46 protein-coding genes, 1 other RNA gene and 1 pseudogene (1 of these 48 running past the window's edge) are annotated in these 57,671 nt (G+C 62.7%); 20 read left to right on the top strand and 28 right to left on the bottom strand.

What is annotated here, in order from left to right:
* Both BISU_RS09650 and codA read right to left on the bottom strand, forming a co-directional pair.
* Nucleotides 1-212: the 5' portion of a type II toxin-antitoxin system RelB/DinJ family antitoxin gene (locus BISU_RS09650; protein ID WP_033502973.1), read on the bottom strand. 28 nt of this gene lie to the left of the window's left edge; only the first 212 of its 240 coding nucleotides appear in the window; it begins with the start codon at nt 210-212; its stop codon lies beyond the left edge, outside the window.
* A gap of 122 nt (nt 213-334) precedes the next feature.
* A complete protein-coding gene (gene codA, locus BISU_RS09645) occupies nt 335-1,654 on the bottom strand; it encodes a cytosine deaminase (protein WP_024463494.1) in 1,320 nt (439 codons plus the stop codon).
* Between the two features lie 356 nt (nt 1,655-2,010).
* On the opposite strand from codA, the gene purF reads away from it, so the two are divergent.
* The 5 genes from purF (at nt 2,011) to BISU_RS09620 (ending at nt 10,731) form a co-directional block, all read left to right on the top strand.
* Entirely contained in the window at nt 2,011-3,528 is a 1,518-nt protein-coding gene (gene purF, locus BISU_RS09640) for an amidophosphoribosyltransferase (RefSeq protein WP_024463495.1), read from the top strand.
* 201 nt (nt 3,529-3,729) lie between these two features.
* On the top strand, nt 3,730-4,764 hold the full coding sequence (gene purM, locus BISU_RS09635) for a phosphoribosylformylglycinamidine cyclo-ligase (protein ID WP_024463496.1): 1,035 nt from the start codon (nt 3,730-3,732) through the stop codon (nt 4,762-4,764).
* Between the two features lie 193 nt (nt 4,765-4,957).
* Nucleotides 4,958-6,256, top strand: a complete 1,299-nt coding sequence (purD, locus tag BISU_RS09630; protein ID WP_024463497.1) for a phosphoribosylamine--glycine ligase — start codon at nt 4,958-4,960, stop codon at nt 6,254-6,256.
* A gap of 294 nt (nt 6,257-6,550) precedes the next feature.
* A complete protein-coding gene (locus BISU_RS09625; RefSeq protein WP_024463498.1) occupies nt 6,551-8,071 on the top strand; it encodes an alpha/beta hydrolase in 1,521 nt (506 codons plus the stop codon).
* Complete coding sequence (locus tag BISU_RS09620; RefSeq protein WP_024463499.1) at nt 8,068-10,731, top strand: bifunctional lysylphosphatidylglycerol flippase/synthetase MprF; 2,664 nt, start codon at nt 8,068-8,070, stop codon at nt 10,729-10,731. Before BISU_RS09625 ends, BISU_RS09620 begins: the two co-directional genes overlap by 4 nt.
* On the opposite strand, the gene BISU_RS09615 is transcribed toward BISU_RS09620, so the two are convergent.
* The 6 genes from BISU_RS09615 to BISU_RS09590 all read right to left on the bottom strand — a co-directional run bounded on the left by BISU_RS09615 (nt 10,728) and on the right by BISU_RS09590 (nt 14,742).
* Nucleotides 10,728-11,150, bottom strand: coding sequence for a Fur family transcriptional regulator (locus BISU_RS09615; protein ID WP_152599192.1), 423 nt, complete (start codon nt 11,148-11,150; stop codon nt 10,728-10,730). The two genes, BISU_RS09620 and BISU_RS09615, sit on opposite strands and share 4 nt — an antisense overlap.
* An 88-nt stretch (nt 11,151-11,238) precedes the next feature.
* Nucleotides 11,239-12,411 (bottom strand): 5-(carboxyamino)imidazole ribonucleotide synthase, encoded by a 1,173-nt coding sequence (purK, locus tag BISU_RS09610; protein ID WP_024463501.1) that lies wholly within the window; start codon nt 12,409-12,411, stop codon nt 11,239-11,241.
* On the bottom strand, nt 12,395-12,892 hold the full coding sequence (gene purE, locus BISU_RS09605) for a 5-(carboxyamino)imidazole ribonucleotide mutase (RefSeq protein ID WP_024463502.1): 498 nt from the start codon (nt 12,890-12,892) through the stop codon (nt 12,395-12,397). The genes purK and purE overlap by 17 nt, the downstream gene beginning before the upstream one ends.
* Before the next feature lie 271 nt (nt 12,893-13,163).
* Nucleotides 13,164-13,466 carry a YhbY family RNA-binding protein gene (locus BISU_RS09600; protein WP_024463503.1) on the bottom strand — a complete coding sequence of 101 codons (303 nt, stop codon included), beginning with the start codon at nt 13,464-13,466 and terminating at the stop codon, nt 13,164-13,166.
* Nucleotides 13,467-13,648: 182 nt separating this feature from the next.
* Nucleotides 13,649-13,987 (bottom strand): hypothetical protein, encoded by a 339-nt coding sequence (locus tag BISU_RS11720; RefSeq protein WP_024463504.1) that lies wholly within the window; start codon nt 13,985-13,987, stop codon nt 13,649-13,651.
* Nucleotides 13,984-14,742: a sigma-70 family RNA polymerase sigma factor gene (locus tag BISU_RS09590; RefSeq protein WP_161787744.1), complete on the bottom strand. Its 759-nt coding sequence runs from the start codon at nt 14,740-14,742 to the stop codon at nt 13,984-13,986. The genes BISU_RS11720 and BISU_RS09590 overlap by 4 nt, the downstream gene beginning before the upstream one ends.
* Nucleotides 14,743-14,890: 148 nt before the next feature.
* On the opposite strand from BISU_RS09590, the gene BISU_RS09585 reads away from it, so the two are divergent.
* The 6 genes from BISU_RS09585 to BISU_RS13245 all read left to right on the top strand — a co-directional run bounded on the left by BISU_RS09585 (nt 14,891) and on the right by BISU_RS13245 (nt 21,072).
* Complete coding sequence (locus BISU_RS09585; protein ID WP_051246068.1) at nt 14,891-15,643, top strand: exonuclease domain-containing protein; 753 nt, start codon at nt 14,891-14,893, stop codon at nt 15,641-15,643.
* 14 nt (nt 15,644-15,657) lie between these two features.
* Complete coding sequence (locus BISU_RS09580) at nt 15,658-17,367, top strand: Mur ligase family protein (RefSeq protein WP_081672697.1); 1,710 nt, start codon at nt 15,658-15,660, stop codon at nt 17,365-17,367.
* 126 nt (nt 17,368-17,493) lie between these two features.
* Nucleotides 17,494-18,738 (top strand): carboxylate--amine ligase, encoded by a 1,245-nt coding sequence (locus tag BISU_RS09575; RefSeq protein ID WP_024463508.1) that lies wholly within the window; start codon nt 17,494-17,496, stop codon nt 18,736-18,738.
* Nucleotides 18,735-19,457: an aspartate/glutamate racemase family protein gene (locus BISU_RS09570; RefSeq protein WP_024463509.1), complete on the top strand. Its 723-nt coding sequence runs from the start codon at nt 18,735-18,737 to the stop codon at nt 19,455-19,457. Before BISU_RS09575 ends, BISU_RS09570 begins: the two co-directional genes overlap by 4 nt.
* Nucleotides 19,458-19,524: 67 nt before the next feature.
* Nucleotides 19,525-20,811: an ATP-binding protein gene (locus tag BISU_RS09565; RefSeq protein ID WP_226839150.1), complete on the top strand. Its 1,287-nt coding sequence runs from the start codon at nt 19,525-19,527 to the stop codon at nt 20,809-20,811.
* Nucleotides 20,812-21,072, top strand: coding sequence for a hypothetical protein (locus BISU_RS13245; protein ID WP_152599185.1), 261 nt, complete (start codon nt 20,812-20,814; stop codon nt 21,070-21,072). It begins immediately after the preceding gene.
* A 21-nt stretch (nt 21,073-21,093) separates the two neighbouring features.
* Here the strand turns inward: BISU_RS13245 and BISU_RS09560 are convergent, their stop codons facing one another.
* The 4 genes from BISU_RS09560 to BISU_RS09545 all read right to left on the bottom strand — a co-directional run bounded on the left by BISU_RS09560 (nt 21,094) and on the right by BISU_RS09545 (nt 29,829).
* A complete protein-coding gene (locus BISU_RS09560; protein WP_024463510.1) occupies nt 21,094-22,230 on the bottom strand; it encodes a glycerate kinase in 1,137 nt (378 codons plus the stop codon).
* Between the two features lie 432 nt (nt 22,231-22,662).
* Nucleotides 22,663-23,241 carry a hypothetical protein gene (locus tag BISU_RS09555; RefSeq protein ID WP_024463511.1) on the bottom strand — a complete coding sequence of 193 codons (579 nt, stop codon included), beginning with the start codon at nt 23,239-23,241 and terminating at the stop codon, nt 22,663-22,665.
* 1,050 nt (nt 23,242-24,291) lie between these two features.
* Nucleotides 24,292-28,164: an AAA family ATPase gene (locus BISU_RS09550; RefSeq protein WP_024463512.1), complete on the bottom strand. Its 3,873-nt coding sequence runs from the start codon at nt 28,162-28,164 to the stop codon at nt 24,292-24,294.
* Between the two features lie 15 nt (nt 28,165-28,179).
* A complete protein-coding gene (locus tag BISU_RS09545; protein WP_024463513.1) occupies nt 28,180-29,829 on the bottom strand; it encodes a bifunctional folylpolyglutamate synthase/dihydrofolate synthase in 1,650 nt (549 codons plus the stop codon).
* 328 nt (nt 29,830-30,157) lie between these two features.
* Here BISU_RS09545 and BISU_RS09540 point away from each other — a divergent pair, with 328 nt between their 5' ends.
* Both BISU_RS09540 and BISU_RS09535 read left to right on the top strand, forming a co-directional pair.
* Nucleotides 30,158-31,756 carry an aminopeptidase P family protein gene (locus BISU_RS09540; RefSeq protein WP_024463514.1) on the top strand — a complete coding sequence of 533 codons (1,599 nt, stop codon included), beginning with the start codon at nt 30,158-30,160 and terminating at the stop codon, nt 31,754-31,756.
* 18 nt (nt 31,757-31,774) lie between these two features.
* Nucleotides 31,775-32,296 (top strand): NUDIX hydrolase, encoded by a 522-nt coding sequence (locus BISU_RS09535; RefSeq protein ID WP_024463515.1) that lies wholly within the window; start codon nt 31,775-31,777, stop codon nt 32,294-32,296.
* A 261-nt stretch (nt 32,297-32,557) separates the two neighbouring features.
* Here the strand turns inward: BISU_RS09535 and BISU_RS09530 are convergent, their stop codons facing one another.
* The 4 genes from BISU_RS09530 to BISU_RS09515 form a co-directional block, all read right to left on the bottom strand.
* Entirely contained in the window at nt 32,558-34,294 is a 1,737-nt protein-coding gene (locus tag BISU_RS09530; RefSeq protein WP_024463516.1) for a dipeptide ABC transporter ATP-binding protein, read from the bottom strand.
* The gene (locus BISU_RS09525) at nt 34,287-35,501 is read right to left on the bottom strand and encodes an ABC transporter permease (protein WP_024463517.1); all 1,215 of its coding nucleotides are present in this window, start codon (nt 35,499-35,501) and stop codon (nt 34,287-34,289) included. Before BISU_RS09525 ends, BISU_RS09530 begins: the two co-directional genes overlap by 8 nt.
* A 2-nt stretch (nt 35,502-35,503) precedes the next feature.
* Entirely contained in the window at nt 35,504-36,568 is a 1,065-nt protein-coding gene (locus BISU_RS09520) for an ABC transporter permease (protein ID WP_033503023.1), read from the bottom strand.
* Nucleotides 36,569-36,904: 336 nt separating this feature from the next.
* Entirely contained in the window at nt 36,905-38,539 is a 1,635-nt protein-coding gene (locus tag BISU_RS09515) for an ABC transporter substrate-binding protein (protein WP_024463519.1), read from the bottom strand.
* A gap of 285 nt (nt 38,540-38,824) precedes the next feature.
* Between BISU_RS09515 and BISU_RS09510 the strand changes: the two genes are divergently transcribed.
* The 3 genes from BISU_RS09510 to BISU_RS09500 all read left to right on the top strand — a co-directional run bounded on the left by BISU_RS09510 (nt 38,825) and on the right by BISU_RS09500 (nt 42,394).
* Nucleotides 38,825-40,075 (top strand): ROK family transcriptional regulator, encoded by a 1,251-nt coding sequence (locus BISU_RS09510; RefSeq protein WP_024463520.1) that lies wholly within the window; start codon nt 38,825-38,827, stop codon nt 40,073-40,075.
* 13 nt (nt 40,076-40,088) lie between these two features.
* Nucleotides 40,089-40,985 carry a carbohydrate kinase family protein gene (locus BISU_RS09505; protein ID WP_024463521.1) on the top strand — a complete coding sequence of 299 codons (897 nt, stop codon included), beginning with the start codon at nt 40,089-40,091 and terminating at the stop codon, nt 40,983-40,985.
* 176 nt (nt 40,986-41,161) lie between these two features.
* Nucleotides 41,162-42,394, top strand: coding sequence for an MFS transporter (locus BISU_RS09500; RefSeq protein ID WP_024463522.1), 1,233 nt, complete (start codon nt 41,162-41,164; stop codon nt 42,392-42,394).
* 362 nt (nt 42,395-42,756) lie between these two features.
* Here BISU_RS09500 and BISU_RS09495 read toward each other — a convergent pair whose 3' ends face one another.
* Both BISU_RS09495 and hutH read right to left on the bottom strand, forming a co-directional pair.
* A complete protein-coding gene (locus BISU_RS09495) occupies nt 42,757-43,374 on the bottom strand; it encodes a GNAT family N-acetyltransferase (RefSeq protein WP_202805588.1) in 618 nt (205 codons plus the stop codon).
* 297 nt (nt 43,375-43,671) lie between these two features.
* Nucleotides 43,672-45,216, bottom strand: a complete 1,545-nt coding sequence (hutH, locus tag BISU_RS09490; RefSeq protein WP_033503019.1) for a histidine ammonia-lyase — start codon at nt 45,214-45,216, stop codon at nt 43,672-43,674.
* A 360-nt stretch (nt 45,217-45,576) separates the two neighbouring features.
* On the opposite strand from hutH, the gene BISU_RS09485 reads away from it, so the two are divergent.
* Nucleotides 45,577-46,410: an IclR family transcriptional regulator gene (locus BISU_RS09485; protein ID WP_226839149.1), complete on the top strand. Its 834-nt coding sequence runs from the start codon at nt 45,577-45,579 to the stop codon at nt 46,408-46,410.
* A 117-nt stretch (nt 46,411-46,527) separates the two neighbouring features.
* Here BISU_RS09485 and dtd read toward each other — a convergent pair whose 3' ends face one another.
* Nucleotides 46,528-47,040, bottom strand: coding sequence for a D-aminoacyl-tRNA deacylase (gene dtd / locus BISU_RS09480; protein ID WP_024463525.1), 513 nt, complete (start codon nt 47,038-47,040; stop codon nt 46,528-46,530).
* 98 nt (nt 47,041-47,138) lie between these two features.
* Between dtd and ssrA the strand changes: the two genes are divergently transcribed.
* Nucleotides 47,139-47,532: a transfer-messenger RNA gene (gene ssrA / locus BISU_RS12180) on the top strand.
* A 595-nt stretch (nt 47,533-48,127) separates the two neighbouring features.
* Here the strand turns inward: ssrA and BISU_RS13600 are convergent.
* From BISU_RS13600 to BISU_RS09455, 6 genes and pseudogenes are all read right to left on the bottom strand, one after another.
* Nucleotides 48,128-49,168 (bottom strand): annotated as a pseudogene (locus BISU_RS13600) (recombinase family protein); the annotation flags it as partial.
* A 188-nt stretch (nt 49,169-49,356) separates the two neighbouring features.
* Nucleotides 49,357-49,566, bottom strand: coding sequence for a hypothetical protein (locus tag BISU_RS12610; RefSeq protein ID WP_033502970.1), 210 nt, complete (start codon nt 49,564-49,566; stop codon nt 49,357-49,359).
* Nucleotides 49,563-50,159 carry a hypothetical protein gene (locus BISU_RS09470; protein ID WP_024463527.1) on the bottom strand — a complete coding sequence of 199 codons (597 nt, stop codon included), beginning with the start codon at nt 50,157-50,159 and terminating at the stop codon, nt 49,563-49,565. Before BISU_RS09470 ends, BISU_RS12610 begins: the two co-directional genes overlap by 4 nt.
* Before the next feature lie 11 nt (nt 50,160-50,170).
* A complete protein-coding gene (locus BISU_RS09465; protein WP_033502969.1) occupies nt 50,171-50,617 on the bottom strand; it encodes a single-stranded DNA-binding protein in 447 nt (148 codons plus the stop codon).
* Between the two features lie 80 nt (nt 50,618-50,697).
* Entirely contained in the window at nt 50,698-52,440 is a 1,743-nt protein-coding gene (locus BISU_RS09460) for a type IV secretory system conjugative DNA transfer family protein (RefSeq protein WP_177170069.1), read from the bottom strand.
* A gap of 23 nt (nt 52,441-52,463) precedes the next feature.
* Nucleotides 52,464-52,967, bottom strand: a complete 504-nt coding sequence (locus tag BISU_RS09455) for a hypothetical protein (protein WP_033502968.1) — start codon at nt 52,965-52,967, stop codon at nt 52,464-52,466.
* 197 nt (nt 52,968-53,164) lie between these two features.
* On the opposite strand from BISU_RS09455, the gene BISU_RS09450 reads away from it, so the two are divergent.
* On the top strand, nt 53,165-53,707 hold the full coding sequence (locus tag BISU_RS09450; protein WP_202805587.1) for a class I SAM-dependent methyltransferase: 543 nt from the start codon (nt 53,165-53,167) through the stop codon (nt 53,705-53,707).
* A 2-nt stretch (nt 53,708-53,709) separates the two neighbouring features.
* On the opposite strand, the gene BISU_RS09445 is transcribed toward BISU_RS09450, so the two are convergent.
* The 3 genes from BISU_RS09445 to BISU_RS09435 are packed head-to-tail and all read right to left on the bottom strand — an operon-like array spanning nt 53,710 to nt 57,431.
* The gene (locus tag BISU_RS09445; protein WP_024463531.1) at nt 53,710-55,179 is read right to left on the bottom strand and encodes an ATP-binding protein; all 1,470 of its coding nucleotides are present in this window, start codon (nt 55,177-55,179) and stop codon (nt 53,710-53,712) included.
* Nucleotides 55,176-55,958: a hypothetical protein gene (locus BISU_RS09440; RefSeq protein WP_024463532.1), complete on the bottom strand. Its 783-nt coding sequence runs from the start codon at nt 55,956-55,958 to the stop codon at nt 55,176-55,178. The genes BISU_RS09445 and BISU_RS09440 overlap by 4 nt, the downstream gene beginning before the upstream one ends.
* 9 nt (nt 55,959-55,967) lie before the next feature.
* Entirely contained in the window at nt 55,968-57,431 is a 1,464-nt protein-coding gene (locus BISU_RS09435; RefSeq protein WP_024463533.1) for an SCO6880 family protein, read from the bottom strand.
* A 41-nt stretch (nt 57,432-57,472) separates the two neighbouring features.
* Between BISU_RS09435 and BISU_RS13235 the strand changes: the two genes are divergently transcribed.
* The coding region (locus tag BISU_RS13235) for a hypothetical protein (protein WP_034533059.1) at nt 57,473-57,671 on the top strand (199 nt) is incomplete at its 3' end.

Here is a 57,671-nt window from a genome sequence, read left to right as displayed (position 1 = left end):
GCAAGCCGGCTGGCATAATCCGTAGCCTCGCTTTCGGAAGGAAAAGGCTCCAGTTCCTCACGCGCGAGCCTCACCTCATAAGGAAAGCCCCGATATTCGTTGAAAGCGTTGATGAACATGCGCAGCGCGTCGGCCGGCGTAGTGCCCAGACGCTTGGTAGTCTCCCTGAACAAAGCCGCCTGATTATCGTCAACACGGGTAGCAATTTGCATGCTTATAATATCTCCTTTAATCATTTTGATAATATTTTATATCAATTTCAACCGGATTCGGAGATATTTATTCATACGCAGCTCATATTTCACCCGCACCGATATAGCGCTCAGTATGATGCTCAGTACACCGTCGTCACGTGGGGCTGGGTGGAGACGATGACCTTGCCGGCGCGGATGCTGCAGAGCACTTCAGCGTTCTCGTTGAGCGCCTCGTAGAAGTTCGGGGCGTTCAGGATGATACAGTTCGCCGGCTTACTGACTTCAATGCCGTAACGATCGGTGATATGCAGCGCCTTGGCTCCGTTGTACGTGACATATTTGTAGGAGTCCATGATCTGGCTGTATCCCATGAGCTGTGCCGCATAGACGCCCATGCGCACCACGTCGAGCATGTTCCCCGCGCCAAGCGGGCTCCACGGATCACGGATGTCGTCTTCGCCGAAAGCCGCATTGATGCCGTCCGCGTCCAGCTCCTTGACTCGCGTCAGGCCGCGGCGCTTGGGATACGTGTCGAAGCGCCCGCCCAGATGCATGTTCACGAGTGGATTCGAGACGAAGCTGATGCCTGACATTTTCAGCAGGCGGAACAGCTTGTACGTGTACGCGTCGTTGTAGGAGCCCATAGCCGTGGTGTGGCTTGCGGTGACGCGCTCTCCGATGCCGTTCTCCAGCGCCAGCGTGGCCAGCACTTCCAGATTCCGCGAGGCCGGGTCGTCGATCTCATCGCAGTGGACGTCGACCAGGCGGTCGTTCTTCACCGCCAGATCGATCAGGAATTTCAGGGATTCCACGCCATAATCACGTGTGAATTCGAAATGCGGAATGCCACCGACCACGTCCGCGCCTTCGTTGATGGCCTGCCGCATGAGCTCCTTGCCGTTGGGATATGAGAGAATCCCCTCCTGCGGGAACGCGACGATCTGCAGATCCGCATACGGTTCGACCTCCGCTTTCAGCTCCAGCAGCGCGTGCAGCGCGACCAAGTCGGGGTCGGTGACATCCACATGGCTACGGATGTGCTGGATGCCGTGCCGCACCATCATGTCGATGGTGCGCCGCGCGCGATCCTTGGCATCGGCAATGGTCAGGCTTTTCTTGCGCTCGGACCAGATGCGGATGCCGTCGAACAGCGTTCCGGTCTCGTTCCACTCCGGGTCCCCGGCCGTCAGCGCGGCGTCAAGATGCACATGCGGGTCCACAAAAGGCGGCAGCAGCACGCCGCCCTGCCCGTCGACCACGGTTTCGCCCGGCTGGGGCTGAGGCTTCGCGGCTCTGCCGTTGCAGTCGAATGCGCCATCTCCCTCGCTGTCGCTGTCAGGTGCGCTGCCGTCAGCACCCAAGCCAGCCGTATCACCGCTTATCTGCACAAACACCCCATGCTCGATGCGCACAGTGCTCGTCGCTTCGTCGTTCTCCACATGCACATTGCGAATAATCATGATCGAGTCCTTTTATCTTATTTCAACATCTTGCAACACTCCGCGCAGACATGCCGCCCACCGCCACCTGTCGGCACCAAACTTCGTACAGGCCCCGATTTCGTCAGTGTTTAGCACACCTGTGACCATACATCCGCCATTGTGGTCTATGAGTTCTATTGACGAGCATAACAAGCAGAAGAACACGTTCGGTTTACTATTTTGCCACATAGCAACACCGCCCTTCATGTGCAACTCGCTGTCTGCCCTCCACACGCCTAACCCCGCCCGCGTCACGCCGATGTAGCCTGCGATTGGTAGGGTGAATCCGTAAACACGTCTTCTCTATCTCCCTGCCTCGCGAAAGGGGATCTGGTTTGTCGGCTGAACTTGAGGACATCCATGAGGAATGCGGTCTTTTCGGCGTCTGGGGCCATCCCGACGCCGCTCGTTTGACCTACTTCGGTCTGCACGCGCTGCAGCACCGTGGCCAAGAGGGGGCCGGCATCGTCACGAACGATCACGGCCGACTCATCGGACATCGCGGTCTGGGCCTGCTCACCCAGGTCTTCTCCGACGAACAGGAATTCTCCCGGCTTTCGGGTGAGCACGCGGTGGGCCATGTGCGTTACGCCACGGCCGGCTCGAAAAGCGTGGACAACATCCAGCCCTTCCTCTTCCGCTTCCATGACGGCGATGTGGCGCTGTGCCATAACGGCAATCTGACGAACTGCGTTTCGCTGCGCACCGAGTTGGAAGACGAGGGCGCGATTTTCCGCTCGGATTCCGACACCGAAGTGCTCATGCATCTGATCCGCAGATCGTCGCAATCCGACTTCATGGGCCAGCTCAAGGAATCGCTGAACATCGTCCATGGCGGCTTCGCCTACCTGCTCATGACCGAGCATGCGCTTATCGGAGCACTGGACCCCAATGGTTTCAGGCCGCTGTCGCTGGGCCGCATGACGAACGGCGCCTATGTGCTCGCCTCGGAGACCTGCGCGCTGGACACCGTGGGCGCGCAGCTCGTACGCAATATCGGCCCCGGCGAGATCATCATCGTGGATGACAGCGGCTACCGAATCGAGCAATACACCGACAAGACGCAGCTGGCCATCTGCTCCATGGAGTTCATTTACTTCGCCAGGCCGGATTCCAACATCTACGGCATCAACGTCCATTCGGCCCGCAAGCGCATGGGCAAGCGGCTTGCGCAGGAGCATCCGGTGGACGCCGACATGGTGATCGGCGTGCCGAACTCCTCGCTCTCCGCCGCCTCCGGCTATGCCGAGGAGAGCGGGCTGCCCAATGAAATGGGGCTCATCAAGAACCAGTATGTGGCCCGCACCTTCATCCAGCCGACTCAGGAGCTGCGCGAGCAGGGCGTGCGTATGAAGCTTTCGGCCGTGCGCGGCGTGGTCGAGGGCAAGAAGGTCGCCATCATCGACGACTCGATCGTGCGCGGCACCACTTCGAAGCGCATCGTGCGTCTGCTGCGCGAGGCTGGAGCAGCCGAAGTGCATATGCTCATCAGCTCGCCGCCGCTCAAATACCCCTGCTTCTACGGCATCGACATCTCCACGACCAAGGAACTCATCGCGGCCAAGAAGTCAGTTGATGAAATGCGCGACTACATCGGCGCTGATTCCTTGGGGTTCCTCAGCCTCGACGGGCTGGTGGACTCAATCGGCATGCACGAGGACGCTCCTTATGGCGGGCTGTGCGTGGCCTATTTCAACGGCGACTACCCCACTGCGCTGGACGATTACGAACGTGATTTCCTGCGCTCGCTCACCCCCGACGATCGCACGCGGCTGACCGAATACGCTCGCGAGACCAGCCGTTACGCCGACAACGAATACCGGGTTCAGCCGGCCTACGGGCCGACGGCCTAAACGGCATAGCGTCCTGCCGTGCCTGCGATTGCACTGCGTGGCTGCAGCACTCAGCAACCCGCAATGCTCAGCAGACACAGCACGGCTGCACTCAAAAGCATCGTCCGCCATCATCGCTCAGCACAAACTCCTCAATATCAACCCGCTGAACCAAGCAGCACATCAAAACACACCAACAGCACACCGAAGGAAAGGTCTCTCATGCCACAAGCCTATGAACACGCCGGGGTCAGCGTCGAAGCCGGCTACGAAGTCGTCCGCCGCATCGCCTCGCACGTCGAGCGCACGAAGCGCTCTGGAGTCGTGGGCGGCATCGGCGGCTTCGGCGGCCTCTTCGACCTCGCTTCGCTAGGCTACCGCGAACCGATGCTCGTTTCGGGCACCGACGGCGTCGGCACCAAGCTCATGGTGGCGAAGATGGCCGGCAAGCACGACACGATCGGCATCGACTGCGTCGCCATGTGCATCAACGACATCGCCGCGCAGGGCGCCGAACCGCTGTTCTTCCTCGACTACATCGCCTGCGGCGTCAACGATCCGGCGCTGCTTGAGCAGGTCGTCGCCGGCGTGGCCGACGGCTGCGTGCAGGCTGGCTGCGCACTCATCGGCGGCGAGACCGCCGAGATGCCCGGCATGTATGATGCGGACGAATACGATCTGGCCGGCTTCACGGTCGGCGTGGCGGAGAGGTCGGCCATCGTCGACGGCTCCAGCATCGCGCAGGGCGATACGCTTATCGGGCTGCCCTCGACCGGCGTACACTCCAACGGCTTCTCGCTGATACGCAAGGCGCTGTTCGAGCAGGCGGGCTACAGCGTCGACACCACGCTCGACGAGCTGGACGGCGAAACACTGGGCGCCGTACTGCTCACCCCGACGAAGATCTACGTCAAGGCGTTGCAGCCGCTGTTCAAGGCCGGCCTCGTCAAAGGCGTGGCGCATATCACCGGCGGCGGCTTCATCGAGAACATCCCGCGCATGATCCCGGACGGCCTGGCCGCCCGCATCGCGCTCGGCAGCTGGGATATCCCGCCGATTTTCGACGTCATCGAGCACGCCGGCGGCATCGACCACGAGGAGATGTTCAACGTGTTCAACATGGGCATCGGCATGGTGCTCGCCGTCGATTCGAGTCGCGCCGACGAGACGCTGGATCTGCTGCGTTCCGTGGGCGAGGACGGCAAGGTCATCGGCGAAATCGTCAAGCGCGGCGACGCCGACGTCGAGCTGCGGTAGTTTCTGCCGCGGGGCCTACAGTAGAGACGGCACCTGCGGCCAGCGATAGCAGCAACAGCAACAGCAACAGCAACACGGTAGCGGTAGAACGGAAATCAGCAATCCGTTATCAGGCGGCGTCGCATACGATCTGCGACAAAGTCGGACGGCAAACGATAAGACATCACCATCATAGGAATCAAGGAGCGTTGATATGGGCATGAAGGTTCTGGTCATTGGTTCGGGCGCACGCGAGCACGCGATCGCGCACACCCTGCTTCGCGGCGACAGCGTGCAGGAGGTGACCGTCGCACCAGGCAATCCCGGCATGGAGGCCGACGGCATCCGGACCACGCGGCTGAGCCCTGCGAACCACGCGGCGCTTATCGACTTCGTCAAGGACAACCAATACGACTGGGTGTTCGTCGGCCCTGAAGTGCCGCTGATCGAAGGCATCGTCGACGATTTCGCCGCCGCCGGCATCAAGGCCTTCGGCCCTGACAAGGCCGCCGCGCAGATCGAAGGCTCGAAGGATTTCGCCAAGCAGCTCATGGAGCGCCACGGCATTCCGACGGCCGCCTATCAGGTCTTCACCGATTTGGAAAGCTCGCAGCGCTATGTGCGCGAGCATGGCGCCCCCATCGTCGTCAAGGCCGACGGCCTGGCTGCGGGCAAGGGCGTGACCGTGGCTATGGACGAGGACACTGCGTTGCGGGCGCTGGACGACATCTTCGTCGATCATCGCTTCGGCCAGGCGGGCGCCAAGGTCGTGATCGAGGACTTCCTGGAAGGACAGGAGTTCTCGCTGATGTGCTTCGCGAGCGGCACTGATTTCTGGCCGATGCCCATCTCGCAGGACCACAAGCGCGCCTATGACGGCGACAAGGGCCCGAATACGGGCGGCATGGGCGCGTACAGCCCCGTTCCGCAGATCGGCCAAGACGTCATCGATGAAGCCATCAACGCCATCATCCGCCCGACCTTGGCGGCTATGAGCGAAGAGGGCACGCCGTTCACAGGCATCCTGTACGCCGGCCTGATCGCCACGGCTGACGGTCCGAAGGTCATCGAGTTCAACGCGCGCTTCGGCGACCCCGAAACCGAGGTCATCCTCCCCCGGCTCACCTCGGACCTGGGAGCCGGCATCAGCGCGATGCTCAACGGCGAAACGCCGCGGTTCGACTGGGCCCATGACAACGCCACCGTAGGCGTCATCCTGGCTTCGAACGGCTACCCGGATGCGACCGTCACCGGAGCTGCGATTCCAGTAATTCCCGACAGCGACAATATCCATGTCTTCTACGCAGGAGTCAGGAACGCGGACGGGCAGTCCGATTCCGCGGATTCGCCCATATCCAACCTGGTCTCTGATTCCGGCCGCGTCCTGCTGGTGGAATCCACCGCCGGCGACATCGCCTCCGCGCAGCAACAGGTCTACGAACTGCTGGACTCGCTGGATACCACTGGCATGTTCTACCGCCACGACATCGGCGCGAAGGCGTTGAACCGCTAGGTCGCTGCGCCTGCGACCGTTGCAGCGACCGCAGCCGCTCACGCACCCCTGACACGCTGCGATCCCAGCGCATTGCACTCCAGAATTCCGATACGCTGTCTCTGACGCCCCATTGACCGGCCCCTCCCATCGCGTTCCACCATCTTGCATCTCCGCAGTCTTCCTTCGCACGAATTGTATGTGCTCATCCTGATGGATGAGCACATATCCGCTCGCGAAGGACTAGTATCAGCACTCGGTCGTATGTAATAATGCCATACCGGAGCTAACATGCCGGCGGCGGGAAGGGGCGTGATGAACGCTTTCATGCGCATACATCTGCTGACCGGCTGGCTGCCGATCTGCCTGTTCGCCATCACAGCCATCGGCTTTGTCGCCGTACTCCTGATGAAGCCTGCCAACGGAAGGCGCAAAGGCCTGCGGCGGGAATTCGCAGCGGCGCTGGCCGGAGCGGTTGGCGGATTCGTATTGATATGGCTGCTTTCCGACATTTGGCTGGTGTTCGGCGTCAGCCTCGGATGGCTGGTCATAACGGAAATCACCATAGCCATTGCGCTGATTTGCCTGCTCATCACAGCCATTGCCGATTCGCATCGCGCCAGGCGCATACTCGCCGCCGTGATGATACCTCTCATCATCGCAAGCTGCGCGCTGCAGGTCGATATGGTCTACGGCGAATACACCACCGTCGGTTCGCTGCTGAACGCGCCGACCTACCGGCATCTGGACGACAAAACCGTCGACGACCGCAACGGCACCATAAGCGTCGATGAATGGCGACAGTTGGTGAAAGACGGACATGCGCCCGCCATGCCCAAGCAAGGCGAGATCAATCAGGTCACGATTCCTCCCACGATTTCCGGATTCGCAGCCCGCACGACCGACGTCTACCTGCCTCCGGCTGCCTTGAGCAAGCGCCCGCCGAGACTGCCTGTGATGATCATGCTCGCCGGGCAGCCGGGCAGCCCCGACCGTTTCTTCGACGCCAGCCAGATCTCCGGCATGCTCGATGCCTATGCCTCCTCCCATCACGGATTGGCGCCTATCGTGGTCTCCCCCGACCAGAACGGGGCCGCGACCCATAATTCCCTATGCGCCGACACGCCGGTGTACGGCAATGCGGAGACCTATCTGACGGTGGACGTGACCAATTGGGTCAAGAAGAACCTGCCGGTCGCCGCAACCCCGAACCAGTGGCTTATCGGAGGCTTCTCCCAGGGCGGCACCTGCAGCACACAGCTGGGACCGGCTCATCCAGAGATATATGGCCATATCTTTGCCGCTGACGGAGAGCTCGAACCTACGGACCATACCAAAGCCGATACCATCGAACGCTACTTCGCCGGAAACGAGCATGCCTATGAGCGCCATGTGCCGACGCATATCATCGCGCGGCATGCGCCGAGCAAACAGACGCTGTTCTCCGTCGCGGGCTCATGGGATGTGGCCTCGCAGCGCAATCAGCTGGCAATAGGCAAGGCGGCCGTCAAGGCCGGCATGCAGGTCACGGCGGTGACAGCACTCAATTCGGGGCATGACTGGCATGCCGTCCAAGCCGGCTTGCGACCGACCCTGGAACGCTTCTGCAAGCAGACCGGCTTGGGAACGCAAGTCACCCCCCTGAGCGCATACGGCGATATCAAGGTGGTCGACCTCCAACCGATTCCGAAGGTCCTTGGCCGCACTGAAACCGAACGCGCTGCCGCGCACGGCACCGGCGCAGTCCGCCCCATCACGGATCGCATCGAGGCAGATCACGCCGAAACGCATGGCGATCCCACACATACCGCTGACAACCAAAGAGGACTGAGATGAACGACACTATCGCATCCAAACGTGCACCTAGGCATTACAGCTGGGCACCGCTGGTCGCCGATCTGCGCGCCTGGCTCTCCGATCATCTGTTCGCCGTCATCGTCACCGGCCTGTTCGTCATCGCCAATATCGTGCGCTGGATATGGCTTGCCGTGCGTCATATCAGCGCTGCGGCTACGACGCCATCGCTTAGCATCATGCGTCTCCTGAGCGGGCCAAGACCAGGCGCTTCTCAGCCAGGCGGCGGATCGCCTGAGCCGCAGAGCCTGCTGTTCGTCCAGTTCACGCATCTGCTCGAATCCGCATTCTTCGTGCATGCCCCGGTCGCGCTGCTGCTTTTTGCGGCGCTGCTGCTCGGCGGCATAGGATTCGCCCAATCCCGCTTCGGCGTGGCGAGAACGGCGATGCTGCTGGTGGTCAATACCATAGCGGGGATTGCGCTTGGCCTAGCCCTGTGCGTAGTCATCAACCGGCCGTTTGTGGACTGGATCTGGCTGCGACGCGTCGCGGTCACGCTTTCGCCCTTCATTCTGGTGGCCGGGGTGATCATGGCGGCAAGCGCCTTCACCTCGGCACTGTGGAGGCGCCGAATCACGCTGTTGTGCTATGCCTTCGTCAGCGCAGGACTGCTTTTCAGCGGCAATCCCGGCGATTACTGCACGCTGGCGGTGGTGATGCTAGGGCACGTCACCGGGCGGATTCTGCGTCGATACGACCGGCGCACCGCCCAGTCCATGTCCCCGGCCGAGCATGCCGACGACGACACTCGCACCCAGTGGTGGCGCGGCACGGACTACGAGATGCGCAGGCTGCTGGCGGCAATACAGCTCATTCTGGCCGTTGGACCGGTTCTGGCCATCACCTCGCACGTCCACGCCGGCATTCTGACCGATCTGGGACTGTTCATGAGCGACGGCTTCGACAACACCACGCTGATGAACGTCTGCGACGGACGGCACTCGGCGAGCAACTGCATCGCCTTGGCCGGCGTGCATCATGCGGCGTTGCTGGTCTTATGGATCAGAGTGCTGCTGCCCGTCGCCGCACTGGCGACCGTGGCTTGGGGATTGTATCGCGGAAGAAAGCTCGCCGCCTGGACCAGCATCCTGTTCAACACCGCGACGGCCCTATTCGCGCTCATCGACTATCTGGTGTTCCCACTGGTGCTCAATCTCGCCGACGATACGGCGAGGCACCACTATGCGCTGATGCCGGACTTCATCGTCACCACGCTGCCGCCGCTGATTCTGGCCATCGCAATCGCACGCAATCTGGCTCACTTCCCCGTGGCGACGCCAAGACGCCGAATCATACGTGGCTGCGCTGCTGTCGCCGCAGGCACCATCGCTGCAGGACTCGTATACATCTTCGCTGGCGCATCGCATCCTCATGACTTCACTCCCAAGGCCAGGCTTTCGACGCTGCTGTTGGATATCCTGCACCGGTTCCTGCCGGTGGGATTCGCCGGGCGCGTCTCTCCGACCCTTCATCCCCGCACTCCGGCGATGAGCCTGCTTGCGCAGCTCTTGGCGGTCGCGTTCTGGCTGATCATGCTCGTGGTGTTCCTCCTGTGGTTTCGTGATTCCACTGACTCCTCAGGCCACGGCAGGAAGGCCGCCGGCACTCTGGTCGAGCAGGATGGCGAGTCGATGAGCTTCATGACCACCTGGGAAGGCAACGAATACTGGTTCTCCGCCAGCGGACGCAACGCCATCGCCTACCGCGTGCTCCATGGCGTGGCATTGACAGTAACCGGGCCTTTTGGCGACCCGAGCGAATATGCCTCCTCGCTGCGCGAGTTCATTCGCTTCTGCTACAGCCGCTCATGGTCTCCGGCCTTCTACGCCGTGCACGAGGAGATGCGCGCGCAGTTGGAGACTCTCGGGTGCTCCTGCATGAACGTGGGCACCGAGATGATCGTGATCCCCCGGCAGTGGCAGACCAAGGGCAAGAAATGGCAGGACATCCGCACCGCCATCAATAAGGCGAAACGCGGCGGCATCACCGACGTGCTCACGACCTTCGATGGCGCGGGATGGTCGATCCAGCAGCAGATCATCGACATCTCCGAACAGTGGGCGCAGCTCAAGGCGCTGCCCGAGATGAAGTTCACGCTGGGCGGCGTCGAAGAGCTGCGCGACGAACGGGTTGCACTGCTCTATGCGATTGATGCCGATGGCGTGGTGCAGGGCGTCACCAGTTGGATGCCGACCTACCGAGGTGGTCGCGTCGTCGGCTGGACGCTGGATTTCATGCGCCATCGCACCGATTCCCCTAACGGCATCATGGAGTTCCTCATCGCGCGCATGGCCGAGCGGCTGCGCGACGAGGGCGAGGCCGACCCGGAGCACGCCGTGGAGTTCATGAGCCTGTCCGCGGCCCCTTTGGCCGGATTGGGCGGCGATGGCACGCAGGGCACGGCTGACGCGGAAGTCATCGAGCATGCGATGCAGATCGTCGCCGACATGCTGGAACCGGCTTATGGATTCAAGTCGCTGTTCTTCTTCAAGCGCAAGTTCCAGCCTGAAGAGGCGCCAATCTATTTGTGCTATCCGGACCCCGCCAAACTCGCGCAGATCGGACTCGCCGTAGTCAGCGCCTATGTGCCCGAACTCAAGGCCTCGCAGATCGCCGAGATGCTCAGAACGATGCGGGCCTAGAGATCATTCGACTCCCGCTCCGGGTTCTCCTGGCACTCGGGGCATAGTCCAAATACTTCAAGCGTATGCGAGCTGACCGTGTAGCCGTGCTCCTGCGCCACTCTGCGCAGCCATTGCTCGTCCGGCGGATCGATTTCCACGGTTCTGCCGCACTGCTCGCATACCAGATGATGATGATGCCCGCGCTCGTCGCAGATGCGGAACATCTGCTGTTCGTTGAGGCGAATCGTGTCCGCCCTCCCGTTGGCAGCAAGACCGTTGAGCTGGCGGTAGACGGTGGCGAGCCCGATGCGCTCCCCCTGCTCGGCGAGCTGGCGGTGCAAATCCTGCGCGGAGACGAAGTCCTCGCACCCGCGCAATGCCTGCAGCACGGCATCCTTCTGCTTGGTGTGCCGTTCCACCGGTTTTCTCACAGCCATCGCCACGCCGCCATCTCCTCGTATATCGTCATCGCATCACACTTCATCAACACGTCGCCTCATTCGAAGCCGCCGGTTATAGCGGATTCTAGTCGTTCAGATCGTTCCAGCAACCGGTTTCTTCCAGAGCGTCAACCGTCGCCGCCGTATTGTCGGTCAGAACCGTAATATGCCCCATCTTGCGATCGTGTTTGATTTCGGCCTTGCCGTAATCATGGACGTTCCACTCGGGATGCTCTGCAATCAGCGCACGCGTGGGGGCGACGTGCTGGCCGAGCACGTTGACCATGACCGCAGGGCTGAGCAGTCGCGGCTGTTCGAGCGGCCAGCCGACGATGCCACGGACATGCGCATCGAACTGGTCGAGCGAGCAGGCCTCGATCGTGTAATGGCCGGAATTATGCGGCCTCGGCGCCAGTTCGTTGACCACCACGCGGCCGTCCTTGGTGATGAACAGCTCGATGGCCAGCGTTCCCGCCAGCTCGAAGCCCTTCGCCAGTCGCACGGCGAGCTCATGCGCCTCGCGCTCGATGCGCGGCTCGACTTGCGCCGGGGCGATCGTCAGATGCAGGATGTTGTTCCGATGCTCATTGTGCACGATCGGGAAAGTCACCAAGTCCGTGCCGTTGCCCGACACCAGAATCGAAGCTTCGAAAGCGAAATCGACGAAGCCTTCGAGGATCGAGGCGGGGAAGCTTCCCTCCTCCTGCGCCCGGGCAAGCACGCGGTCCAAGTCGTCGTCGCCCCGCAGCACATCCTGGCCGTGGCCGTCATAGCCACCGCAGCGGGTTTTGAGCACTGCCGGGTAACCGATCTCCCGGATTGCCTCGCGCAAGCCACCGGCGTCGTCCACGGACTTCCATGGGGCCGTCGGCGTGCCATGATCGTTGATGAACTGCTTCTCATGCACGCGATCCTGCGTCACGCGCAGCAGATCGGTGCCCTGCGGCACTGCGGCCAAGTCGCGCACCTCATCGATGGCATCGGCGTCCACATTCTCGAACTCGTAGGTGAGCACGTCGCTGCGCTCAGCCAACTCATGAATTGCCGTTTTGTCGTCGTATTCGGCGACGATCTGGAAATCAGCCACCTGCGCGACCGGGCAGTCGGGCGTCGGGTCGAGCGTGCCCACGCGGAACCCGTGGTATTTGGCGGATATGGCCATCATCTGGCCGAGCTGGCCGCCGCCGATGATGCCGATGGTCGCGCCCGGCATCAGCTGGGAGATTTTCCCGTTCGTTTCCTCAGACAAGCTTGGCATTCGAGGCCTCCACCGAATCTTTGAGCTCTTCGCGGTAGTCGTGCAGCGCACCGGCCAGCCGCTCGTCATTCGTGCTCAGCATGCTCGCCGCGAGCAGGCCCGCGTTGCTGGCACCCGATTTGCCGATCGCCGTGGTCGCCACCGGGATGCCAGCCGGCATCTGGACGATGGAGAGCAGCGAGTCCCAGCCGGACAGCGCGTGCGATTGCACCGGCACGCCGATGACCGGCAGCGTGGTCTGCGCGGCGACCATGCCGGGCAAATGGGCGGCCCCGCCAGCTCCGGCGATGATGACCTTGAAGCCCTTGGCGCGGGCGCCGTTCGCGAACTCGGCCATCAATTCGGGCGTGCGGTGCGCGGATATCACCTGCTTGAAGTACGGCACATCGAAACGATCGAGGATGTCGCAGGCATGCTTCATCGTCTCCCAATCGCTCGCCGATCCCATGATCACCGCCACTTGCGGGGTGCGCTCTGGCATAAGGAACCTCCAAATCTACTGGTCACAACATGACCCACTGTACGCAACCGAACGGAAATAAGGCGTTACGGCTCACACTGTATCGATGCTACCGAAAAAAGTGTGAGTCAAACGACCAATACGAGTATTACCTTTGAACCGTATAAATGGTAGAGACTCAATACTCCGGCTCACAGAAATCGAACATGAGATGTTCATTTTTCCTCACACTTTTTCGGCCCAGTATAAAAAGTGCGAGTAAGGTACGGGAGGCAATCGCCTCCACGGAGCGTTACCGCACTAATTCGACGTGTTTGACGCCTTCCTTGTCGCTGCGCCGAAACAGCACGAAACGATGGCCGATGACCTGGACGAGCTCGGCTCCAAGACGCCCAGCCAAATCCTCCCCCGCCTCATGCGCGTCGACGGGGCAGCCATCCTGCACCACGCATTTGATGAGTTCATGGGAGTCGAGCGTCTCGGCGGCCTGCGCCGCCGAGGCCTCATTCACGCCGCCTTTACCGATCCACAGCAGCGGCTGCAGCGTGTTCGCCAGCGAGCGCAGCTGCTTGATTTGCTTCTTGTCTAATGTCATACGTCTCTCATCTCTCCAAGTCATTACCCCGGTGTTATAGAACCGGCATGATTCCAAATTCACGCATCTGCAAGCGGCAATCAGGCCGCCTATTCACGGAATATTGATTGTACTGCATCCCATGTCCGCGATGGATCGCACTTTATGTCATCGCCGAAAAGCGCGAGTCGGCACTCCGTTCACTATTGCGCGTCGCTGCGCCTGTCGGGTAGGTTCACCTCGCAGTAGTGGTCCAACGCCTGATTGAGTCGTGTGATGAGGCAATCGGGAGCGATCTGCGGGCGAAGATAGGCACGCAGCGAACGAATCAGCGCCTTCTCGCGCGCGTCGCAGCAGGAGGTGTCGAAGCACTCCCCGCTGTCATGAACATGCTGGCTGCTGTGATCATGCGAGTACAGATTCGGCGATATAATGCGCTCTTCGGCAAGTTCGTCGGTGGTGATCTCCACCTCGGTGCGCGTCACGCCCAAGCCGGAGCTCCGTGTGATACGGATATGGCGATGGCCCATCGACTCGCTCATGCCTGCTCCTTTTCCACAGCGCCTTCTACGGCTTGGTCGTCTACAGCTTGGTCGTCCGCAACGCGGCTCCCCACAGCGTGGCGGCTCATGACATCCACGATTGGCGAAGCATCGTTTCCCCCATTATGGCTGCTCTGGCCCACCTCTGGGTTCGCGGATGGTGAACTCGCCAGCCGCCCGCGCGTGCCGCCACTGCCGCCATACCCACGTTCGCTCGCATATGTCGCCAGTTCGCGTTTGAGCTGGTTGCGGGCGCGGTTGAGCCGGCTCATCACCGTGCCGATCTTGATGCCTTGCTCGTCGGCCACCTGCTGGTAGGACTTGCCGTCGATCGCCGTGTCGATGAACACCTGCCGACGTTCGGGGCTGAGCTTGTCGAAGGCTCTGAGGATCTCATCGGGGGCGAAGTTGTCGAGGTACTCCTGTTCGGCGGAGCGCAGGCCTTCCGAGGAATGCTCGGCGGCCGAATAGATGTCCCAGTCGTCGTATTCGCCGGTCGAATCGTTGGCGCGCTTCGGCCGGCGCTTCGCCTTCGCATACTGGTTGAAGTAGGCGTTGCGTTCGATCGTGATCATCCACGCCTCGAAATTGCTGCCTGGCTGGAAGCTGTCGAAGGCCTTGAACCCGCGCTCATAAGTGTCCTGCACCAGATCCTGCGCATCCTCGGGATTGTTGGTCAGCTTCATCGCCTGACGATACAGCGCATTGACGGCGGGCATGGCAAGTTCCTCGAAGCGCGCTCGCTTGTGCGCCATGGTCTCGGTCTGCTCGTTCGTCACGCACACCATTCTAGGCACCCGCTACGCGGCGTTTGACGGGGGCATGTCGGAGCTTGTGACACGCTGACGGATACGCCGCCTGCCGATTCGCCAGCGCGCTGCTTTGTCGGTTTGCTGGCGCACAATGGCTCTCATGACCGCTTCTTCTGACGCACTTGACGCCGCATTGTCGGCGGCCCCCGAGCAGAGCAAGGACACTGCGCTCCCCGATTCGCTGCTGCTCGGCTTCGACACCGAAACCACAGGAACCTACGCCGGCCGCGATGCCATCGTCTCCGCCACGCTGGTGCTGCGCGACCCGAGCGCCGGGTACGCGGGCGACACCGTGGGCGAATGGGTCATCAATCCGCATCGGCCGATGAATCCTCGTGCGAGCGCGGTGAACGGCTTCACCGACGAATTCCTGGCCGAGCACGGCGAAGAGCCTCAAGAGGCCATCGCGCGCATCGCGCAGCTCATCGAAACCGCGCAATCCAAGCGCATCCCGCTGCTGGCCTATAACGCGCCCTTCGATGTGCGCATGCTCGAAGGCGACCTGCGCCGCTGGAAGCTCACAACCTTGCCCAGCGGACTGCTCGTCGTGGACCCGCTGGTCATCGACCGGGCGATTTCGAAGCGCTCGGGCAAACGCACTTTGGAATACACGACCGAATACTATGGCGTCGACCCGCACGGCGACTTCCATGATGCCACCGCCGACACCACCGCCGCCGTCGACCTCATCGCGCCGATCAGCACACTCTACCCGCAGGTCGGCCATCTCACGCTCGCGGAACTGATGGATTGGCAGCGCAACGCGCACGCCGCATGGCGCGACAATTTCAATGCCTGGCTGGAACGCAAGGGCCGCCAGCCCGTGCGCGATACCTGGCTGTAAGGGAGACTAGCCGAATGTCCGCAGACCGTTCCTCGTTATCCTCATCTTCATTACCTTCCTCCGCGTCGTCTTCCGCTGCATTGTCTTCGTCACGGCCTTCCTCGCCGGCGTCTGAACTGACTCCGGCCGCAGCCGTCGCCATACTGCAGCGGCACCACCTGCTGCACGAGATTATCCACGGCGAACGCTGGACCTTGGACGCCCAAGGGATTCCGGACGCCGACACGCCCTTCGACGCGGTTACCTATGACACGCGCGAGGTCAGGCCCGGCACGCTGCTGTTTATCAAAGGGCAGTTCCGCCCCGAATTCTTTGAAGCCATCCCCGCCCAGACGCTGCGCTGCTACGTGGCCGAAACCGACTACTCAGCCCACACCGATGCGCCTGGCATCATCGTGAGCAACGTGCAGCAGGCCATGAGCCTGCTTGCTGCGGAGTTCTACGACCGGCCGCAGGAGCGCATGACGCTGATCGGCATCACCGGCACCAAAGGCAAGACGACCACGGCGTATTTCGCGCATGCGATTCTGAGCGCCGCGTCGCATGGCAAGGCCGCCCTGTCCTCCTCGCTCGCCCGCTGCCTAGACGGGCAGCACTTCGAGCCTTCGCATCTGACAACGCCGGAATCGCTGAATCTGTTCCGCATGATGCATGAGGCTGCGGATCATGGCATGCGCTATTTCGTCACGGAGGTCTCGTCGCAGGCCTACAAGCGCAATCGCGTGTTCGGTCTGACCTTCGATGTCGGCGCATTCCTGAACATCAGCCCGGACCATATCAGCCCCATCGAGCACCCGACCTTCGAGGACTATTTCCATTGCAAGCGGCAACTGGTGGCCAACAGCCGCACGCTTGTGCTCGGCGCCGACTGCGACCATGCCGAGCTGCTGCGCGAGGATGCGGCCGCGCAAGGCATCGCCGTCACCTCGTTCGCGCTGCACGATCGGTCCGCTGGACTCTCGACGCCGGCCGATGTCGTGGCCGTGGATGACGACGCGAATCCCGGGGCATTCAGCGTGCTCGTCCACGGCGAACAGGTGCAAGATTTCCAGCTGTCTATGCGCGGCGAGTTCAACATCGCCAATGCCCTGGCGGCCATCACCATCGCGCTCGAAGCTGGAGTGAGTCCTAGCAGCACGGCGCTGCAGGCCGTCAATGGCGTGCAGGTGCCGGGGCGCATGGAGCGCTTTGTCAGCAGCGACGGCATCGTCGCGTATGTCGATTTCGCGCATAACTATCTGAGCACCAAAACGCTGATCGACGAGGTTGAACGGCAATACGCCGGCCGCGACCCGCGCATCGTCGTGGTCGCCGGCTCCACTGGCGGCAAGGCGCTGGACCGGCGCGAGGGCATCGTCAAAGGCGCGCTGGGCCGGGCCGAATCCTTCGTGTTCACCACCGACGACCCGGACCGCGAGGACCCCGAGGAAATCGCCAGGCAGATGCGCTCCTATGTGACCGATCCGCAGGCCACGACGCGCATCGTCGTCGACCGCGAGCAGGCGGTCGGCGCTGCGCTGCAGGACGCCCGCGAGCACCCGGACCGGCTCAATATTCTCATGCTGATCGGCAAAGGCAACGAGACCGCCAATACCATCAACGGCAAGCCGGTCGCCTACCCCGGCGACGCTGCGGTGATCACTCGATTGTTCGCGCAATCGGCCGGCAACGCTGTCAACACCGTCAGCGACACCAGTGGCGTCATTGACGCCGACAATCGCTGAGCTAGCACTGAAACAGACACAAGAGCAAACACAAACACGGGGCCTGCACAGTAGCCGCACATGCAGCTACTGTGCAGTCAGCCGGCACGCGAGCGGCATGCGCGGCCCCCGAGGTAAGGTAACGGCATGAAGCAATTCCAACCGATTCTGCTGGGCAGCGACATCAATGCTTACGGCATGGCGCGAGCCTTCCATGAGGAATACGGGCTCGTATCCACGGCGTTCGCGCATTTCCAGCTCTCGCCGACCAAGTTCAGTCATATTCTCGACATGCATATCGTCCCCGGTTTTGGCGAGCCGGAAACCTTCCGCGCCACCTTGCTGGATTACGGCAGGCGCATGAAGGAGCAACGCCCGGACACGACGCTGCTGGTGATACCGTGCGGCGACCTCTACGCGAATCTGCTGAGCCAATGCGGCAGCGAACTGCACGAATACTTCGTCTTCAACACGCTCGACCAGGCGCTCAACCGACGGCTGAGCCTCAAATCGAGCTTCTACGAGACCTGCGAGCAATACGAGCTGCCGCATCCGGCCACGAAGGTCGTGTCCGCCGAAGGCATGTCGCGCGGCGACTATCGCGAGCTGCCCTTCGATTACCCGGTCGCCATGAAGCCTGCGGATAGCGCGCTGTGGCTCGATATCGACTTCCCCGGCCGCAAGAAGGCCTTCGTCATCAACGATCCGGACGAGCTCGACACGCTGATTCGGCGGTCCTACGAGGCCGGATACACCGGCGACATGATCATCCAGGACTTCATCCCCGGCGACGACAGCCGCATGCGCGTGCTCAATGCGTACGTCGACCAGCATCACCGCGTGCGCATGATGTTCCTCGGCCACCCGCTGCTCGAAGACCCCACGCCCGAAGCCGTGGGCAACTATGCGGCCATCATCCCCGACTACAACGAGCCTATCATGCTGCTCATCAAGGATTTCCTTGAGGACATCGGCTATCAGGGCGTCGCGAACTTCGATATGAAATACGACGAGCGCGACGGCGAGTACAAGCTCTTCGAGATCAATCTGCGGCAGGGCCGCAGCAGCTACTTCGTCACGCTCAACGGCTGCAATCTGGCGCGCTACTTCGTCGAGGACCTAGTCGAGGACACCGCCTTCGATGCTCAGCCGCTGCTCGCGCACGGCTCGAAGCTCTGGATGGAGATACCCCGCTCGATCTTCCGCGATTACGTGCGCGACAGCGAGGACAAACGGCGCGGACTTGTGATGATCAAGCGCGGCGACTGGGGCACGACCCTCGAATACCGCAAGGATATGAACCCGACGCGCTGGCTGATGATCCGCCACATGTTCTCGATCTACAAGAAGCGCTACGCGCAGTACTTCAGCCATAAGGAGGACCTAGCATGAGACGTCCCTTCTTCGCCGTGCTCGGCGGCATGGGCACGCTCGCCACGGAAAGCTACATCCGCCTGGTCGATCAGCTCACGCACGCGCATACCGATCAGGAATATCTGGACTACGTGGTGTTCAACGACGCTGGCGTGCCGGACCGCACCGCCTTCATCATGGGAGAGAGCGACGAAAGCCCCGTGCCCGCGCTGTTCGACGACATCGACAAGGCCAACGCAATCGGCGCCAGCTTCATCACGCTGCCGTGCAACACGGAGCACTATTTCTTCGATGAGCTGCAGTCGCGCGCCAGCGTGCCGATTCTGCACATGCCCAAGCTCGCCGTGGCGCACATGGTGCAGCGCTACCCCGTGCGCGACCATCCGCGTGTGGGCTTCATGGGCACGCGCGGTTCCTGCTCTGCGGGCATCTACCGCGGCGAAGTGGAGTCGGCCGGATACGCCTATGTCAAGCCGCATGAGGACTTGCAGCAGCGCATCGACACGCTGATCTACACGCAGGTCAAAGGCGGGCTGCCGCTGAGCAAGCCGCTGTATCGCGGCGTCATCGACGAGTTTCTCGACGCGAGTGGACCATACCGCTGCAACGCGGTCATCCTGGGATGTACCGAGCTCTCCGTGTTTAATGAGGCGTTCCCGCTGCCCGAGCTGCCCATCATCGACGCGCAGGAAGTGCTGGCCGAAGAGACCGTGGCAAGAGCCAAGGCGCTGCTGTAGCTGCTACACTGGCGAACACTGGAAAGACTGGCAACACTGGAAAACACTGGACCGGCAGGGAGGCGATATGGCTATGCATATTGAAGACTTGCAATCCGGTGAATCCAAGAACCTTGAGTTCAAGATTGCCGTGCCGGCTCGCAGCATCAATTACACCAAAACGGCGCCCGCCTTCGCCAACGGCCAAGGCGGGCGCATCTTGTTCGGCATCGAAGACAAGACGCTTCGCGTGGCCGGAATTCCTGACAGCACAGTGTTTTCGGTCATGGACTCCATCTCCAACGCGATTGCAGACAGCTGCGAGCCGCTCATCATCCCGGACATCGCCATGCAGACCTTGGATGGCAAAACCGTCATCGTCGCCACCATCATGCCGGGGCCGCAACGGCCGTATTACATCAAGTCGTTAGGCCGAGACCAAGGCACCTTCGTGCGCGTGTCCGGCACCACGAGGCTGGCCGACGCCCCTACCATCAAGGAACTCATGTTCGAAGGCAGCAACCGCAGCTTCGACAAGGAGCCCTGCCTCGACCTGTCCATCACCGAGTATGACATCACGGCGCTGTGCGCATCGCTGACGGATGCCGCCCGAAGCAACGCCGACGATCCCGAAAAGGTAAGGCCGGTAACATCGCAGCAGCTCAGGTCATGGGGCGTGCTCGCAGAGCGTCATGGAGTCCTTGTCGCGACGAACGCCTATGCGATCCTTTCCGGCAGCGAACCGCTGAATTTCGCCGTGCAATGCGGCGTGTTCAAAGGCGATACGAAGGCGATTTTCGTGGATCGCCGCACCTTCACCGGCTCTCCTCAGGAGTTGATCGAGCAGGCCTATCAATACGTGCTCAGAAACATCCATTTGGGGGCGCGATTCCAAGGCGTGTATCGCAAGGATGTCTATGAAATCCCGCCGGATGCGATTCGCGAGCTGATTGTCAACGCGCTCGTTCATCGCAGCTATATCGACCATTCCAGCGTGCAGGTCGCCATCTACGACAACCGCTTGGAAATCACTTCGCCGGGCCGTCTGCCGCTCGGCCAGACCATCGAAAAGATGAAGCAGGGATATTCCAAAATCCGCAACGGGGCTCTGGCCACGGCATTCGAATACATGGGCTTCATCGAGCATTGGGGCAGCGGCATCCCCCGCATCCTCACGCAAGTCCAGGACGCAGGGCTCGCGACACCCGAATTCCTCGGCGGCGACACTGAACTGCGTATCAACATCTATCGGCAGCCGGAGCAGGGTGGTGATGAGGACGGTGCGGGATTAGTGCGGGATGCTGATGAAAAGTTCGCGACGAGTGCGCGAGAAGTGCGCGATAGCGATGAAGAGCGCACGCAAAGTGCGCGATAAGTGCGCGATTCTGAAAATGATGCCATCAAACCGCAACTTTTGACTGATCAGCAACGCGCCGTCATTGATCTGCTGCATCGGCAATCACATATCAGTACCTCTGATGTGATTCGGAGTCTGGGCACACGCCGCCGCCGTGCACAAGACGTGCTCAGAGAACTTTTTGAACTCGGTTTAATTCAAAGAGTCGGAGCTGGTCCGAACACACGGTACGTACTTCCCGGCGCTCTCGGCAAGAAGCCTACCGACGATGAACGCTGAAAAAGTAAGAATATAAAACAATTACACAAACAGCCGCGCGGCGTTTTCGGCGGTTCTCGACAGATTGGCCTGCGCCTGTTCCGGAGTGATGGCTTCTTCGAGCGTGCATGCGCCGGGCAGGATGCCGAAGATGGCGTCGATGCCCGAATCGTAGAGTTGTTCGATTCCTTTGCCGACGTTGCCGGCCAGCGCGACTATCGTGCAGTCTAACGCAACCTCTTTCACCGCCTGTGCCACACCGACTGGCGTTTTGCCGTAGCGCGTCTGGAAGTCGATACCGCCTTCGCCGGTGATACAGTACTGCGCTCCGACAGCCTTGGATTTCAGCCCAGTGGCGTCCACGACGAGGCCCACACCGGACCGCATCGTAGCATTCGTGAAAGCGAGGAATCCGGCACCCAGTCCTCCGGCGGCACCCGCGCCTGGAAGCTGCTCGACATCGCGCCCGGTCCGCTCGCGGATTATGCGCGCATAATGAGCCAGACTTGCATCCAGCCGTTCGACCATCTCTGGCGTGGCACCTTTCTGCGGACCGAAAACATGCGAGGCCCCGCGTTCGCCGGTGAGCGGATTGGTCACGTCGGAAGCCAAATCGATGGTGATTTCGCTGAGTCTTGGATCAATATGCGAGCAATCGATGGTCTTGAGATTGGCGAGCGCCGCCCCACCATAAAGCAACGGATTACCTTCGCCGTCCAGCAAGCGAACACCCAGCGCCTGAGCCATGCCCGCCCCGCCATCGTTGGTAGCGCTGCCGCCGAGCCCGATGATGAGCGTATCGACGCCGTGGTCGAACGCGTCGAGCATCAGCTCCCCTGAGCCATAGGTCGTTGCAGTCAGCGGATTTCTGGTCTGCGCGTCGACGAACTGGATGCCGCTGGCGGCGGCCATCTCAATTACGCCCGTGTGCCCGTCGCCGAGCAACCCATAGGCGGCGTCGACGGGATTGCCAAGCGGCCCGGTCACCCGTGCGCTGACGATTCGCCCACCAGTCGCGTCAACCAGGGACTGCACGGTGCCTTCGCCGCCATCAGCCATAGGTATCATGACGCATTCGGCGCCAGGCTGCGCACGAAGCACGCCTAGCCTGATAGCCTCAGCCGCCTGCCGCGCAGTGAGCGACCCCTTGAACGAGTCAGGAGCAATAACGATTTTCATGCTCGTTCCCTTCCGTCGTGCTGCTGCAAACAAATCAGAACCTCAGCACTAGTGCATTATGTATGTCCTGCGGTTGTACGTCACGATTCCCGCATAATTACGAGGGCTATGCGGGAATCGTGACGTTTCCGCACAGTTTTACATCACAATGCTCGCACAAGGGTCGCGTTAGTGCGGGAGTTGTGACGTAAAATCGCCCGCATACATCACAACCCCCGCATATGCCTTATCATCATGCGAGCGTTGTGGCGTATCAGGCCAAAGCCGAGCCGTCCGCCAGATACACACCACATGCCTATAAACGCATAGTTCCAAACCGAATAACAGATGTTGATTCATAAACGGTTGTATACACACAAGAAAAGCAGGACCAAGTCTCAACCTAGCCCTGCTTTTGTCTATTACATGGTCGTTAAATAGACAGTCATTCTTTTATTTGTTTATTGACAGTGGCGGTTGTTTGGATATATCTTCTGGATTATTGTTACCGGGTTGCTTGATCATAATGTACCAATCCCCTGTTGATGGCGCCGATAAGGACGGCATCCACCGTTCTTCGCCTACTAGGCTTATCTTTTCTGACTCCGTCTGATCTTTATAGCATTCCTCCCATATCTTCACGGATGTTGTAACCGTGACGAACCCCCATACCGAGCCGAAGAGCGTGCTGAACTCGTCTATATGGCCCGATGAGACGATGATGGTGAATAGAATCAGGAAGATGAGCGTCATAAGTGGAGCCGAGGCCATACGCTCCAGCCATCTATGACTCGGATCTTTGAAGGGGCGCGGCTTCCTTCGGTAGTACCAGTCGTCGCGAGTCAGTATCGCTACATTGTTCAGTAATGCCCAGAACATGATTGCGGCAAACTGCAATAGACTCAGTTGGGGATCAGGATGCTTTTGTCCTAGCCTTCGCTGCACAGCCAGGCAAAAGAATATAAGATCATACGCAATAGCCAGTAGATATAAGAGCCGATATAGGAAATGCCCGCACAACAGCCAAGCCATCTTTCCTGTTGTGCTATTGACAGGCCGAAATATAATCAACATGACCCCGATTGCGTTTACCCACCCAAGCACCGTTACAGGCTACCCCTGCGTACTGGGAAAGGGCGTTATCGCTATCAAGGAAATGAAGCAGATGACCATAAGGACTACGCCAAGAACCAGAGACCGATTCCACCAAGGGGTGAGCCGGGTTTTTAGGTCATTCCAAATACACTTCATTACTTCGCCGATCGCCTCCTTCGCGCACACAATTGCTTGGGCTGTTGAATTGTCATAATCTTGGGACACCCTTTCACTTTCAACCGCTATTGATTCTCTCTCTTCTGTGATTGCACTTGTTCGTGGAATACGGTTATGCCTTTGCTGGGGATGCCTCCGCAGCCTGCAGCCAGGCGTTATCGTTATTATCTGTACAGTCATCACACGAAGTCGAAGCAGCACCGTCCGACATGCCCAAAACTACCCCACACCTCGATACAAATTCCACCCAGCAAAAACATACGTAAGACTCAGCAAACCAACCACCCGGCTCAGCGTCGCCTTTTGCACGCTAGCTCGACTCCGCCGTACAAAACGCAACGTTGCAACGGCCAATTTCGTAACGTTTCGTACGCCAGCGTCAAGTTAGCGTATAAAAGGCGACGCTTGCACACACAACCACCACAACCCCCGCACTAACTCGCACCTCATGCGGGCCTTGTGCCGTATAACCCCCATACTTAGACACCTGATTTATCGGAGTATGTCAGTGCCTGTCAGAGTGCCGAATCGTTAAGCGGACAGCCCTGTGGGCTGTCCGTAGCTGAGGTGAGCGGCCGCCAAGGCCACGAAGCCCATCTGCAGCGCCATTAACCCGCAACGCCATCACCCCGATGCTCAAGCTTCTGACTCATGACGGCTGTCACTCCATCAGCACGCATGGTGATGCCATACAACGCATCGGCGATGCTCACGGTGCGCTGCTGCTGAGCCGTTAAGCGGACAACGCAGTGCGTTGTCCGTAGGCGAGGTGAGCCGCCACTAAGGCGGCGAAGCCCATCTGCAGCGCCATCACCGCGCACTGCTACCACTCGTATGTTCTAGACGCTGACTCATGACCGCTGTAACCCCATCAGCACGCATAGTGATGCCATATAAGGCATCCGCAATCGACATAGTGCGCTGCTGATGGGTAATAACAATCAGCTGGGCGTGCTCGCGCAGGTCTTCGAAGGCGTGGAGCAGACGGGTGAGGTTGATGTCGTCGAGCGCGGCTTCGACTTCGTCCATGACATAGAAGGGGCTGGGGCGGGCTGTGAAAATGGCGAAGAGCAGCGCCAGCGCAGTCAGCGAGCGTTCGCCGCCCGAGAGCAGGCTGAGCTGCTTGACGCGCTTGCCGGCCGGACTGGCCTCCACGATCACGCCGGTGGCGAGCATGTCGTCCGGGTTCTCCAATCGCAAGCGACCGGTGCCACCGGGGAAGAGCGTGGCGAAGACCTTGGCAAAGGCCTGAGCAGTATCGGCGAAAGCGTTCGCAAACACCTGGGTCATGGTGGCGTCGAGATCCTTGATGAGCTGCATGAGGTCGTCGCGGCTTTTGGCCACGTCATTGCGCTGATCGTTGAGATACTGGTTACGCTCCTGCAGCGAATCGTATTCCTCGGTGGCCAGCGGGTTCACTTTGCCGAGCGCCTTGAGGTCGCGGCGGGCCTTGTCTAGCCGTTTGATTTGCTCCTCGCGCACGTAGGGCACGATTTGGTAGCGTTGCGACACTGCAGCATCGTTGCCATCATTTCGCCGATGATTAATGCTTTGCCCGTCGCCATCAGATTCAGCATCCGTTATGCGGGCATTGCCCTGTTCACCGCCACCAGATTCAATGCTGCCCCCACGCCCGCCGCCAGTTCCGGCAACGGCCTTATCCTCGCCTTCCACATCAATTTCAGCAGCCTCGCCGTCAAGCGGAACAGGCTGCCCCTCGTCGTCAAGCACGGGAACCGGTTGCTCGGGACCATACCCGGACACCAGCTCATCCACGCTCATGCCTAGCTCGTCGGAAATCTTCTGCGTTAGCTGCCCATGATTCGCTGCCAACCGCTCGCGGTCGACATCCAACGAGTGCTCGCGCTGCTGCAATTCGTTCACCTGTGGTTCGAGCGCATTGCGTTGGGATCGCAACGATTTGAGCTCGTCGTCATGGCTGGATGCCGCACGCTGCAGCTCCTCGCGTTTGGCGGCGACGGCATCCAAATCACGATGCACGAGCTGCGCCACAGCGAGCGCATCAGCCGCTACCTGCTCGACCTTTGCCGCCTGCTGACGGCGTGTTCCATTCAGCGCCTCCAACCGGGCACGCCTGGCAACCGCCTCCTTGGCGTTGTCATGCAGCAGACCGGCCTGCCGCTGCAGCGATTCGCTTTTGCGCGTCGCCTCGTTCCATGCGAGCTTCGCAGTGATTTCGTGCTCGTGAGAGGCGGTCAGCCGCGCTTCAAGTTCATGCTCACGGTCGGCAAGCTCATCGAAATCATCCTGCCCATCTGTCGACTCCTGCGCCTGCGCCAACGCGCGGCCCAAGTCGGCAAGCTTGAGCTCATGCGCCTCGCCGTCTTCTGCGGCAGCGGAGCGCTTGGTTTCAATGCCGTTCAGCTGCCGCGTCAACGCCTCTACCCGCTGCCGCGCGGCGTGTAGCGATTGCTGCGCCTGCTGCGCTCTAAGCCTTGCCTCGGTGCGCTGCTGCACCGCCGCGTCAACAGCAAGCCGAGCCTCATCGCGACTCTCCTGAGCACCGTCCACCTTGCCTTGAAGCTGCGAAAGCTGCTCCCGCAAAGCATGCACCTGCCCCAATGCTTTGTCGCGGCGCGCCGCCAGCGACAAATCGCTTTGCGAGAGCGACGATCCGCCAATCGCACCAACACGATTGATGACCTCGCCGTCACGCGTCACCGCCTGCCGCCACGAACCGCCCTGCACCGCCTGCGCCGCATCCTCGCGGCTTTCCACAACGCACACATCGGCCAGCAACGCACGCACTGCAGCGGCCACGGCACGAATCTGCTGCTCGCCGTCATCTTGCGATGGATTGACCGACACCAGTGCGGCAGCTGAGCGTGCGGCACCGCGTGTTGGCGCGTCTTGCGGCTGTTCGTTCTCCGCGTCAATATCCACAGCATCAGTGCCTGCACGTGCCGCGCGGCCAGCATCAGCATCAGCCCCAGCGCCAGCATCGACCGTTGCCGCGCTGTCAATCGGCCGCAGCAGCACCGCCTTGCCCAGCTGCCGGTTCTTGGCGCGTTCCAAGGCTTGCAGCATCGCATCGGCATCGGGAACGACGATGGCGCTGGCGAATTCGTCCAAGGCGTGCGCGACGGCCTCCTCCCAGCCGTCGGCGACATGGATGAAGTCGGTGAGCCGGCCCAAAGCCGCGATATCGCCATCGCGTTCCAATGCGCCTGAGGCGTTGCGGCTGTCCAAAGTGTCGTTCAGTGCGTCGGCCTTGGCCTGCTGCGATATAATCTCGCCATTGACCTTGCGCAGCTTGTCTTCCTGCGCCGCCAACGATTCTTGGCATTGACGTAGTTGCTCACGGGCCGCGTCAAGCGCCTCGCCGCTGTCGTCACCGCCAATTTCGGCGGCTGACTTGTTCAGCTCGTCGTATTGCGCCTGCGCCGCGTCGCGCTGCGCGGCGATATCCGTGCGCTGTGCCATGAAATCGGCGGCGCGGGTATGCGCCAACTGCACAGCTGACTCTTCACGCGCCACCATCTCGCGCAGATTCGCCACGCGCGTCTCGCGCTGCCGGGCGTTGACACGCAGCTCGGCGAGCGTCTGGCGCAGCGAGGCGAGCTGCTTCTCGTCGCCGGCGCGTTCCTCAACCGCCTTGTCGTAGGCGAGCCGCGCCTCTTCGACGGCATGCTGCGAAGCCTGCGCCTGCCCATCAAGCTCGGCAGCACGATGTTCCAGCAGTTCCGGGTCCTCGCCGAAATTCGTCACGATCTGCGTCGTCAACGACCGCGCGCGCTCCTGCGCGATCTGCGCCAGCGACCGCAGCCGCTCCTCGATGCCCGCGAGCTCATGCCACGTCTGATTGGCTTTTGCTATGGCCGGACTCGCCGCCGAACCCAGCGCCTCGACCTGCTCGATACGCAGCCGAATCTGTGCAAGCTCGCGCTGCCGCTGCGTCAGCTCGCCGCGAATGCCGGTCAGTTCCATACGCAGCAATTCGCGCCGTTGCAACGATTCGAGCGCATCTTCGGCATAGATGCGCGATTGCGCATCGCGCAGCGAGACCTGAATGCTTTCGGCGCGACGCGAAATACGAGCCTGGCGCCCCAGAGGACCAAGCTGGCGATGAATCTCGTGCAGCAGATCGTCAAGCCGCGACAAATTGGCCTCGGTATTCGCCAATTTGCGCAAGGAACGTTCCTTGCGCTTGCGGTGCTTGAGAATGCCGGCAGCCTCTTCGATGAAGGCCCGATGCCCGCTCGGATCCGCACGCAGAATGGCGTCAAGTCGCCCCTGCCCTACGATCACATGCATCTGCTGGCCGAGGCCCGTGTCAGACAGCAGCTCCTGAATGTCGAGCAGACGACACGCCGTGCCGTTGATCGCATATTCCGAACCACCGTTACGGAAGATCGTACGGCTGATCGTCACCTCGGCGTAATCGATGTCGAGCACATGATCCGCATTGTCGATCGTGAGCGTCACCTGCGCACGCCCGAGCGGCGGCCGACTCGACGTGCCCGCGAAGATCACGTCCTCCATCGACGTGCCGCGCAGATTCTTCGCGCCCTGCTCCCCCATGACCCAGGTCAGTGCGTCGACGATATTCGACTTGCCGGAGCCGTTCGGGCCCACGACCGCCGTGATTCCCGGCTCGAAGCGCAGGGTGGTGGCGGAGGCGAAAGATTTGAACCCCCGCAGGGTCAGTTCTTTGAGGTACATGGCGCGGCCTAAGGCTCAGTTTTCGGGCGAAGTCGGTGTTGACGAAGGCGACGAAGATGACGATATCGAGGATTGAGAAGACGGTGAAAAGACTGACGCCGAATCAGCATCGTCGTTCCCAGCAGACTCTCCTGATACCTTGGGCTCCTCAGATTGCTGCGATTCTGCCTTCGGTTCAGCCTCTTCGATCTGCGCAGCTGCACCGTTATCCGCAGCATCCCGCGGCTCCGGTTCGACCGCTGGCTGATGCACCCGCTCGGCCTTCGTCCGCTGCAAATCAGGATCGACATGCTCTGCAAGCAGCGCGCGGGCATCGCCAGCGGTGACGAAGCTGCCGGCAACGAGCACGCCGTGGCCGTATCCCACACCCAGCTCATCCTCGACATCCACCATATCGACAGCGGTCTGAATGGCGTCAGGCAGCTCATCGACGCGCGTGACGCGGTCGCGCCCGAACACGTCCACCGCGATCTTCTCAAGCTCTTCGGCAGGCATCACGCGCTCGCGCCAGGAGTTCTCGGTGACGACCACATGGCTGAGCAGCGGTTCGAGCACGCCGAGGTATTCCTCGACCTGCTTGTCCTCCATCATGGCGATGACGCCGACGAGCTGCTTGAAGTCGTAGTTCTCTTCGATGGCGCGGCGCAGGGCCTCGGCCGCATTCAAATTGTGCCCGCCGTCGAGGATGATGGTGGGCGACGTGCGAATCTGCTCGATGCGCCCCGGAATCTTCACGCCGCTCAGTCCTTCGGCCACCAGATCGCCGTCGAGCACCCCGTTGACTGGTATGACCGTTTCGGCCGCAGCCAGCGCGGCGAGCGCGTTATGGGCCTGATGCTCGCCGAATTTGGCGACCGGCACATCCTCATAGGTGCCGTTGGGCGTGCGCATGGTCACCACCTGGCCTCCCACGGCCAGCGTGCGTGCGACGACTTCCATTTCGATGCCGTCGCGCACCAGCGTCGCGTGGTTCTTCGCCGCAGCGGCCTCAAGAATCGGCATGACCTTGTCCGCATGCGGCTGTGCGCCGATGATGGCGGTGCATCCGGGCTTGATGATGCCTGATTTCTCGGTCGCGATCTGCTCCACGGTATCGCCGAGCCACTGCATGTGGTCCATATCGACCGGCCCAATGATCGCCGCATCGCCATCGAGCACATTCGTCGCGTCCCAGCTGCCGCCCATGCCCACTTCGACCACGGCGACATCGACCGGAGCATCGGCGAACTTCCAGATGGCCATAGCCGTCAGCACTTCGAAGAAGCTCATTTTCGGCTTGCCTTGCTTCGCCATCGCCGCGTCGACAAGCCCCACAAAATCCCTGATCTGTTCCCAGGCGTCGATGAAATCGTCATCGCCCAGCTGCTGGCCGTCAATCGCGATGCGCTCGTTGATGCGCTCAAGATGCGGCGAGGTGTACAGCCCGGTGCGCATGCCGTACGCCCGACAGATGGCCTCGGCCATGCGTGCCGTCGAGCCTTTGCCGTTGGTGCCGGTGATGTGGATGATGCGGAACGAGTCCTCCGGATGCCCCAGCAGGTCGAGCATCATCGTCATGCGGTCGAGATCGAGATTCGTGGTGTTATGCTCCGTGGGGCGGCTCATGATATCGCGTTCGACCTCGCGGATCGTTGCCTTGCCCTGGTTCGGATGCTCATATGACATGCTGTGCGTTACCCCTCGTCTCTCTACTTGCCTCACACGCTTCACAATCTTTCCTATTCTAAGCGAGCGGGTGAACCAGCGCCCGTTTCATCCGACGGCGAGCAGGACCGAAGAACGTTGCGCTTTGTACGCCAGAGCGACCTTACCGTATGAAATGCTACGCAAATTCGATGCGCAATGTGACGAAACGTACGTCAGCAGCTCCTTAGCGGTCGAAAGACGACGCGCAGACAATTCAGCTGGCGCAAACGGCCATCACGCGCTGTTACGCTAGCCGAACTACAATGGGCTGCATATGCAATCACACCTGCGAACGAAGGAGACATGAATGGGCGACGTCGTGACCGACAAGGACAAGGAATACGAGGCGCAGGAGGCCTCGCAGGCGCCGGGAGCCGACCAGCCGATGCACGACCGGACGAACAACCGCACGCTGCGCCCCCGCAGCGATGCCTTCCGTGAGTTCATGACGACCGGCTGGGACAATCAGGAGCCCGATATCAAGCCGCTGGAGTCCAGCACGTACATTCCTGCCCGGCTCGAAGCGCTCGGCAGTCAGTTCCCCGGCGAGCGGCTGGTCATTCCGGCCGGCCAGCCCAAGGTGCGCAACAACGACGACGACTATGCGTTCCGCCCCGATTCCGTCTTCTCGTATTACACGGGCCTCGGCCAGGATTACGAGGCCGGAGCCGTGCTGGTGCTCAATCCGATAAGCGCTGACGATCCGGAGGCCAAGTCCGGCGCGACGCATCATGCGGAGCTCTTCGTGCCGCCTCGCGCCGACAACAGCACCGAGGATTACTACGCGAACGCGCATTACGGCGAGTACTGGGTCGGCCCGCGCGCCGGGCTCAAAGAGCTGCATGCGATGACCGGCTTGGAGACGCATGACATCGCGCAGCTGGCTGACGCGATCGGCAAGGATGTCGGCGCCGAGGCCGGAGCCGTGCGGGTGCGCGCGATTCGCCAGGCCGACCCTGAGGTCACCGGCATGGTCGAAGCGGCGCGGCAGGCCAACGGATTCGCCGACCCCGGCGATAACGCCGCCGAGGACGACAAGCTGCTCGAATACGCCTCCGAGGCGCGACTGGTGAAGGATTCCTTCGAAATCAACGAGATGCGCAAGGCCATCGCGGCCACCAAAAAGGGCTTCGACCGGATTTTGGCCCGCCTGCCTGAAGCTGTCGGCAAGCCGCGCTCGGAGCGCATGCTCGAAGGCGCGTTCAACGCCGTGGCCCGCGAGGAGGGCAACACGGTCGGCTACGACACCATCATCGCGTCGGGCAAGGATGCGCCGATTCTGCACTGGATGCGCAACACGGGCGTGGTGGGCGACGGCGAGCTGCTGCTCATCGACGCCGGCGTGGAGGTGGAAAGCCTGTACACGGCCGATATCAGCCGCACCTTCCCGGTGAACGGCACGTTCACGCCGCTGCAGCGCAAGCTCTATCAGACAGTGCTGGACTCCCAGCAGGCCGGATTCGAGGCCGCGCAGCCCGGCGCCACGTATTCGGACATTCATCACGCCTGCATGCGGGTCATAGCCGAGCGGCTGCACGACTGGGGCATTCTGCCGGTCGATGTGGAGGAGTCGCTCTCCCCCGAAGGCCAGCAGCATCGTCGCTGGATCGCCTGCGGCGTGGCCCATCATCTCGGCCTCGACGTGCACGACTGCGCGCAGGCCCGCTACGAGTCGTATCAGGGCGCGAAGATCACGCCGGGCATGATTTTCACCATCGAGCCGGGACTCTATTTCGCGCAGAACGATCTGCTGCTGCCGCCCGAGCTGCGTGGCATCGGCATCCGTATCGAAGACGATGTCCTCATGACCGAGCACGGCCCCGAATGGCTTTCCGCCGGCATCCCCAAGCAGATCGAGGACGTCGAGCAGTGGATACAACAGCAGTCCTCTGCACGCACACGCTAACGACCGCAAGGAATTCCCATGCCAACACCGCAATTCGTACTCGACCTGCGCAAGAAGATCGGTCACCAGCTCCTCTGGATGGTCGGCGTGACCGCCTATGTCGAGGACGCGGACGGCCGGGTGCTGCTCGGCCGGCGCTCCGACACCGGCGAGTGGGCGCTGGTGTACGGCATCAACGAGCCGGGCGAGGAGCCTGCCGACACGGTGGCACGCGAAATCAAGGAGGAGACCGGGGTCGATGCGATCGTCACCGATCTGGTGTCGGTGAAATCCTCATCGCAGGTGGTGACCTACGCCAACGGCGACCGGACGATGTACATGGATCATCTGTTCCTGTGCAGGCCCGACCCGCAAGGGAACTCGGAGCCTTTTATCGGCGACGAGGAGAGTCTGCAAGTGGGCTGGTTCGCGCCCGGCGAGCTGCCCCAGCCGCTCGCTGCCAGCACCGTGGAGCGCATGGCGTATGTCGAGGAGTATCGTCACCGGCTCGCTCAGGGCAACCCCCGCGCCCTGTTCACATTCAACGGACAGGCCGTCTGATCGGCCGCCTCTGAGCGTTGTCTCGCGTTGGCGGCGTACATTTTCCGGCACGTTTGCCGGCACGTTTGCCGACTCCGTATCGGAAAACGTACGCTGAGTCGATGTCAGTGTACGTTTTCCAATACGCACATCGTTTCCATGACAGAAAACGTACGCTGATGCGCCGGGCTACGGCGGGCAAGCAGGGCATATCAACCAGTGCACAGCCAACCAGTGCCTATGCCCAGTGCCCGCCGCACCCGCGCAACCGGCGGATTGCCCCTATACCGCCTCGGCGGCCAGCGCGTGCAGATGCTCGCGGTGCGCCCGCTGCTCACGCGGATCGGGCACCGGCAGCGAAGCGAGGAGCTTGCGCGTGTAGGGATTCTCCGGGCGCTCGATGACCTGGTCGACGTCGCCGTGCTCGACGATGCGGCCTTGGTGCATCACCATGATGCGGTCGGCGAGCATATCCACAACCGCGAGATCGTGGGTGATGAACAGGCAGGCGAAGCCGATTTCAATCTGCAGCTTCTTGAACAGTTCAAGCACCTTGGCCTGCACCGACACGTCCAACGCCGAAGTCGGCTCGTCCGCGATCAGCAATGACGGTTTCAATGCGAGCGATCGGGCCAGCGAGGCGCGCTGGCGTTGGCCGCCGGAAAGCTCGTGTGGGAACCGGTTCATATACGTTCTCGGCAGCTGAACCATTTCGAGCAGATCGCCCACATAGTCTCTCGCATCGGCCACCGACGAGTACTTGTGATGCACGAGCAGCGGCTCGGCCACGTTCTCAGCGATGGTCATCAGCGGGTCGAAGGAGCTGCCCGGATCCTGGAACACGAATCCGATGTCGGCGCGTTTGGGTTTGAAGTCGCGCTCCTTGACGCCGTTCATCTCGACGCCGAGCACGTTCAGCGAGCCACCGGAGACCTTCTGCAGGCCGGCAATCGCCCGACCGGTCGTGGATTTGCCGGAGCCGGACTCCCCCACCAGGCCAAGCACTTCGGAGCGGTGAATCGTGAAGTCGACGCCGTCGACCGCTACGAAATCAGGCTGCATGAGATGCCCGGGGTAGGTGATGGTCAGCCCCTTGGCCTCCACGGCGACCGGCTCCTGACGCCAGTCGGACAAGCGTTCAAGCGCGTTGCCTTCGTCGTCACGCACGGTGAGCTGCTGTCCGATGCGCGGCACCGCCGCCAGCAAGCGCTGCGTATATTCGGCCTGCGGATGGTAGAAGATCTGCTCCACATCGCCCTGCTCGACCACGTGCCCGCGGTACATGACCACGACCTGATCGGCGATGTCGGCGACCACGCCCATGTTATGCGTGATGATGAGCACGCTGGCGCCGAACTCGTCACGCGCCAAGCGCAGCAGGTCGAGGATCTCGGCCTGCACGGTCACGTCGAGCGCAGTGGTCGGCTCGTCTGCGAGAATCAGCCCCGGGTTGAGCACGAGCGCCATCGCGATGACGATGCGCTGCTTCTGCCCGCCGGAGAACTGGTGCGGATAATAGTCCACACGAGTCTCGGCGTCAGGGATGCCGACCTTCTCGAGGATATCGACGGCCTTAGCACGCAATTCCTTTTTATCTTTCAGCCCATGCGCACGCAGGCCCTCTTCGATCTGCCAGCCGATGGTGAACACGGGATTGAGCACCGAACCCGGCTCCTGGAACACCATCGCGGCCTCGTCGCCTCGCATGCGGCGCAGCTGCTCGCCGGAAAGCGCCAAGGCATCCAGCTCGCCGATGCCGTCGCGGCGCGCGAGATAGACCGCGCCCGAAGTGGCGGCAGTCACCGGCAGCAACTTGATGATCGAGCGCGCCGTGACGGACTTGCCGGAGCCGGATTCGCCGACCACTCCGACGACCTTACCCTTCGGAATCGTGAAATCGACGCCGTCAATGGCCTTGATGGAGCCGGCGTCGGTCATGAACGACACGCTCAGATCGTCGATGCGAGCCAGCTCGTCCTTGCCTAGATGCGGCGTGGCTGCAGTCACAGTTTCACTCATCGTGCGTCTCCTTTTCAGTCGTTCCGTTTGCCGTGCCGCCGTCATCGCCAGCGGCAACCGCAGCGTCGCCGGCAGCACTGCCCGCTACAGCGCCGCCAGACTCATCGCCCGCAGCCGCCGCAACGCGCAGGGATTCCAGCTCTGCCGCCACCTCGTTGGCCTCGCCTGGCTTCTCGGTCGGGTCGACCGACGTGTCTTCGATGGATCCGACGACCTCGCCTGCGGACTTGCGGGTGCGCAGCCGCGGATCAGCCAGATCGTTGAGCGATTCGCCGACCAGCGTGATGCCAAGCACGATGAGCACGATGGCCAGACCCGGGAAAATGGCTGTCCACCAGATGCCTGCGGTCACATCGGCCACTGAACGGTTGAGGTCGTAGCCCCATTCGGCCGCGGCGGTCGGCTCGATGCCGAAGCCGAGGAAGCCCAGCCCCGCCAGCGTCAGAATCGCCTCGGAGGAGTTGAGCGTCAGAATGACCGGCAGGGTGCGCGTCGAGTTCCTGAGCAAATGCTTGGTCATGATGCGCCAGGTCGAGGCTCCGACCACCTTGGCCGATTCCACGTAGGCCGATTCCTTGATGCGGATGACCTCGGCGCGAATCGTGCGGAAGTACTGCGGGATATAGACGACCGTAATCGAAAGTCCGGAGGCGAGGATGCCTCCCCACAGGCTCGACTGGCCGCCGGAGATCACGATGGCCATGAGAATCGCCAGCAGCAGCGAAGGGAAGGAGTAGATGGCGTCCGCGATCACCACGAGCACGCGGTCAATCCAGCCGCCGAAGTACCCGGAGACCAGACCCAGCAGCACGCCGGCGAATATGGAGAGCAGCACGGCTATGACGATGGCGATCACCGCGGTGCGCGTGCCCCATATCGTGCGGCTGAACACGTCGAAGCCGCCGACCGTGGTGCCCCAGATGTGCCCGGCGCCCGGCGCACTTTGCGTCGGGAATGCCGCGCCGTTTGCATCCTTGATCTGCGAGAAGCCGTACGGCGCTATCACCGGGGCGAAGGCGGCGACCAGCAGGAAAAACACTGTGATGGACAGCCCCGCCACCAGCATGCCCTTCTGCCAGCCGACGGCGATGGCGATGTCCTTCGCGAGCGGAAGTTTGGAAATCCACGAAGCCGGTTTGCGCACGTTAAGATTGTCGAGTCGCTCGTCGCCGGGAACCGTGACGGCATTCGTCGTTTTGTCGCTCATCGTCAGTACCTCACTCTCGGGTCGATGAGGGCGCTGATCACGTCCACGATGAAGTTCACCACGGACACGATGATCGCGATGAGGATCACAATGCCCTGCACGGCGACGAAGTCACGGGCCTTGAGATAGTTGGACAGCATGAAGCCCAGGCCCTTCCATTCGAAAGTCGTCTCGGTCAGGACCGCGCCGGCGAGCAGCATGGCGATCTGCATGCCCATGACCGTGATGATCGGGATGAGCGCCGGCTTCCACGAATGCTTGGACAGCAGCCGCTGCTCCGAGACGCCGCGCGAACGAGCGGCTTCGATGTAATCGGAGTTGTACGTGGAGATGACGTTGGTGCGCACCAGGCGGATGAACACGCCTGCGGTCAGCAGTCCCAACGCGAGCGCAGGCAGTATGGCGTGCTTGAGCACGTCCAGAAGAACCTGCATGTTGCCCAGCTGGAGCGCATCGATGATGTAGAGCCCGGTCGGCGAGACCAGGCGGTTGAACTGCATATCCGAGGCCAGCGAGGAGCGTCCGGAGCTCGGCAGCACGCCAAGCCAGGTGGAGAACACCAGCTTGAGCACCAGACCGAGGAAGAATACCGGCGTGGCATAGCACAGAATCGCGAAGACCCGGATGCCCGCATCCGCGCTATGGTCGCGATGCTTGGCGGCGATGCGGCCCAGCCCGATGCCTACGACGAGAGCCACGATCAGGGAGAGCATCGCGAGCTCAAGCGTGGCCGCGCCGTAGCGCACCAGAATCGAACTGACCGGCTGGTTGTCGGTGAGCGTGGTGCCCAAATCGCCGCGCAGCAAGCCGCCCAGATACTCGAAGTACTGCACGATAAGCGGACGATCGTAGCCAGCCGCATGGATGCGCCGCTGCAGCTCCTGGGGGCTGAGTCGGCCGCCCTGCGCCGCCGAGATGGGGTCGCCCGTAGCGCGCATGACGAAGAACACGACGGTGACGAGAATGAACACGGTCGGGATGATCAGCAGGAACCTGGTGACGACGAAACGGAAGAACCCGCCCGAGATCCTGTTCTTCTTCGGCTTGTCCGCGGACTTCGCAGGCATCGTTCCGGATGGCTTTTCAGGCGGTTTCGCCTGACTCACGTCTCGGGTCGACGGCTCGGACTCGGGCGTGGACTGCATGGTGCTCTGGGACACTTGGAGCAGCTCCTTTGATCATAATTCAATCATCAATCAATTACTTAGCTTAGGCACCGCGTTGCATACATACCGCATGAGCGCAGCATCAAACACGCTGTTTCGCGCGAACGCGGCGCTGAAGCAACGCACCACAGCCGTGAGCTGCGGCGATTGCAGTGATGCCGGGGTCTGTGCCGTTACGTACGGCAGACCCCGGCATCACTGCTGGTTGCGCTATTGCTCAGGACTTGCCCAGGCTGCTCAGGACTTGGTCACCGAAGCGTAGCGGAAGCGGAAGGAGGCATCAAGCACCACGCCCTTGACCTTCGTGCTGGTGACGGCGACCTGGGCGCCCTGCAGCAGCGGCAGCGTGGAGAGGTCCTTGGTTTCGAGAGTCTGGATCTGCTTGAGCGTCTGCTCGCGGGCGGAGGCGTCGGTCTGACCGGCCTGCTTCACGATCAGGTCGTTGACGGCCTTGTTCGCGTAGCCGTTGTTGACGAAGTTGCCATCGCGGAAGAACGGGGAGAGGTAGTTGTCCGGGTCCGAGTAGTCCGGGAACCAGCCGAGCTGGTAGACCGGATAGCTGCCGTCGGAACTCTCGGTGACGACGCGTTCCTTGCTGTACTGCGTCCACTCGGTCTGCTGCAGGTCGACCTTGAACAACCCGCCCTCTTCGAGCTGCGACTTGATCGCCGCGTACTCGTCGGCCGAGGAGGAGCCGTAGTGATCGCTGTTGTACTGCAGCTTGAGGTCCACTGGCGTCTTGACGCCCGCTGCCTCAAGCACCTGCTTCGCCTTATCCTGGCTCGGCTTGCCCTTGCCGTCGCCATAGGCGGACTTCAGCGTGTCCCCATGGCCGGAGAGGCCGTCGGGGATGTAGGAATACAGCGGCGTATAGGTATCCTTGTAGACCTTGGTGGCCAGCTCGTCGCGGTCGATGAGGCTGGCTACGGCCTGACGCACGGCGGTCGCCTTGGCTGGATCGGCGTCAGGCTGGGATGCGCCGAAGGGCTGGATCTTGAAGTTGAAGGCCAGCATGCGCACCTCGCCGCCCGGGCCCTTGACGATCTTGATCTTCTTGTCCTTGGACAGATCGCTGATGTCCGTAGGCGTGAGCGAACGGTAGGCGATGTCGACCTGGCCCTGCTGCACTGCCATCTTCAGATTCGAGGCGTCGGCGAAGTACTGGACCTGCACCGCGTCGTTCTTGGCGGGAGTCAGGCCCTTGTAGGAATCGTTCTTGGCGTAGGACGCCGTCTCATTGAGCTTGAGGGAGGTGAGCTTGTACGGCCCGGCGAAGGCGTTGGCCTTGATGATGGCATCGGCGGTCGTGAGCTTGTCGGCCGAGAAGGCCTGCTCGTCGACGATGGGACCTGCGGGGCTGGACAGCACCTGCGTGAGCGTCACGTCGTGTGGCACCGTGTCGTTGAAGACCACGGTCGTGGGGTCGGGCGCATCGACCGAGGAGATGTTGGCCAGCAGCGAGCTGGGGCCGTTCTCGTCATTGATCTTCTTGGTGCGGTCGATGGAGAACTTCACGTCCGAGGAGGTCAGGTCATGGCCGTTGGCGAATTTCAGGTCCTTCTTGAGCTTGACGGTGAACTTCGTGCCGTCGGCGCTCCACGTGCCGTTATCCGCTGCGATATCGGGGCTGAGCTTCGAGGTGCTGTAGTCCTGCGCGTACAGGAACGGGAACACCTGAATCTGCACGGCATAGGAGCCGTTGTCGTAGGAGCCGGCCGGATCGAGGCTGACGATCTTGTCGGTGGTGCCGATGGTGACAGTGGAGCCGCTGTCCTCCGAGCTGCTGCCGCCGTCTTTCACGCCGCCGCATGCGGCTAGCGAGGCAACGGTCGCGATGGATGCGAACGCCGCCAGAATCTTCTTGTATCTCACTGCTTTCCTCTCTTCTTTCTTCTTTGCTATCGGGCAAGGCCAAACCACGGCCAAATTGCATGGCCCCCTCTCGGGGCCCGTGACTCATCGAGTATAGATAACGTATCATTACCCGCAAGTTTCCGAAACGACATGACGACCCGTATTGTGGGCGACAACACATATTGCGGGCGACACACACGACGACACGCGACTTGCGCCGAAGAGTTAACTTGATTAACCTATGGCAATAAGTTCCGATTCAACGGAGAACGACTTCGATGACGAAGCAAATAAGGGGGTGTCATGCGCACGATACAGACCGCCCCATCCCAAGCCAAGGTTTCGGAGTCCAATCGATCACGCATCCTGCACCACCTGTTCCGCAATGGCATATCCTCTCGTGCGCAGATATCCAAGGCTCTGGGCCTGACTCCTGCGGCCATCACCAAAATCACGGCCCGGCTGCTCGATGCCGGCATCATCGAAGAGACCGGCGATATCGAGGGCGATAAGAACCGGCGTTCGATCGGCTTGCGGCTTGACGAAAGCCTCTTCCATTTCATCGGCGTCAAATTCGCACGCAGCCTCGTGCAAATCGGGGTCTTCGATCTGGCCGGAACGTGCATCGTGCTGCGCGACCTGCCCACCGTCACCAACGACACCATTCCCACGACCATACGGCTCGTGCACGCAAGGGTCACCGCGCTGATCGCAGCCGATTCGCGCATCGTCGCCGTAGGCATGGCCGTGCCCGGCCCTTATCTTCGCACCATCGGGCGCACGGTGCTCGTCTCCTCGATGCGCGCCTGGCGCGAGGTCAATTTTCTGAGCGAATTCAAGCATGCATTCAGCGTTCCCGTCTTCATCGAGCAGGATGCACGCGCCGGGGCGCTCGCCAACTATTTGTTTGACCGGGGCAGCTCTTGCGCGAATCTCGCGTATTATCTGATCGGCGAAGGCGTCGGCCTTGGCGTCATTGACAACGGCGCCCTCGTCAATGGCATGATGGGAGCCGCCACCGAACTGGGCCATATCAGCATCGATATCCATGGGCGGCCTTGCGAATGCGGCAACGTCGGGTGCCTCGAACGCTACTGCTCGGCCGTGGTGATTCATGAGGCCATCGTCAGTCGCGATCTGGTGCCGGATGCGAGGCAGCTCGGGCATGCCGAGGCCTGCAACGCGCTGTTCCAGCTTGCCGATACCGGAGATGCGCGCGCTCGGCTGATGGTCGAGGAAATCGGCCGATACGCCGGCTTCGGCTGCGTGACCATCATCAACGGCTACAACCCCGAGCGCATCGTAATCGGCGATATCGTAGCCCAAGGTGGGCAGCGGCTGCTGCACTCCATCCGCGAGATCGTCGACGAGCACGTGACGCCCGCGCTGCGCGACTCCACTACGATCGCGTTATCCACCCTGCACAGCGATGCTGTGGTATGCGGCGCCGCAGCAGTGGCGATCATTTATTTTTTGGATCGTCCCTCGATGTTTTTCGATGTCTCCGCGGCATCGTCGTCGCCTGATGTTCCGAAACGGCAACACAACCAGTAGGAAAGGCAAACCCATGACCAAGCCAATCGTTCTCTCCCTAGGAGAATTACTGTGGGACATGCTCCCCAGCGGCAAGCGCGCTGGCGGCGCACCCGTCAACTTCGCTTATCATGCCGCGATGAACGGCGTCGAGGGATATGCGATCAGCGCCATCGGGCAGGACGAGCTCGGCGACGAGCTGATGGTCGAAACCGAGAAGTCGGGCGTGAAGTCCCTCATCCAGCGCAATGCCTGGCCGACCAGCACCGTGCAGGTCGCGCTCAAGAACGGCATCCCCGAGTACACGATCGTCAAGAACGTGGCTTGGGATCATATCCTCCTTACGCGCGAGCTCATCGATCTGGTGAAGAAGGCGGATGCCGTGTGCTTCGGCACCCTCGCCCTGCGCTCCCAGGAAACGCATGACACCATCATCGAGCTGCTCAAGCACACCAAGCCGAACGCGCTGAAGTTCTTCGACATCAACCTGCGCGGAGACCATTACTCGAAGGATCTCATCGAAGAGCTGCTCGCCAATGCCACCGTCTTCAAGCTCAACGATGCCGAACTGCTGCTGCTGCGCGACATGTTCAACATCCGCGGCGCCTCGGACGACGAGGCCTGCCGCTGGTTCATCTCCGAGTACAACCTCGACTACGTGGTGCTGACCGGAGGCTCGACCTTCAGCACGATCATCTCGAAGGGCGGCGAAAGCTCGACCCTGGCGACCCCGCACGTCGAGGTGGTCGACACGGTCGGCGCTGGCGACTCGTTCTCCGGCACCTTCACCGCGAAGATCCTGACCGGCTCCACGCTGGAAGAGGCGCATCGCGCGGCCGTGAACACCTCGGCCTTCGTGTGCACCAAGGACGGCGCATGGCCCACCTACCCCGAGCAGATGCCCGACTATCTCGCTGAGCAGAAGGTCTGAAGCGAGCGTCACGACCTTTTTTCCGAGGCCGTCGCGAATGCGCCGCATTCCACGTATTCATGACGACCTCGGAAGTGCCGCAGCGGCCTGAGACCGTGTCGGCACGCAGCCGCAGACTCGCATACCCGCAACGATCTCATATCAATCGCGTATCAATAAAAGAGAAAGAGAAAGCCATGAGCGCCACAACCGCCCAGCCGGCTGGCAAGTCCAAGGGATTCAAAGCCCTGGTGCCCGTCATGTCGGCCTTTTTCGTCATGGGCTTCGTCGACCTCGTCGGCACCGCCACCAACTACATCAAACCTGAGTTCAATCTCTCCGATTCCCAAACGAACCTGTTCACCACGATGGTGTTCTTCTGGTTCTTCATCTTCTCAGTGCCCACCGGTGTGATGATGCACCGGATCGGCAAGCGCAAGACAGCGGTCCTCTCGATCGTCGTCACCCTGTTCGCCATGCTGCTGCCGATTCTCGCCTATCTTGCGCTGTCGGGCACCGCGCGTCTGTGGACGATGATCGTTTCCTTCATCCTGCTGGGCGTGGGCAATACGATCATGCAAGTAGCGCTCAACCCGCTGATGACGCTGTTTGTCAAGGGAGACAAGCTCGCTTCCACGCTGACCACCGGGCAGTTCGTCAAGGGCTTCGCTTCCTTCTTCGCTCCGATCATCGCGGGCTGGGGCTTCTCGCAGCTCAATCACGCATGGTGGGTGCTCTACGTCATCTACCTGATCATCGGCGTCGTTGTGTGCGTCGCCCTGTGGTTCGATCAGATCGAAGAGCCGGCCGAAGAGGTCACGAACCCCACGATCATCGGCTGCCTCAAGCTGCTCGGCAACCGTGTCGTGCTGCTGTGCTTCCTGGGCATCGTGTGCCATGTCGGCATCGACGTCGGCATCAACGCACAGGCGCCACGCATCCTGATGGAGCATACCGGCGTTCCGCTGGCCATCGCGGGCGGCGCGACCTCCGTGTACTTCGCCTTCCGTACGCTGGGCTGCTTCACCGGCAGCATTGTGCTGCAGCGCATGAGCAACAAGCTGGCGCTGCGTATCTGCGGCGGCATTCTGGTGCTTTCGGCGATCTGCTTCGGCGTGTTCTCCACGATTACGAACAACCCGCCGCAGTGGCTGTTCTACGTCGCGGTGGCGCTCGTCGGCTTCGGCAACTCCAACGTGTTCTCCCTCTTCCTCTCGCAGGCGCTGCTCAACCAGCCCAAGCGCCAGAACGAGGTTTCGGGCCTGATGATCATGGGCCTGATCGGCGGTGCACTGTTCCCGCCCATCATGGGCGCTGCTTCCGATGCGATGGGTCAGATCGGCTCGATCATCATCATGGCCATCGGCGTGGCCTACGTCATGATCGTGGGTCTGCTCTATCGTCTGCTCGAGACGCGCAAGGCGGCTTGAGTTTGACTGCCTATGTCAGGCGAGGAGGCAAACCGCCCTCACTCGCCTGACATAGGGGCTTACAGAAAATCCTAGGATCGGTGCATCGATTGATGGCATCGCATCCTAGGATTTTCTGCGTGTTGCGGACGGTTTGCGGCCAGCCAGCCCGACCCAAATCCCCCACCAGCCCAGGCTACTGGACAGATTCGTGCGTTTATGCACGTGGGAACGCAGCAATCCATCCATTATCGGGCTATTCGGCATCGGTACTGGCCGGATTCGTGCGTTACTCCATTGGGAAACGCGAATCCGGCCAGTACCGGCCATCCATCCAGGTGACCGGGCAGTAATCGGCACTACGGAACGCCGAGGTCCATAGCCTATTGGTGCATGGCCTCGGTCTCAAGCACCATATCGACATGGGGAATGCCGTCTTCCAGATAGACCGGCGAAACCGGGGTGAAGCCGAAGGACCCATAGAAGTCCTTGAGCCTGTGCTGCGCCGCTATCTCGATGCCGGTGCCCGGGTAGAGCCGCCATATCTCATCGATTCCCGCGCGCAGCAGCCGGCGCGCCAGCCCGCGGCCGCGAAACTCCTTGACGACAAGCACCCGTCCAAGGCTCATATGCACGCCGTCATCGTGCGGGATAATCCGCGCGTAGGCGACGAGTCGACCGCCGCACCTGAGCATGACGTGCCGAGCGGCGAGATCCCTGTCATCGACCTCCTGATACGGGCAAGTCTGCTCGACCACGAAGACGCGCACTCGCTCGCGCAAGATCTCCACCAGCTGCTCCGCAGCCAAATCGCGCGTGTCGGCGAAGCTCAGCGCGATGCCGTCCGCAGCGTCAGCATCAACATCAGCAGCAGTAGCAGTAGCTTCAGCAGTCTTGTCGTCAGCACCAAGCGTGGATTCAGCCGAGCTTGATGCAAAACGGCTCATCGCATGCGCATCGCCGCGCATCGCTCCATCATTATCGTCAATCGCTTCGGTCATGCCAAACCTTCCCTGACTCCCGTGCCCACGCCCATGCGCGGATGCTGCAAACAGTCCCGATCATAGTAGGCCGGACACAGATGCGACGGAGCATCCGACAATCAGCCGAATGCACGTGTGCGCTGCAGCAACGCCCTTGCAGGAACCACGAGAACACCGCATTGCACCTGTAGCCAAAGCTTGCGGCCGTGGCCCTTGAGCTTCCACCAAGCCCTATTGTCTCCCTCAGCGCAAGGCAGGTTGTGCCGCACGACGCAAGATTGGTTACGCGCAACGCGAGGCTTGTCGCTCAACCCGTCAGCGCAGCGCCCCGACGGCCGATTGCGCGGCGGCGAGCACCTCGCCGCTCATAATCGACGCGGCGACGCCCTCGATCTGCGGCGTGGTCCAGATATCGCGCCTCTCCGGGCCGACCTCGCCTGCGGATTTGCGCACCACCTGATACACAGCAGCACCGGCAGCGCCAGGCTGGTATGGCTTGCGGAAGTCGTACGACCGTGCGGAGCAGATGAGCTCGATGGCCAGCACGCGGGCGAAGGCAGGAATCGAGCGGCGCAGCTTGCGCGCGGCGGCCCACCCCATCGAGACATGGTCCTCCTGCATGGCCGAGCTGGGGATCGAGTCCACGGAGGCCGGCACTGCATTGCGCTTCATCTCGGAAACCATGCCGGCAGCCGTGTACTGGGCGATCATCAGCCCGGAATCCACGCCCGGATCGCCCGCCAGGAACGCCGGCAGCCCGCGATTGCGCGATGTGTCGAGGAAACGGTCGGTGCGCCGTTCGCTGATCGACGCCGCATCGGCCGTGGGAATCGCCAGAAAATCGAGCACATAGGCCAGCGGAGCGCCATGGAAGTTGCCGTTGGACTCAACGCGGCCGTCAAGGGTCACGCAGGGGTTGTCGATGGCCGAGCCAAGCTCGATATTGGCGACCGATGCGGCGTATTCCACCGTGTCGCGGGCCGCGCCGTGCACCTGCGGAGTGCAGCGCAGCGAATACGCATCCTGCACGCGCACGGTCGCACCGGGCCTGCCCGCTTCGATCAGCCCGGAGCCATGCAGCATGGCGGCGATGTTCGCGGCAGCGGCGGCCTGCCCCTTATGCGGGCGCAACGCCTGCAAATCAGCGGCGAACACACGATCATTGCCCAGCATACCTTCCACGCTCATCGCAGCGGCGATGTCGGCGGTCTTGAGCAGCAGCCGCAGATCGGCGATGGCCATGCACAGCATGCCAAGCATGCCATCGGTGCCGTTGACCAGCGCCAGCCCTTCCTTTTCCTTGAAATCCACGGGCGTGATGCCGGCGTCAGCGAGGGCCTTGCCGCCAGACACCTTGCGCCCGGAGGCGTCATAGGCCTCGCCCTCGCCCATAGCCACGAGCGCGCAGGCGGCAAGCGGCGCGAGATCTCCGGAGCAGCCGAGCGAGCCGTATTCGTAGACCACGGGCGTGATGCCGGCGTTGAGCATATCGGCGTAGACCTGCGCGGTTTCAGGGCGCACGCCGGTGCGTCCAGTGCATAGAGTGGACAGCCGCAGCGCAAGCAGCGCACGCACCACTTCGCGCTCGACCTCAGGGCCGGCCCCTGCGGCATGCGAGCGAATCAGGCTCTTCTGCAGCTGCGAGCGCTGCTCGCGCGGTATCGAGGTGGATGCGAGTGCGCCGAAACCAGTGGAGATGCCGTAATGCGGCACCGTGTCGCCAGCCAGGTCTTCGATAATCGCGCGGCTCAGGGCCATCTCGCGTTGGGCCCGCTCGTCGATAGCGACCTTGGCACCGTGCCGCGCCACCGCGATGACGTCCTCCATACTCAATGCGCCGATGCCGACGCTGATTGGCATCTGCTGCTGCGACTGTTCGATGCTCAATGTTCCTCGTTTCCTCATTTTCTCGTGCAGGCCGGTGCACGGCTGGTTAGACCGCGTTGCACCATTGTCCTGCCCAATTGCGCTGCGCGATGCAGGGCAGCCGCACAGGACGATTGCGGCGTGCGACATGCAATATGACCTATCTGCTCTGTGCACAAATATGTGCCGACGCAATACGTCATGCTGTGCAATCCGCACGTGCCTTGTTATGTCTCTGTGCGATATTCTCGCCGAACGCGCGTTGGCGCGATTCGGCATGGCTTGATTTTGTGTCCGAAATATCAGACAGTTAGTCTGTAACGATCATGCGACTTATGAAATGGGACCACTGCAGTGAACGGGACGAACAATGACGCACCGCAACGCAACGCGGCTGCGCAACAATCAGGGCAGCGCCTGCCCGATTCACCGCATGCGCATGGCGTCACGCCGGCGGCCGAGCGCACGCTGGATATTCTCGAATTCATCGCCACGCACGGCGAGACGCGGGCGGCGATGCTCGCGCAGACGCTCGATATCCCTCGTTCGAGCGTCTATCAGCTGCTTGACGTGCTGGAACGCCACGGCTTCGTGACCTGTCTCAAGGACCGGCATACCTACGGCATCGGGCTCAAGACCTTCGAAATGGGGTCAGCCTATTCGCGCCAGCATCGCGTCTCGCGCATCGCCCATCCGGTGCTGGCCAGACTCGTGGACGACACGGGCGAGAACGGCCATCTCGCGGTGCTGCATGGCTCGCAGATCGTCTACGTGCTTGAGGAGCGAGCCGCGGTCCGCCCGCCGCTGGTCTCCGGCGTCGGCGTGCGGCTGCCGAGTCATCTGACCGCCAGCGGCCGGGCCATGCTCGCAGGACTGTCGCAAGCGCAAGTCGATGCGCTCTACCCCAACCGCGCCGCCTTCGTCGATCGCACCGGCGTCGGGCCCAAATCCCCTAGGGACCTGCGCACGCTGCTCAACGCGATACGGCTGACAGGCTTCGCCGAAGAGCATGGCGACGTGACCCCCGGCTTCGATTCCTACGCAGTGGCCGTCCGCGACTACAACGGCTACCCCATCGCCGGACTGGCGCTGACCTTCGTCAGCAATGCTCTGGGCTCCGAGCGACTCGACGCGCTGCGCAATCGGCTGAAACTCGCCGGCGAAGAGCTGTCGCGCGATCTGCAATAAGGCAGACGCGAAACGCATCTGACGGCGCTGCGTGCAGGAGTTATTTGCAGATACTGACAAAAGGTCGACGCCGTGCCCAGAGTTGTGATGCGACCATAGCATTCGGAGCTGTCTTACTTACAGTCCTATCTCCTCGGTGTCGAAGACAATGGTCACGGGGCCGTCGTTGACTAGGGCGATCTGCATGTGCGCGCCGAAGCGGCCCTCCTGCACTGTAAGCCCTTCGGTGCGCAGCGACTCGTTGAACGCCAGCCAGACACGCCTGGCATGGTCAGGCTTTCCAGCTGTCGTGAAGCTGGGACGATTGCCACGCCTGACGTCGGCGAAAAGCGTGAACTGCGAGATCGAGAGCACCTGACCGTTCACGTCATGGATGGAGCGGTTCATTTTGCCCTGTTCGTCCTCGAACACGCGCAGATGCGATATCTTATGCGCGAGCCACGTCACCTCGCGCTCGCCGTCGCTGTCGGCGACCCCTACCAGCAGCACGTATCCGGTGCCGATGGCGGCATGGTAGGGCTGCGCGTCATGCTGGTCTCCGGCGTCGGCGTTGTGCAGATCGGTGCCCTGCATCTCGACGCTTTCGATATCGACGCTAGCTCGGCTGACACGCTGCAAGATGACTTTCATATTCTCACAGCATAGTCGAGGCAATCATTTGGCATATTTGTTCAATTCGGTATATAGTGAAATGTCCGGCCGAAAAGCCGGGTTTGATAATTCAATATGGGGCTGATCGGTTTCGACGGTGACCTGTTCGTCGCAGGGAAGCGTGCCGAGAACGCAGGGTCCGCTCGTGGATGACCCCTGCAAACAATTAAGTGCTAAATCTAATCGCACTGAGTTCGCTCTCGCTGCCTGATTTTTAGTCAGGATTAACCAGTGAGCAGCTGCTCCGTCCACTCCTTCGTGTCTTCGGGGGGATGTTGGGCGTTATAAGAGGACTTGCTTGAAGCGCTGCGCCGCAGGGCGTTTCAGGGACTTTTTCTGCAGCTATGCCCGCCATCGGTCGTCTGCGACACGATGGGAGCAGAAAAATTGCCACACGGCCGGCAGACTACGCACGTAGAAGACTGAGGGTACGGTCATCGGACCGGGGTTCAATTCCCCGCAGCTCCACCAGATGTTCGTTGTTCAAACTGGCAACGAATGAAGTTTGATTTCCCGACTCGCTCTCCGCCTTGCGGCGGAGGGCGAGTTTTTGTATTTCAGGGTCGAAGAGGATATTGAACGGCTCCCCCAATCGCCCCTCGACACGACTGTCGTCCCGCACCCACAGCTTCTCGAAGAACGCCTGATTGCAGGTCCGTCGCAGCGCATCATCCTGACTCATATACAGCTTGTAGCAATTGCCCGCCAAAGTCAGGCAGTCGTCCAGGTGGGCCTTGGCCTGGTCGTATTCCATGTCCCCGGCCTCGATCTGCACCTCCAGGAACGCCAGGCGCCGGCTGATGCGCTCCTGCTCGCTCTTGAGCAGGTCGATGGGGATGGCTCCCGCGTAGTGGGCCTGGAGCAGCTTGCCTCGCTCGTCCAGCAGGTCGCTTCGCTCGGCTTCGTAGGCGTGGCGCTCCCGGCGGGCGATGTCATGCAATTGGTCGAACTCAGAGACGACCAGTTCGCGCAAGGCGACGACGACGTGCTCGGGTATCTCGATGCGCCGGTAGTAGTCCTCGACGGCGGCCTCGATGTCGGGCACGTACATGGAATGCCGCTCGCATTTGGTGCGCTTGGAATGCCGGCCCGAGCACAGGAAATACGGATAGATGATGCCCTGGCTGCCCCTCGCATTGCTCAAGATAAGCCGGGAATCACACTCACCGCAATAAATGCTGCCTTTCAGATAATGGTCGTGGGCCTGCGTCTTCTCCCCGGAGAGGTGATGATCGGTCAGGATCGCCTGGACACGGTACCAGATTTCTTTGGACACCAAGGGCTCGTGCAGGCCGTCGTAGGCCGCGCCCCTGAACGTGACCTGCCCTTTGTAGTAGGGATTGGACAGGATGCGGTGCACCGACGACAGCGCCGGAGCCTTGGCCGGGCGCTTGGGTGTCGGAACGCTGGTCAGGCCCCGGTCGATCAGCTCCTCGCGCAGCGTGATGGTCGAATACCGTCCGGTCGCGTACGCCTCGAACGCCCACTTGATCAGCGGCGCCCGCTCCGGGTCGAGCTCGACCCCGCGTATCTCGCGTCCCAGCTCGTCGCGCTTGCGCACGTTGAGATAGCCGACCGGGGCCTTGCCCGAGGTGCCGCCGGTGACCGCCTTCTGCGTCATGCCCTTGGACACCTCAGTAGCCAGATTGCGGCTGTAGAACTCGGCGATCGAGGACATGATGCCGTGCACCAACAGCCCCGAGGGCGTCTCATCGATGTTCTCGGTCACCGACACCAGCGTGACCCCGGCCTCCTTCAACGCAAGATGGATGGTCACGTCGTCGGCCCGGTTGCGGGCCAGCCGGTCGATCTTGTGCACGATGCAGTACGTGACATCGTTGGCCTTGACGTATTCGATCATGCGCAGCAGCTCGGGCCGGTCGGCCTTGCGCGCCGACTCGCCGGCGTCCACGAACTCCTCGACGATGATGGCGTCCAGCTCGCGGGCCTTGCGCAGGTTCGCCTGCCGCTGCGCCGGGATCGAGAAGCCCTCCTGTCGGCCGCCGCGCTCGGCCTGCTCCTTGGTCGAGACGCGCAGATACGAGACCGCCAACGCCGTGGTCTGGCGCGAGGGGGCTTCGGTCGCGGGGTTCTGTGTGATGGTCATGATCGTGTTTCCTTACCCAACGATGGGGCCGACGCAGGCGGCGGCAACCGCTCGCGCGGTGCGACTCGTTAGGAAACATGACCCGGAACCCGTCCCGCAGGAGGGGTTCCTTCGTAATGCCCGAAGGCTCAACATGACTGCGCACCGCGGTCGCACTCGAAAGCACGACCGCTGGCTTGTATGTTCTCCTATTCTACCGGGTCATCCGGACGCGCACCAGCGTTCGGATGACCCGGTTCCTGCGCGTCGCGTTCGGCCTTGGCCCGTTGCATGGCCAGGCCGATGATGACCTGGGCGAGCTTGTGCAGGTCCGGTTCCTCGCGCAGCTGCGCCTCAATCCGGTAGTCGCGCATCCGCGCCGGCGGGGTCCTGCGTCCTTTGCTGCGTTTGCGGCTCATTGCACTTCTCCCGTCTCCGGGTCCGCTCCCGCGTAGAACCGGTCCTCGGCGGCCTGACGTTTGGCGACCTCGTCGATGATGAAGTCCACGAAGTCCTGGTCGCGGTTGACGATGGTGGTCTCCTCGACCGGCGGGGCGGGCCGTTCTCCGGGCCAGCTGGTCTGGCGGGTCGGCCGGTCCCGGTCCAGCCGGGTGCCGCTGGTGGCGACCCACTCGCGCAGCCGGGTGCGCGCGTCGGCGAAGTCACGGTGCCAACCCAAGGGGGCGGCGGCGTTCTGCTCGGGGTCGTAGGCGGCCAGCCAGCTCAGATGGAGGGCGGAGAGCTCCCAGAGCAGTTCGGGGTGCCGGTGCCACATCGGCGGGATCACGCTGGCGGGAAGCCCGTAGGTGTGGCGCAGCCAGTCCACCCACCGGTTCAGCTCCAGCAGCTCCGCCTCCAGGTCGGTGGCGGACAGCAGGTTCCAGTTGATGGGGTGCGGGGGCTCGGGCAGGTCGGGACGGGCGTCGAAGGTGGAGGGCTCGGGGCTGTCCGCGTAGTCCTGCCCGTCGGCTTCTTCGGGGTTGGTGTCGGGCGTGTAGTCGTCCTCGCTCATGATGCGCCCCCTCACAGTCCGATGGCCGGGCTTGGGTGCTCGGCGCGCTGGGAGGGCGCGTCACGAGCAACGCCCTGCTGGGCGACGGTGTTCTGTCGGGGTGTGCGGTCGACTTCGTAGCGGGTGCGGGCCATGTCGTGGCCGATGCGGGTGGCGACGAACTCCTCTCCGGCGAAGCGCTGGCCGTCGCGTTCGTAGGAGTAGTCGCGCACCCGACCGTTGGCGATGATGCTGTCGCCCTTGGCCAGCCGGTCGTGGCCCTGTTCGGCGGTGGCCTTGAACGCCACCAGGTCGTGGAACGTGGTCTCCAGCTTCGTGAACGTCTGGTCGTCCTCGCGCCGGTAGTGCTCGATGCCGAGCTTGAAGTAGAGCCGGGCGTCGCCCTTCTCCGTGTAGGACAGCTGCGGGTCGGAGGCCACGAAACCGGCCACCGCCTGCTGGGTCTGAATCCTTGCCATGAGCGTTGCTCCCTATCTGGTCATGCAGCCCGTTCTTCGGGCTGCTGTGCCAGACAGGTAGGTCGATGCGACCCGGACGCTCAGCCCTGCCGCAGGAGCGCTTCTATTGCGGTCCGGTCGACGGTCAGCTGTCGCGCGTCGGGGCGTGTGTGCCATGCCCGCAGGTCGGTGATGATGGGCGGGGCGGAACGCAGCAGCACGATGCCGGTGCCGAAGGGCAGGCGGCGGATGCGGTCGGGCGGCAGGATCGGCACCCGACGTATCGAGCGCTGGTTCGACCTAGAGCCGTGGTCGCCCAGGGTCACGGAATCGGTGGTTTCGTCGCGTTCCCCGATGAGATTCGAGATGTCCTGGAGGTCGCGCGAGCCGGATGCGCCGCCCAGGATGACCTTGACGATGGCCGCGTCCCAGATCGCGCTGGCCTGGTGCTCGTTCCACCGGTCCCTGGCCTGCGAGAGGGACTGCAAGACGGGCATGGTCGTGATCCCGGAACCGCCGCCCTCCGCCATCAATGTGGGCAGGGACGGCAAGGGGCTGAGGTTGGCGATCTCGTCCAAGGCGAGCAGCAGGGGCGGGTCGAGCCGGGCGCCGGGCAAACGCGCCGCCATGCGCCGTGCCGTCTCGATCAAATCCTCCACCAGGGCGGCCACGAGGGCGGCGGAGGCCCCGGCCCCGCTGCCGGTCGCCAGCAGGAACAGGGTGCCGCGTTCCCGGATGAAGGTCTCGGGATCAAAGCTCTCGCCCGGCCCGGGCGACACGGCATTAAGGACTCTGGGGTCGGCCAGTGAGCCGAGGGCGAGGGAGACGCCTTGCCAGATGGAATCCCTTGTTCTGGGGTCGGAGTCGATCATGGCCTGCAAGGACTCCGCCCACCCCGTCGCCGCGCCCGGTGCTGCGTTCAGGATCGCCACGGCGTCGGCGGCCGCCACCGGGTCCAGGGTCCAGCGGAACAGTTCGGCCGGGCTGCGCTGGTCGATGGCCGCCGCATGCAATAGGGCTTGCAAGGCGGTGCGAGTCTTGCCTTCCCAGAAGCCGCCGGAGTCTACGCCGCCCGAGGAGAGTCCTGTTCCTGCGGCCAGGCCGGTGGCGCGGATCATCGCGGTCTGCGGGCTCTCGCATCCCCGGATGGGCGACCAGCGCATCCCGGAGGGTAGGCCCTTGGCCAGATGCTGGGGGTCGAAGATCGCCACCGGCCCGATCCTGGCTCTGGCGCGCATGGTGGCGGTGAGATTGTCGGGGCGGGTCGAAGTGCACACCACTGCGCCCGGCGCGTCCAATATCGCCGGGATCACGAGGTGGAGTCCTTTGCCGGAGCGGGGCGGGCCGATGACCATGATCGAGTCCTCCACACTCGCCCACACGCCCGCGCCCCTCGACCTGCCCAGCAGATAGCCCACATCCCGTGGCTTCGGCGAGTCCAGGCTCGGGCGCAGGCTGGCGGCGCGTTTCAGCAACGCCCTCGTGGAGGCGGTGGCGGTGATGTCACCTCGGGTGGCGACGCCGGCCATGCGCCGCGGATCGGCCTCCACCGCACTGGTGAACCGGCGCACCCGCAGCCAGATGAATATCGCCGCAGTGCCGATGAGGGTCAGCATGAGACCCGTGACCACCCAGTAGACGACCGCGTTCAGCTCGGCTGCGCCGAGGGCGGTGCCGGGGTCCGTGGGATGAAGCAGCACCCGGATGCCGGAGGCGGGCCCGCCAGTCGGCTGCGGAATGCGAGTAATCCATGCCGCGGCGGAGCCGGCCCCGCGCAGGACAAGCGCGAAACCCGCGAGGGCGAGCAGGCCGATGATGGCCGCGTTGGTCAGTTCGTCGCCCATCGACCCCGAACGCTGCGGCTGGCTCACCGGAGCCGCCTGACCGCCAGCGTGCCCGACACCCGGCCCACCAGCACCACCTCGGTGACCCCGGGATGCTCCGTCGGGTCGATGAGCGCCTGCACGGTCCCGTCCTTGCCGGCGTCAATATGCCCGGTGATGGGGGCGATGGCGATGTCTTCGCCGGGAACGAACCCCTCCGCGCGCATCTCAGTGAGCTGCGGGTCGGGTGCGGCGTGCCGCGGCTTCGGCGTTGCGGCCGGCTCGTGGTGGCGGGGCTCTGGTTGGGCTGGGAACAGGTCGGTGAACGAGGTGCCGTCGGTCTCGTGCACCTCCACCCACACCGGGACCGTCCGCCGCTCGGAAGCAGCCTCGATGATCTCGGGCAGCGAGGAGCGCCGCCACGTCGAGTGCGCGGGCGGCGGCAGCACGGTCCCGTCCCGGGTGACGGTGATCGTGCCGTTGCGATGGACGGTCAGGACGACGAGGGGAATCGTGACGGGCGTGGATGATGCAGGCTGGTTCTTCATACCCGGCAGGTACGCGAGCGACTGCCAGAGCGCTGGGTTACGGGCCGGTCGGTGCGTGCGCAGGTGGTCGGGTCTGGTTCGACATCTAGAATTTGAGCATGCTCGACTGGGACCATAACGCCTACTACCACAGCCTGCTGCTGCGGTATTTGCCGGCGGGTTCCAGGCGGGTGCTGGACGTGGGGTGAGGCGCGGGCATGTTCGCTGGAGAGCTGGCGGAACGAGTGCAGACGGTCGACGCCATTGACCGTTCGCCTGAGATGATCGAGCGTGCGCAAGCCAGCACACCAGGCAACGTCCGCTGCATTCTCGGCGACGTGGCATCTGTCCAGCTGCCTGCCGACGAATACGATGCGGTGTTCTCCATCAGCGCGCTGCACCATATGGACTTGGAGATCGTCCTGCCCAGGATTGCAGCATGTCTGCGCCCGGGCGGAGTGCTTGCCGCGATCGCCCTGCCGCGCAGGGATCTCACTCATGAGCTTCCCGCCGAAATAGCCGCAGCCATCGGCCACCGACTGCTGGGGGCCATGTTTACGATCCGCAGACGACTCGGCTTGGAGCGCGGCTTCCCGAAAGGCACAGAATCGGAGGCCATGCCCGTTGTCATGGACCCGCCGTTGACCACGCGGCAGGTCGCGTCGCTGGCGGGCAGAGTTCTGCCCGGCTCGCAGGTGAAACGCCTTGTCTACTGGCGCTATCTGATGGTCTGGCGCAAACCCGTCAACGAGCACCCGTAGTTCTAGCCCATGCGGCTGGTGGTGTCGAAGAGGGCGAGTTCGTTGGGGTGCATCTGGTGCTGGACGACGAAGGACCTGTCTTTGATGCGCCACAGGCCCTGCCCGGTCGAGAGGGTGGGCAGGAGCTTCTGTTCGGTGCCAGTCAGGCCGAGGGTGGTGGCGGTGATGCCGAGCTGGTCGGATTCCTGCCGGTAGATGATGCGCGTCTCCGCGTTCGCCAAGAGACTCGTGGCCAGCGCCCGGTTGGCGGAGCCCAGGTCGCCGACGGTGTCCAGGTCGGTGAGCTTGTGGAAGACGAGCATGTTCGCGATCCCGTAATGGCGTGCCAATCGCCATTGGGCGTCCATGCGGCGCAGCAAAGCGGGGTGGCTCATGAGCCGCCAGGCTTCGTCGTAGATCATCCACCGCTGCCCGCCGTCCGGGTCGAGCAATGCGGCTTCCATCCACGCGGACGCGCAGGTCATGAGCACCGACAACAAGGCGGTGTTCTCCGCGACCTGCGACAAATCCAGGGAGATCATGGGCAGTGAGGGGTCGAACGCGATGGTGGAGGGCCCGTCGAACAGTCCCGCCAGGTCGCCGGCGACGAGGCGGCGCAGGGCGTGCGCGACGAAGCGCCCGTCTTCGGCGAGGCGTCCGTCGTCGCCGTGGGGGTCGGGGGTGAAGAGCCGGTCGACGACCATGGGCAGGATCGGCACCGTGTTCTCCCGGACGGTGGCGGTCAGGGCCGCGTCCAGGGCGGTGTGTTCCAACGGGGTGAGGGGCCTGCCGAGGACGGTTTCGGCGAGGGCTCCGAGGAGGTCGCGGCGCCGGGAGGCGACGGTGGACGCCCACGCCTCATCACTCAATCCTGCGGGCCGGTGGCCCTCGTCCAAGGGGTTGAGTCTGGTGGTGAGGCCGTGGCCGAGGATGATGGCCCGCCCTCCCACGGCCTGGGCGACGGGGGTGTGCTCGCCTTTGGGGTCGCAGGGAATGTAGACGCGCCGTCCGAACGGCAGCGACCTCGTGTAGAGGCTTTTGGCGAGGGAGGATTTGCCGGAGCCGACGATGCCGGCGACGATGAGGTTGGGCGCGGTGATGACGCCCTGCTTGTACAGCTGCCACGGGTCGTACACGAACGAGCCGCCCGAGTAGAGGTCGGCGCCGACGAACACGCCGTCCGCGCCCAATCCTCCTTCGGCGAGGAACGGGTACTGGCCCGCCAGCACGGCCGAGGTGTCCTGATGGCGGGGCAGGCGGAAACGGCCCGGGCTGCGCAGCATCGCGGGCCCGGGCTCGCCGGCCTTGGGCAGGTAGCGGGTGGCGTTGCGTTCGGCCCGCTCCGCCTCACGACGTTCCCGCGTGGCGTCCTGTTCGGCGCGGCGCTGCTGGGCTTGCAGGTTCGCGGCGGCTTGGCGGCGCTGCTTGCGCAGTTTGCGCTTCTCGTGTGCGGGCGAGACGAGGACGGTGGTGTGCAGCTTCTCCTCGCTCATAGCCCCAGCCCCCGAGGAGTGTCGGACGCCGGCCGGCGCGTCGGCTCATAGGGAGTGACGGCCCGTGTCCGGCGGGGCGGCGGCTCCGGCTGGGGTTCGGGCGGAGATGCCGTCTCCTCGGCCGCATCAATTTCGGGGTGGCGGTGGAGGGCGACGTGGCCCATGAACGGGTTATACGTCAGCGTGTACTCGCCGGATTCGGCGGTCCTGTCGAGCACCCCAGCCGGGATCGCATCCCGGACATCCCCGTTGACGATGGCGGCGCTGTCGGTCTCCTGTCCATAGTCCCAATGCGCCAGATGCTCCACCGCCGCATCGACGCCATCAGTCTGGATGATGTCGAGCACCTGGTCGGCCTCTTCGCCTTGCAGGAAGACGACGGTGACCCACCGCCGCTCCAGCACCACGCTGGAATCGGTGTCTGGCGCGGGCTCGCGGTGCCAGGCGACGCGGCCGGCCGCGCTGAATCCCTCGGCCAGCCGGTCATACGACTGGTCGAGCAGCCGGGCCGCCCGGCGCAATTGCTCGGCGGCGTCCAGCGCGTAGCGGACGCCGGTCTCGTGGCTGCCCGCATCGTCAAACGCGAACGACACGCGGGTTTCGTGGTTGGCGGCGACCTGCTCGACGATCTGGTGGAGGTGGCGGATACTGGCGGACAGCTCGCCCAGCACCCGGTACATGTCCGCCGGCCGAGCGAACACGCCGCTGGCGCGCGCGAGGCCGCGCAGGGCTTCGGACGCCTCCGCGGCATCGGCAATGGGGTCGTGGAACGTAGGCATGATGTCTCCCTAGATGGTTCTGGCGAGTGGGAGGGCTGCGGCGGTGAACGCCTGGGCCTGCTGGCCCACCAGCCGCCGGGTCTCGCAGCTCGCTTGGATGGCGGCCTGCTCGATCGCCGCAACCGCAGACTCCAGCTCGCTCTCGCTGGGTGCGCTGATGGAGATGAGACCGGAGTATCGGAGTACGCCGTGGCCGGCGGTGAGCTCGGATTCCTGTTGGAGCACGTCGTGGTATTCGGCCGTCTGGGAGGCGTCCTCTATCTGGCCGATCCTGGCCCTTTGGGTGGCGTCGGAGATGTACTCGACCTTCTTCTTCCTGATGTCCCGCGCCGCGATGTCCGAGCGCAGGGGCGTGTAGAGCAGGCTGAGGGAGCGCTGGATGCCGCTCGACAGCGCCACGGGCGCCAGGAACCCGGGATAGACGAGGGAGCGCGGCCATTCGCTGATCCACAGCACGCAATGGTGGGCGGAGTCGGTGCGCAGACCGCCCCAGGTCTCGGTGACGGCGACCGGGCCGGCCGTGGCCAGCTCGCGCCCGATGGACCCGTGGCGCTCCAGGGCGGCGGCGATGGCGGGGTCGTAGGAGGAGCGCAGGATCACCGCCACGTCCCCGGCGGTCAGCCATCCCGACGGGTTCAAGTCCGCGGACCTGAGTGCGGTGGTCAGCGTCCCCATCTCCTGACGCAGCACGGCCGCGGCGCCTTTGATGCCACCGCCGGCGGTCCTGATCTGCCGGGCCGCCGCCCGCATGTTCAACGCCAGGCTGATCGTCGTGGCGTGGCGTTCCCCGGCGGGGCCAGCCCGCTCGATCAGCTCCGCGTAGGTGGTGGAGGCCCAGGACTGGTCGTGGGTGCCGTGCTGGGCCCACCATTCGGCCAGCCCGGTCCCCGAATCCGGCAAAGTGCGCTCCAAGATTTGCACGGTGGCGATGCGCCCGGAGCGGCACGCGGTCGCGAGCACCCGGCCCCAGGTGGTGACGCGGCGTTCCTGCTCGCCCGGGTCGAGCAAAATGAACGCGGGATGCGACACCTCGCAGATGGCGGTCAGCGTGGTCCCGTGGGGGTCGTGGATCATGCACGCCCCGCTCGCGGGGTCGGTGTACTCGCGCAGTCGGGCCATGTCGCCCGGCAGGGCCAGCGTGCCCTCGGGGCGCGGCGTGACGATCCGGCGCCGGTAGAGCAGCTGCCCGCCGGTGGTCTTCCACAACCACCAGAAGCCGACCGGCAGCCACTCCACCAGGGGCCGGCCCGCGACGGGTATCCAGGTCAGGGCGACGCAGGCCGCCCAGATGGGCGCGGTGTAGGCCAGCATCATGCCCCCGCCCGCGTACACCGCGGTCACGATCGTCGCCACCGCCACAGCCAGCACCGTCAGCTGGGATGCCGAGAGGCCCAGGAGGATGCCTCTGCGGGTCAGGCGGGAGAACTTCACCGGCACCAGCTCGGTGGACGGCGTGCTGTCGCTGCTGCTCATGGTCTTACTCCTTCGAGGGCGGGGTGCGTGGGACGGGCGGTGTGGGTGGCGGCGGCTCGCTGCCACGCGACGCACTCGGACTGCCCGATGAAGACGGAGGCGTCGATGGGGCCGACGGTGGGGCGGACGATGACGGTGCCGCTGAGGGTGCGCGTGTGGGCGCGTTCGACGGCGGCGACGCAGGTGGCGGCGTGCTGCCGGTCTGGTTGGCGGCATCGGCGGTCTGCTCGGCCTGTCCGG

This window comes from Bifidobacterium subtile (genome assembly GCF_000741775.1).
Taxonomy (GTDB): Bacteria; Actinomycetota; Actinomycetes; order Actinomycetales; family Bifidobacteriaceae; genus Bifidobacterium; species Bifidobacterium subtile.
The sequence above is the reverse complement of the archived record's forward strand: the minus strand, read 5'-3'. Positions and strand labels throughout refer to the sequence as shown.

What these genes read in the sequence shown, in the direction of transcription:
- BISU_RS09455 (WP_033502968.1), bottom strand. Translation starts at nt 52,967, where the DNA reads ATGAAGAACCAGCCTGCATCATCCACGCCCGTCACGATTCCCCTCGTC.
- purM (WP_024463496.1), top strand. Translation starts at nt 3,730, where the DNA reads ATGCCACAAGCCTATGAACACGCCGGGGTCAGCGTCGAAGCCGGCTAC.
- BISU_RS09590 (WP_161787744.1), bottom strand. Translation starts at nt 14,742, where the DNA reads ATGGCGCACAAGCGAGCGCGCTTCGAGGAACTTGCCATGCCCGCCGTC.
- BISU_RS09555 (WP_024463511.1), bottom strand. Translation starts at nt 23,241, where the DNA reads ATGGCTTGGCTGTTGTGCGGGCATTTCCTATATCGGCTCTTATATCTA.
- purE (WP_024463502.1), bottom strand. Translation starts at nt 12,892, where the DNA reads ATGCCAGAGCGCACCCCGCAAGTGGCGGTGATCATGGGATCGGCGAGC.
- BISU_RS09435 (WP_024463533.1), bottom strand. Translation starts at nt 57,431, where the DNA reads ATGAGCAGCAGCGACAGCACGCCGTCCACCGAGCTGGTGCCGGTGAAG.
- BISU_RS09440 (WP_024463532.1), bottom strand. Translation starts at nt 55,958, where the DNA reads ATGCCTACGTTCCACGACCCCATTGCCGATGCCGCGGAGGCGTCCGAA.
- purK (WP_024463501.1), bottom strand. Translation starts at nt 12,411, where the DNA reads ATGCCAAGCTTGTCTGAGGAAACGAACGGGAAAATCTCCCAGCTGATG.
- BISU_RS09580 (WP_081672697.1), top strand. Translation starts at nt 15,658, where the DNA reads ATGTCCGCAGACCGTTCCTCGTTATCCTCATCTTCATTACCTTCCTCC.
- BISU_RS09570 (WP_024463509.1), top strand. Translation starts at nt 18,735, where the DNA reads ATGAGACGTCCCTTCTTCGCCGTGCTCGGCGGCATGGGCACGCTCGCC.
- BISU_RS09550 (WP_024463512.1), bottom strand. Translation starts at nt 28,164, where the DNA reads ATGTACCTCAAAGAACTGACCCTGCGGGGGTTCAAATCTTTCGCCTCC.
- BISU_RS09495 (WP_202805588.1), bottom strand. Translation starts at nt 43,374, where the DNA reads ATGACCGAAGCGATTGACGATAATGATGGAGCGATGCGCGGCGATGCG.
- BISU_RS09585 (WP_051246068.1), top strand. Translation starts at nt 14,891, where the DNA reads ATGGCTCTCATGACCGCTTCTTCTGACGCACTTGACGCCGCATTGTCG.
- BISU_RS09525 (WP_024463517.1), bottom strand. Translation starts at nt 35,501, where the DNA reads ATGAGCGACAAAACGACGAATGCCGTCACGGTTCCCGGCGACGAGCGA.
- BISU_RS09575 (WP_024463508.1), top strand. Translation starts at nt 17,494, where the DNA reads ATGAAGCAATTCCAACCGATTCTGCTGGGCAGCGACATCAATGCTTAC.
- BISU_RS09625 (WP_024463498.1), top strand. Translation starts at nt 6,551, where the DNA reads ATGAACGCTTTCATGCGCATACATCTGCTGACCGGCTGGCTGCCGATC.
- BISU_RS09460 (WP_177170069.1), bottom strand. Translation starts at nt 52,440, where the DNA reads ATGGGCGACGAACTGACCAACGCGGCCATCATCGGCCTGCTCGCCCTC.
- BISU_RS12610 (WP_033502970.1), bottom strand. Translation starts at nt 49,566, where the DNA reads ATGAGCCGCAAACGCAGCAAAGGACGCAGGACCCCGCCGGCGCGGATG.
- BISU_RS09620 (WP_024463499.1), top strand. Translation starts at nt 8,068, where the DNA reads ATGAACGACACTATCGCATCCAAACGTGCACCTAGGCATTACAGCTGG.
- codA (WP_024463494.1), bottom strand. Translation starts at nt 1,654, where the DNA reads ATGATTATTCGCAATGTGCATGTGGAGAACGACGAAGCGACGAGCACT.
- BISU_RS09500 (WP_024463522.1), top strand. Translation starts at nt 41,162, where the DNA reads ATGAGCGCCACAACCGCCCAGCCGGCTGGCAAGTCCAAGGGATTCAAA.
- purD (WP_024463497.1), top strand. Translation starts at nt 4,958, where the DNA reads ATGGGCATGAAGGTTCTGGTCATTGGTTCGGGCGCACGCGAGCACGCG.
- BISU_RS09465 (WP_033502969.1), bottom strand. Translation starts at nt 50,617, where the DNA reads ATGGCAAGGATTCAGACCCAGCAGGCGGTGGCCGGTTTCGTGGCCTCC.
- BISU_RS09560 (WP_024463510.1), bottom strand. Translation starts at nt 22,230, where the DNA reads ATGAAAATCGTTATTGCTCCTGACTCGTTCAAGGGGTCGCTCACTGCG.
- BISU_RS09565 (WP_226839150.1), top strand. Translation starts at nt 19,525, where the DNA reads ATGGCTATGCATATTGAAGACTTGCAATCCGGTGAATCCAAGAACCTT.
- BISU_RS11720 (WP_024463504.1), bottom strand. Translation starts at nt 13,987, where the DNA reads ATGAGCGAGTCGATGGGCCATCGCCATATCCGTATCACACGGAGCTCC.
- hutH (WP_033503019.1), bottom strand. Translation starts at nt 45,216, where the DNA reads ATGCCAATCAGCGTCGGCATCGGCGCATTGAGTATGGAGGACGTCATC.
- BISU_RS09545 (WP_024463513.1), bottom strand. Translation starts at nt 29,829, where the DNA reads ATGTCATATGAGCATCCGAACCAGGGCAAGGCAACGATCCGCGAGGTC.
- BISU_RS09540 (WP_024463514.1), top strand. Translation starts at nt 30,158, where the DNA reads ATGGGCGACGTCGTGACCGACAAGGACAAGGAATACGAGGCGCAGGAG.
- dtd (WP_024463525.1), bottom strand. Translation starts at nt 47,040, where the DNA reads ATGAAAGTCATCTTGCAGCGTGTCAGCCGAGCTAGCGTCGATATCGAA.
- BISU_RS09450 (WP_202805587.1), top strand. Translation starts at nt 53,165, where the DNA reads ATGTTCGCTGGAGAGCTGGCGGAACGAGTGCAGACGGTCGACGCCATT.
- BISU_RS09510 (WP_024463520.1), top strand. Translation starts at nt 38,825, where the DNA reads ATGCGCACGATACAGACCGCCCCATCCCAAGCCAAGGTTTCGGAGTCC.
- BISU_RS09505 (WP_024463521.1), top strand. Translation starts at nt 40,089, where the DNA reads ATGACCAAGCCAATCGTTCTCTCCCTAGGAGAATTACTGTGGGACATG.
- BISU_RS09535 (WP_024463515.1), top strand. Translation starts at nt 31,775, where the DNA reads ATGCCAACACCGCAATTCGTACTCGACCTGCGCAAGAAGATCGGTCAC.
- BISU_RS09615 (WP_152599192.1), bottom strand. Translation starts at nt 11,150, where the DNA reads ATGGCTGTGAGAAAACCGGTGGAACGGCACACCAAGCAGAAGGATGCC.
- BISU_RS09520 (WP_033503023.1), bottom strand. Translation starts at nt 36,568, where the DNA reads ATGCCTGCGAAGTCCGCGGACAAGCCGAAGAAGAACAGGATCTCGGGC.
- BISU_RS09600 (WP_024463503.1), bottom strand. Translation starts at nt 13,466, where the DNA reads ATGACATTAGACAAGAAGCAAATCAAGCAGCTGCGCTCGCTGGCGAAC.
- BISU_RS09445 (WP_024463531.1), bottom strand. Translation starts at nt 55,179, where the DNA reads ATGAGCGAGGAGAAGCTGCACACCACCGTCCTCGTCTCGCCCGCACAC.
- BISU_RS09470 (WP_024463527.1), bottom strand. Translation starts at nt 50,159, where the DNA reads ATGAGCGAGGACGACTACACGCCCGACACCAACCCCGAAGAAGCCGAC.
- BISU_RS09530 (WP_024463516.1), bottom strand. Translation starts at nt 34,294, where the DNA reads ATGAGTGAAACTGTGACTGCAGCCACGCCGCATCTAGGCAAGGACGAG.